The sequence below is a fragment of the Desulfolutivibrio sp. genome, from assembly GCF_036584575.1.
In the GTDB taxonomy this organism is placed as follows: domain Bacteria; phylum Desulfobacterota; class Desulfovibrionia; order Desulfovibrionales; family Desulfovibrionaceae; genus Desulfolutivibrio.
The window spans coordinates 1-50,087 of sequence record NZ_JAZHDB010000178.1; the positions used below are offsets into that span (position 1 = coordinate 1).

General features: G+C 62.3%; 39 protein-coding genes and 1 pseudogene. 12 read left to right on the plus strand and 28 right to left on the minus strand.

What is annotated here, in order from left to right:
• Positions 1-225 (plus strand): hypothetical protein (locus V3572_RS12955; protein WP_332111432.1); only part of this gene is annotated, 225 nt, incomplete at its 5' end.
• 12 nt (positions 226-237) lie between these two features.
• Here V3572_RS12955 and V3572_RS12960 read toward each other — a convergent pair.
• The 5 genes from V3572_RS12960 to V3572_RS12980 form a co-directional block, all read right to left on the minus strand.
• Positions 238-510 (minus strand): UPF0175 family protein, encoded by a 273-nt coding sequence (locus tag V3572_RS12960; protein ID WP_332111433.1) that lies wholly within the window; start codon positions 508-510, stop codon positions 238-240.
• 181 nt (positions 511-691) lie between these two features.
• The gene (locus V3572_RS12965; protein ID WP_332111434.1) at positions 692-991 is read right to left on the minus strand and encodes a HigA family addiction module antitoxin; all 300 of its coding nucleotides are present in this window, start codon (positions 989-991) and stop codon (positions 692-694) included.
• A gap of 28 nt (positions 992-1,019) precedes the next feature.
• On the minus strand, positions 1,020-1,277 hold the full coding sequence (locus V3572_RS12970) for a type II toxin-antitoxin system RelE/ParE family toxin (RefSeq protein ID WP_332111435.1): 258 nt from the start codon (positions 1,275-1,277) through the stop codon (positions 1,020-1,022).
• Positions 1,274-2,461 carry a tyrosine-type recombinase/integrase gene (locus tag V3572_RS12975; protein ID WP_332111436.1) on the minus strand — a complete coding sequence of 396 codons (1,188 nt, stop codon included), beginning with the start codon at positions 2,459-2,461 and terminating at the stop codon, positions 1,274-1,276. Before V3572_RS12975 ends, V3572_RS12970 begins: the two co-directional genes overlap by 4 nt.
• A 553-nt stretch (positions 2,462-3,014) precedes the next feature.
• Entirely contained in the window at positions 3,015-3,284 is a 270-nt protein-coding gene (locus tag V3572_RS12980) for a hypothetical protein (RefSeq protein WP_332111437.1), read from the minus strand.
• A gap of 263 nt (positions 3,285-3,547) precedes the next feature.
• Here V3572_RS12980 and V3572_RS12985 point away from each other — a divergent pair, with 263 nt between their 5' ends.
• The 7 genes and pseudogenes from V3572_RS12985 (at position 3,548) to V3572_RS13015 (ending at position 14,355) form a co-directional block, all read left to right on the plus strand.
• Entirely contained in the window at positions 3,548-4,831 is a 1,284-nt protein-coding gene (locus V3572_RS12985; protein WP_332111438.1) for an alpha/beta hydrolase family protein, read from the plus strand.
• Between the two features lie 211 nt (positions 4,832-5,042).
• Positions 5,043-6,170, plus strand: a complete 1,128-nt coding sequence (locus V3572_RS12990; RefSeq protein WP_332111439.1) for a hypothetical protein — start codon at positions 5,043-5,045, stop codon at positions 6,168-6,170.
• The gene (locus tag V3572_RS12995) at positions 6,170-7,816 is read left to right on the plus strand and encodes a carboxylesterase/lipase family protein (protein WP_332111440.1); all 1,647 of its coding nucleotides are present in this window, start codon (positions 6,170-6,172) and stop codon (positions 7,814-7,816) included. Before V3572_RS12990 ends, V3572_RS12995 begins: the two co-directional genes overlap by 1 nt.
• Positions 7,817-7,851: 35 nt before the next feature.
• Entirely contained in the window at positions 7,852-9,231 is a 1,380-nt protein-coding gene (locus V3572_RS13000; RefSeq protein WP_332111441.1) for an alpha/beta hydrolase family protein, read from the plus strand.
• A 115-nt stretch (positions 9,232-9,346) separates the two neighbouring features.
• Positions 9,347-11,074, plus strand: coding sequence for an alpha/beta hydrolase family protein (locus V3572_RS13005; protein ID WP_332111442.1), 1,728 nt, complete (start codon positions 9,347-9,349; stop codon positions 11,072-11,074).
• Between the two features lie 95 nt (positions 11,075-11,169).
• Positions 11,170-12,471, plus strand: coding sequence for an alpha/beta hydrolase family protein (locus V3572_RS13010; RefSeq protein ID WP_332111443.1), 1,302 nt, complete (start codon positions 11,170-11,172; stop codon positions 12,469-12,471).
• Between the two features lie 648 nt (positions 12,472-13,119).
• Positions 13,120-14,355: pseudogene (locus V3572_RS13015) on the plus strand (ISL3 family transposase).
• A gap of 458 nt (positions 14,356-14,813) precedes the next feature.
• Here the strand turns inward: V3572_RS13015 and V3572_RS13020 are convergent.
• From V3572_RS13020 to rmuC, 7 genes are all read right to left on the minus strand, one after another.
• Positions 14,814-15,377, minus strand: a complete 564-nt coding sequence (locus V3572_RS13020; protein ID WP_332111444.1) for a flavodoxin family protein — start codon at positions 15,375-15,377, stop codon at positions 14,814-14,816.
• Positions 15,378-15,432: 55 nt separating this feature from the next.
• The gene (locus tag V3572_RS13025) at positions 15,433-15,960 is read right to left on the minus strand and encodes a class I SAM-dependent methyltransferase (RefSeq protein ID WP_332111445.1); all 528 of its coding nucleotides are present in this window, start codon (positions 15,958-15,960) and stop codon (positions 15,433-15,435) included.
• 145 nt (positions 15,961-16,105) lie between these two features.
• A complete protein-coding gene (locus V3572_RS13030) occupies positions 16,106-17,395 on the minus strand; it encodes a hypothetical protein (RefSeq protein WP_332111446.1) in 1,290 nt (429 codons plus the stop codon).
• Complete coding sequence (locus V3572_RS13035) at positions 17,395-18,228, minus strand: outer membrane lipoprotein-sorting protein (RefSeq protein ID WP_332111447.1); 834 nt, start codon at positions 18,226-18,228, stop codon at positions 17,395-17,397. Before V3572_RS13035 ends, V3572_RS13030 begins: the two co-directional genes overlap by 1 nt.
• Before the next feature lie 69 nt (positions 18,229-18,297).
• The gene (locus V3572_RS13040; RefSeq protein ID WP_332111448.1) at positions 18,298-20,763 is read right to left on the minus strand and encodes an efflux RND transporter permease subunit; all 2,466 of its coding nucleotides are present in this window, start codon (positions 20,761-20,763) and stop codon (positions 18,298-18,300) included.
• A gap of 58 nt (positions 20,764-20,821) precedes the next feature.
• Positions 20,822-21,286, minus strand: coding sequence for a MarR family winged helix-turn-helix transcriptional regulator (locus V3572_RS13045; RefSeq protein ID WP_332111449.1), 465 nt, complete (start codon positions 21,284-21,286; stop codon positions 20,822-20,824).
• A 607-nt stretch (positions 21,287-21,893) separates the two neighbouring features.
• The gene (gene rmuC, locus V3572_RS13050) at positions 21,894-23,417 is read right to left on the minus strand and encodes a DNA recombination protein RmuC (RefSeq protein WP_332111450.1); all 1,524 of its coding nucleotides are present in this window, start codon (positions 23,415-23,417) and stop codon (positions 21,894-21,896) included.
• A 755-nt stretch (positions 23,418-24,172) separates the two neighbouring features.
• On the opposite strand from rmuC, the gene V3572_RS13055 reads away from it, so the two are divergent.
• Positions 24,173-25,669 carry a B12-binding domain-containing radical SAM protein gene (locus V3572_RS13055; RefSeq protein WP_332111451.1) on the plus strand — a complete coding sequence of 499 codons (1,497 nt, stop codon included), beginning with the start codon at positions 24,173-24,175 and terminating at the stop codon, positions 25,667-25,669.
• A gap of 79 nt (positions 25,670-25,748) precedes the next feature.
• Here V3572_RS13055 and V3572_RS13060 read toward each other — a convergent pair whose 3' ends face one another.
• The 8 genes from V3572_RS13060 to V3572_RS13095 form a co-directional block, all read right to left on the minus strand.
• The gene (locus tag V3572_RS13060; RefSeq protein ID WP_332111452.1) at positions 25,749-26,246 is read right to left on the minus strand and encodes an OmpH family outer membrane protein; all 498 of its coding nucleotides are present in this window, start codon (positions 26,244-26,246) and stop codon (positions 25,749-25,751) included.
• A gap of 513 nt (positions 26,247-26,759) precedes the next feature.
• Complete coding sequence (locus V3572_RS13065) at positions 26,760-28,061, minus strand: (Fe-S)-binding protein (RefSeq protein ID WP_332111453.1); 1,302 nt, start codon at positions 28,059-28,061, stop codon at positions 26,760-26,762.
• A gap of 106 nt (positions 28,062-28,167) precedes the next feature.
• Positions 28,168-29,007, minus strand: coding sequence for an FAD/NAD(P)-binding protein (locus V3572_RS13070; RefSeq protein WP_332111454.1), 840 nt, complete (start codon positions 29,005-29,007; stop codon positions 28,168-28,170).
• Positions 29,004-30,062: a 4Fe-4S dicluster domain-containing protein gene (locus V3572_RS13075; RefSeq protein WP_332111455.1), complete on the minus strand. Its 1,059-nt coding sequence runs from the start codon at positions 30,060-30,062 to the stop codon at positions 29,004-29,006. Before V3572_RS13075 ends, V3572_RS13070 begins: the two co-directional genes overlap by 4 nt.
• Positions 30,059-31,042 carry a 4Fe-4S dicluster domain-containing protein gene (locus V3572_RS13080; protein ID WP_332111456.1) on the minus strand — a complete coding sequence of 328 codons (984 nt, stop codon included), beginning with the start codon at positions 31,040-31,042 and terminating at the stop codon, positions 30,059-30,061. Before V3572_RS13080 ends, V3572_RS13075 begins: the two co-directional genes overlap by 4 nt.
• Positions 31,042-31,512 carry a hydrogenase iron-sulfur subunit gene (locus tag V3572_RS13085; protein ID WP_332111457.1) on the minus strand — a complete coding sequence of 157 codons (471 nt, stop codon included), beginning with the start codon at positions 31,510-31,512 and terminating at the stop codon, positions 31,042-31,044. Before V3572_RS13085 ends, V3572_RS13080 begins: the two co-directional genes overlap by 1 nt.
• A gap of 69 nt (positions 31,513-31,581) precedes the next feature.
• Positions 31,582-34,614: an FAD-dependent oxidoreductase gene (locus tag V3572_RS13090; protein ID WP_332111458.1), complete on the minus strand. Its 3,033-nt coding sequence runs from the start codon at positions 34,612-34,614 to the stop codon at positions 31,582-31,584.
• Positions 34,615-34,784: 170 nt separating this feature from the next.
• Positions 34,785-35,837: an NAD(P)-dependent alcohol dehydrogenase gene (locus tag V3572_RS13095; RefSeq protein WP_332111459.1), complete on the minus strand. Its 1,053-nt coding sequence runs from the start codon at positions 35,835-35,837 to the stop codon at positions 34,785-34,787.
• A 766-nt stretch (positions 35,838-36,603) separates the two neighbouring features.
• Here V3572_RS13095 and V3572_RS13100 point away from each other — a divergent pair.
• Genes V3572_RS13100 through V3572_RS13110 form a run of 3 tightly spaced genes read left to right on the plus strand, consistent with a single transcriptional unit; the run spans position 36,604 to position 40,406 of the window.
• Positions 36,604-37,746 carry an iron-containing alcohol dehydrogenase gene (locus V3572_RS13100; RefSeq protein ID WP_332111460.1) on the plus strand — a complete coding sequence of 381 codons (1,143 nt, stop codon included), beginning with the start codon at positions 36,604-36,606 and terminating at the stop codon, positions 37,744-37,746.
• Entirely contained in the window at positions 37,746-38,954 is a 1,209-nt protein-coding gene (locus V3572_RS13105; protein ID WP_332111461.1) for a two-component system sensor histidine kinase NtrB, read from the plus strand. Before V3572_RS13100 ends, V3572_RS13105 begins: the two co-directional genes overlap by 1 nt.
• A 9-nt stretch (positions 38,955-38,963) precedes the next feature.
• Positions 38,964-40,406 carry a sigma-54-dependent transcriptional regulator gene (locus V3572_RS13110; protein ID WP_332111462.1) on the plus strand — a complete coding sequence of 481 codons (1,443 nt, stop codon included), beginning with the start codon at positions 38,964-38,966 and terminating at the stop codon, positions 40,404-40,406.
• 35 nt (positions 40,407-40,441) lie between these two features.
• On the opposite strand, the gene V3572_RS13115 is transcribed toward V3572_RS13110, so the two are convergent.
• The 8 genes from V3572_RS13115 to V3572_RS13150 form a co-directional block, all read right to left on the minus strand.
• Positions 40,442-42,004, minus strand: coding sequence for a BCCT family transporter (locus V3572_RS13115; protein WP_332111463.1), 1,563 nt, complete (start codon positions 42,002-42,004; stop codon positions 40,442-40,444).
• Positions 42,005-42,155: 151 nt separating this feature from the next.
• Entirely contained in the window at positions 42,156-42,782 is a 627-nt protein-coding gene (locus V3572_RS13120; RefSeq protein WP_332111464.1) for a nucleotidyltransferase family protein, read from the minus strand.
• A gap of 124 nt (positions 42,783-42,906) precedes the next feature.
• Positions 42,907-43,887, minus strand: coding sequence for an FAD binding domain-containing protein (locus V3572_RS13125; RefSeq protein WP_332111465.1), 981 nt, complete (start codon positions 43,885-43,887; stop codon positions 42,907-42,909).
• Positions 43,884-46,256 (minus strand): xanthine dehydrogenase family protein molybdopterin-binding subunit, encoded by a 2,373-nt coding sequence (locus V3572_RS13130; protein ID WP_332111466.1) that lies wholly within the window; start codon positions 46,254-46,256, stop codon positions 43,884-43,886. The genes V3572_RS13125 and V3572_RS13130 overlap by 4 nt, the downstream gene beginning before the upstream one ends.
• A complete protein-coding gene (locus tag V3572_RS13135; RefSeq protein ID WP_332111467.1) occupies positions 46,249-46,752 on the minus strand; it encodes a (2Fe-2S)-binding protein in 504 nt (167 codons plus the stop codon). Before V3572_RS13135 ends, V3572_RS13130 begins: the two co-directional genes overlap by 8 nt.
• 50 nt (positions 46,753-46,802) lie before the next feature.
• Positions 46,803-47,723 carry a DMT family transporter gene (locus V3572_RS13140; RefSeq protein WP_332111468.1) on the minus strand — a complete coding sequence of 307 codons (921 nt, stop codon included), beginning with the start codon at positions 47,721-47,723 and terminating at the stop codon, positions 46,803-46,805.
• Positions 47,724-48,137: 414 nt separating this feature from the next.
• Entirely contained in the window at positions 48,138-49,502 is a 1,365-nt protein-coding gene (locus tag V3572_RS13145; RefSeq protein WP_332111469.1) for a sigma-54 interaction domain-containing protein, read from the minus strand.
• Between the two features lie 147 nt (positions 49,503-49,649).
• On the minus strand, positions 49,650-50,060 hold the full coding sequence (locus V3572_RS13150) for a TSUP family transporter (protein WP_332111470.1): 411 nt from the start codon (positions 50,058-50,060) through the stop codon (positions 49,650-49,652).
• Between the last annotated feature and the right edge of the window lie 27 nt (positions 50,061-50,087).

Here is a 50,087-nt window from a genome sequence, read left to right on the forward strand (position 1 = left end):
ACCGTGGCCATCGTCGGCATCATCGCCTTCACCACCCTGTCTTTCGCCGGCCCCCCCACTTCGGGAGTGTCTACGCCTCGCCCGCCACGCCAAGGCCTCGGGCGCGGGGAGATCAAGCCCCATGGCCCGTCCTGCGGCCAACGCATCCACAACAGCCGGGGGCACAAGGACGTTTTGGACAAGGGCCGAAGCACATCCAACTGGCCAATCTGGTGCAGGTATTGAAAGGGGAAGGTGCTAGAGATGGTTCGCGGCAAGACGTGCCTGCCCGTGCAACGCCTCTTCGGTCACGTCGAAGGTGTCCACGCCATATTCCGCCAGACGGGAGAGAAACACTGTCCTCGGAACCCCGGCCAGCCGGGCGGCGGCGCCGGAAGAAAGCCTCCCCATCTCATAGAGCTTGGCGGCCGCCAGCATGAGCAGTTCGCCGCCGATCTTGTCCTGGCTCTCTTGCGGCAACATGAACGCGCCCAGAGCATCATCCGGAATGTGCAGGGAAATCTGTCGCATGGGGAACCTCTTCACGTTACCGTTGGCCCTTGGCCTTGGGGACGACCATTCAACCCCGTTTCTTCACAATCTCCTCGAAAATACCATCCACTCTTTCACCCGCCACGTCAGCAGCCCTTTTCAGGGCTCAATCCTTTTTCCAGCGAGGGCGCCATCGCACCGCCCCCCGCGGCGTGGCGCATCACGCCGCCGTGGTGATCGGCGTCACCTCGGCCCATCCCGTGGGCGCATGCTCGGCGCACCACAGATCATGGGCGTTTTGGAGGTTGAGCCACAGGTCCGGGGTGGTGTTGAAGGCCTTGGCCAGCCGCAGGGCCATGTCGGGCGTGATCCCGGCCCGTTCGTTGAGCACCCCGGACAGATGCTTGCGGGAAACCTTCAGCCGGTCGGCCAGGGCCGTGATGGTCATGCCCAAGGGATCGAGATAGTCATGCCGCAGGATGCCCCCGGGATGCGTCGGCTTGCGAGTGCGCGTCTTCATGGCGTCCCTCAGTGATAGTCAATATAGTTCACGTCGTATGCGCGGCCGTCCTCGAAGCGGAAGACGACCCGCCAGTTCCAGGTACCTTGACGGCAAATTGGCCTTTCCTGTCACCCCGCAGCGGATGCAGGCCAAAGCCGGGAGCGTCCATATCTTTCACGTCCCTGGCGGCCTCCAGATGGTCAAGGATGCGCCCCAGCCTGGACGCATGTTTGGCCTGGATTCCCCAGGTGGCCCCGTCCAGGTGAAACGCCTCAAGCCCTTTGTGCGCGAAGGTTTCTATCATGCCTTGTAACCATCATGGTTACAAGTGTCCAGATTGACCACCTTGTCTTTCAACTTTGCGACCTTGCCGTTGCCGAGGCTTCCGAACAGCTCCCCGGCCACGCCCGCCGCCCGTTGCAAGGCGTCGTCCCGAAGGTGCGCATAGCGCTGGGTCATCTGCGGGCTTTTGTGGGTCATGAGTTTTTGCAGGGTGTACATATCCACCTGGCCGGACGAGGCCAGCATGGAGGCATAGACGTGGCGCAGGCCGTGCAGCGCCCGAAAATCCTTGGGAAGCCCGGCCCGGTCCCGGATGGCGTTCACGTTGCGCTGGATGTAGACGCGCCGTCCGCCCGTCCGGCCGGGGAAGACGAATTCAGCCGTCCGGGGAAGCGACTCCAGAAGCTGCCGCGCCGGATCGCTCATGGGGATTTTTTCATCCCGGCCGCTCTTGGCGTCAGGGATGTGGATGAAGCCGTTGCGGGAGTCCACGTCCGCCCAGCGAAGCTTGAGCATTTCCGATTTGCGAAGCCCCGAGAAAAGCGCCAGCTTCATCATCGGCCCGGCATACGGATGGGTGTCCGCCTCAATGGCCTCAAAGAGCGCAGCAAGCTCTTCCGGGGCCAGGTCTTCGGTCTTGAGGCTTTGGGCCTTGGGGAGCTCCAGGACGAACCCCGGGCCTGCGCACAGGTTTTTCTTGCCCCCGTAGTTGATGATCCGGCGCAAAAGCTCGATCACGTTTTTCACCGTGCCCGGCTTGCGGGTTTTGAGCAGCCTGACCCGGAGGCGGTCCACGTCCAGGGCGATGATCTGACACGGCTCCTTGTCGCCAAAGGCCGGGAGGATGAAATTCTTGAACCGGTTTTCGTCGCTGACGATCCCCTTCAGGTTCGGTTTGCTGGCCTTGTATTCCTGCCAAAGCCGCCTGATGGTCCATCTCCCGGCCTCCGCCTCCCTGGCGGCCCGGTCTTTTTCCCGACGCACGACGTTTGAGTCCTCGCGGCCCTCGATCCTTCGCGCCCGGATGCCGTTTGCCTTGGCCGGGGTCATGGCGTCCTGGTGCTGCCTCCCGGCCTTTTCCTCGATCAGCTTTCCCTCGCGCCGGTAGCGGATGAGATAAATCCGCTCGGGCTTTCCCGAGACGCTGGTCCCTTCGATGAAAATGACCCCTGGATATTCCGTCTTGAACCGTTTTTGAGCGGGCATGCCTCGGCCTCCTCGCCTGTGGGGTATGCATCCATACCCCACACTATACCCCACACCTCAGATCGAAATACAGGGTGCAGGAGAGGAAATCAAGCCCGAAGATCATGGCAGATTTAGAAAATTTATCTCATTATTTCAAGTAATTTTAGGAATACATGAGACTGTGGGGTACGACAGGGAAAAAGAAATAAATCATATGCTCTTTGTTCTCATAACCCGAAGATCGCAGGTTCAAATCCTGCCCCCGCAACCAGCAAGATCAAGGGCTTACGGACGAAAATCCGTAAGCCCTTTTTTCATGCCCCACACTATACCCACACGCTGACCGCTTCTGCCCAGCATACATCCCCCAACACCTTCGGCCACTTGAGTTGGCCCCCTTCCTGCGGAGGCATCCCCGCCAGTAGCCACTTGCTCCCCTCGCAAGCAAAAGGGAGGCGTGCCAGACGCCGCTGACGCCGCCCTCAGGCAGCGTCACACGGAGCCGAACTCCTTGTTGTAACTTGCAATCTATCTATATATGCAAATAGTTAAAATCGCCAAGAGGTCTATTTTAATTGTTCGCATTTTCAATACCGGAACCGGTTCCGCCTTTTGATCGAGCGCCCGGGGTTGCCCGCTTCAAACGCACGCTCCTGACCGGCGAACCCGAATCCGCCGAGACCGTGCGCGAACGGCTTTCGGCCTGGACCGACGCCACGTTCACGGCCCTGACCACGGCCAAGGCCTCGCCCCAGGCCCGGGCCACGGCCGACGCGCTCACGGCCGAGGTCGCCCGGAAAAGCGCCGACGCGTTGTGCAAATCCTGTAGCGTCGCCACCACGTCAGCCCTCCCTGCCCGTCTCCCAGCCTATTTCCAAGGGCTTTATCGGGAATTATCTGGGTTTCCCTGGTGTTTCCTGTGGCTCAAAACCCATGTCCAGCCTCTTGTTATGACACATCTTTTCTGTAAGACAACTAGTGAGGTCACAATCGCAAACCGGACGTTTCGCCAAGGGATACGGCGAACATACGACCGCAACGGCACAACAAAAAGCCAAACCTATCCTGCGGTCAGTTGGAGAATTCTTACCGAGGAGCGGCTTCATGACAAATGGTATGCGACACGCTGTGCTGGCACTGACTATTTCCATGGCGTTTGCCATAGGAAACATGCAGATACATGAAGCTGGCGCCTCCCCAAAAAAAGAATTCGACGCCCACGCCACTGCCGGAAAATACTATTTCAACGATGGCGACATGGATTTCCATCTCGGCAATTTGATCCTCGGCGCGGCGGTCAACGGCGGCGTGGAAGTCGGTGAGGTTTTCTATGCGGCCTCCCGCATTAAGGACGGCGACGCCACCAGTTGGCAGCAGCAATGGGGCGAACTTGCCGCGCGTGTCGCGGCTCGCGGCGAAAAATCCCTCGCCGCCGGCCACACGACAAGCGCCAGGGACCAGTTCTTGCGTGCCGCCTACTACTACCGCGCCTCGCTCGTTTCCATGCAGCCGGACAACCCACAGTTGCAACAGCGCGCCGCCACGATGCGCGAGCTGATGCGCAAGGCCGGCCGGTTGTTTGAGCCGCCGCTGGAGTATTTCGAGATTCCTTTCGAAGGGGCCGTGTTGCCTGGATTTTTCCGGGCCGCCCCCGGCAAGGGACCGCACAAGACCCTGCTTATGATCGGCGGCGGCGAAACCTTCGCCGAGGACTTGGTTTTCTACATCGCGCCCCAAGCCTTCGCCCGTGGCTACAATTTCGCCACCGTCGATCTGCCCGGCCAAGGCCTGCTCCCCTACCAGGGCAAGGTGTTTCGAACCGACACGAACGTGCCCTTGAAGGCCGTGGTGGATTACCTGATCAGCCGTCCCGAGGTCGACGCCAGGCATTTGGCTGCCTACGGCTTCAGCGGCGGCGGTCTGTTCGTGCCGCAGGCCGCCATGCACGACCCCCGCATCAAGGCCGTCGTCATGAACTCCGCGGTGGTGGACGCCCATGCCCTCTTCGCCACCATGCCCGCGGCCGTGGAAACCGAAAAAGATCGGGCAGGCTGGTCGAGCTTCCACGCCGGGGTGGTCAAGGCCATTTGCTGGCGCTACGGCGTGCCGGAAAACCAGCCGGAAAAACTCATCGACGCCAACAAGGGCAACACCTTCGATCCGGCCAAGATCACTGTGCCCGCGCTGATCATCGTAGGCGAAGGCGAGTACAGAAGCCAGGAAGTGCAGCGGCAGCAACAAGCCGCCATGGACCATTTTCCCAACCCGACCTCGAAAATGGTCGTGACGCCGTCGGATGAGGGCGCAAGCAACCACTGCCTCATGGAAAACCGTTCCCTGGTGGGGCTTATCCTCTTCGACTGGCTCGACGACGTTTTCAAGCAATAGCCCGTCCGTTAGGCCAAGCCAGTGTCACGTCCTTTAGAAAATACGATAGTATTGTTTCATAAAAATCAGTGGTTTCAGCTTGTTGCCCACGAAACGCCATATGCGCTTTTCGAGGGCGCGACACGAGGTCCGACGCGATGCCGCGACTGAAGGCCACGCGGACACGACACCGCAGCCGAACCGGCCGGAAAACGGCCAAAGGATGATGCCCATGCGGACAAGTCTTTCTCGAACCGCAACGACGACCGCGCTTCTGGCCGCCCTCGTCCTGCTCTCCGGCTGCTCCTCCATCGGCCCCGGACGGATGCTCCAGGACCGCACCGACTACATCTCCTCGTACACGGAATCCTGGAAACGCCAGATCCTGCTCAACATCGTGAAAGTCCGCTATGCGGAACCCATCTTCTTCATGGACGTGGGCGACATTGTGGCGGGATACTCCATGGAAACCGGCGGAAACGCCGGATTCTCCCGCACCATATACGACAACCCCGCCCCGGTCACCGAAGACATCAATCCGGTGTTCGGCAACTTCGGCAAGCTGGAGTTCGGCCTGAGCACCCGCTACACTGATCGCCCGACAATCACCTACAAGCCCATGACCGGCGCTCCCTTCCGCCTGGGAGTCATGTCCGCCCTGCCCGTGCGAAACATCATGGTGGGGCTGGATACCGGCATTTCTGCGAAATTCCTGTTCAACCTGGGCGTGCGGTCCATAAACGGACTGCGCAACTCCACCCTCACCGCCTCGGGCAGCGTTCCGGCCCAAGAGGAATTCAAGCGGACGGTGGAAGTCCTCTCGCTGCTGCAACTGGAGAACGCCGTGCGCGTCAGGGTCGAACACGCCCCAAACGCCAGGGAAAGCCGCCTGTACCTGACCTTGGGCGGCAAACGTCCCTCGCCCGAAGCGGCCGCCCTGATATCGGAATTGCGGGACATCCTGGACCTGGACCCGGCCGTCTATGAATATGAAATCATCATCGACCCGGAGGTCGAGAACCGACGCCAGATCGCCATACAGGCGTTCTCCCTCATGCAGATCCTGGCGTCCGTGGCCGCGCGGGTGGACATTCCCGCCGCGGACATCGACTCGCGCCGCGCCTTGCCTTCCATCAAAGATTCGCCGGGCTCGGACATCCTGGCCCCCGTGGCCGTGCACAGCGGCGGCGCGAAGCCCGCAGACGCCTACGCGGCCATCGCCTTCCACGGACACTGGTTCTGGGTCGATGACCGCGATATCCTGACCAAACGGGTGTTCTCTTTCCTCATGCTGGCCTTCACCCTGATGGAGGAGAAAAACGTCACCCTGCCGCCCCAACTCACAATTCCGGTGCAATGATGCGATACAAGCGCAAAGACGCGGCCTCAGCGCCGCCCGCGAGGCCCTGCGGCGCATCCCCCGCCGGACGGCCGGGACTCGTCGCGGCGATCCTTCTCATCGGCCTTTTGTCCGCCGCCTTGTCGGTCGGCGCGGCGCAGGACCCAGGCGCGACCGTCAACCTGGACAGCGGAACCGTCTCGGGCCGGATCGCCGGGGGCGTGCGGGTCTTTCTCGGCATCCCGTACGCGCAGCCCCCCACAGGCGATCTTCGCTGGAAAGCGCCTCGACCGCCGCTGCCCTGGGAAGGCGTTCGCGACGCGACCTCCTACTGCCCCGCCTGCGCCCAGACCGGACCGCTTGGAAACGGCTCCTCCGAGGATTGCCTTACCCTCAACGTCTGGACTCCCGTCAACGCGCGCGGCGGGAAACTGCCCGTGATGGTCTGGATACACGGCGGGGGGTTCACCTTCGGCGCCTCGTCCCAGCCGGAGTATGAAGGCAGCGTCCTGGCCAGGCAGGGCGTGGCGGCGGTCACGCTCAACTACCGGCTGGGGGCCCTCGGGTTCCTGGCCCACCCGGGGCTCGCCGCCGAATCGGAGGCGGGCGTGAGCGGGAACGACAGCCTGCTGGACCAGATCGAGGCCCTGCGCTGGGTCCGGCGCAACATCGCGGCCTTCGGCGGCGATCCCGGCAACGTGACCATCTTCGGACAATCCGCCGGGTCGCGTTCCGTGTCCCTGCTCACCCTGAGCCCCCTGGCCAGGGGACTCTTCAACCGGGCCATCGCCCAAAGCGGCGGGCCCATCATCGGTTCCGAGTACCTGAATCCGGCCTTCAACGGCGACATGAAGGCCGTGTCGGAAATGGGCCGCAGGCTGAGCGAGCGGCTCGGCTGCACGGGGAAGCCCGACGAGATCGCCTGCATGCGGTCCAAATCGGCCAAGGAGGTGCTGCAGGCGGCCGACACCCAGACGAGCATTTTCAAGGACGGCCTCTTCTTCGCGCCGGTCTTCGACGGCGTGGTGCTGCCGAGAGATCCCGCCGCCGCCCTGGCCAACCCCGGCCTTCCCCATGTTCCCATGATCGTCGGCAGCACGGGCAACGAAGGCGCCACCTACCTGCGAGGGGAGGGCGTCCTGACCACGGCCAGGTACGCGGACTTCCTGAAGGCCCGTTTCGGCGAGACGTGGCGAGACGCCCTGGCGATGTTCCCCGCCTCGGGAGACGGCGACGTCCGGGGCGCCATCGACCGGTTCATCACCGTGGCCGTGAACGCCCAACCCGCCCGCTACGAGGCCCGCGCCCTGGAGCGGACCGGGAGCAAGGCCTGGCTCTACCGCTTCACCCGCAGGCCGGACACCGCCCGGGCCCGCGAATTGGGCGCGTTTCACGGCGTGGATCTGGCCTACGTGTTCGGCAACATGAAGGAATCGGACGGGTATACGTCGGCGGACCGTGAACTCTCCCGACAGGTGATGGCCTACTGGGTTAACTTCGCCCGAACAGGCGACCCCAACGGGCCGGGCCTGCCCGAATGGCCCGTCTACCGGCGAGCCTCGGACGTGAGCCTTGACCTGGGAGACACCCTGCGCCTGGAGACGCGCCTGTACGGCGACCAGTGCGACTTCATCGACCGGGCGTCGCGGTTCAGGCCGGATAAGTAGTTTCCTCGTCCCATGCACGAAACCAAAGGGGGCCCATGACTCGTGCCCGCATCCACACCCTGGTCCCGGCCCAGGTGATCCTGGGCTTGGTATTCTTGGCCTGGACCATGGCTCCGCCGGCCCTGGCCTCCAGCGGCAGCGATTCCCCACCCGCCGCCGATGCCCCGCAGCAGGACGGTGCCGGTGAACGGACCGCTTCCCCTCGTGATGACGGCGAAAGGTATTTGGACAAGTTCCTGTTCCATGAACGGACGTTCCTCTTCCAGACCCTGTGGCGAGCGGGGCTGATCGCTACCGGCGGAGGAGACCTCGGGGAGATATTAACTGTAGCCAGTCAGATCAAGGATGGCGACACGGAAAGCTGGCACCTGGCCTGGAACGGCATGGCCGTAAAACTGCGTGCCAACGCCGATGCCTATTTTGCCTCCGGCCACACCCAAAGCGCCATGCAGGCCTATTTCAGGGCGACCAACGCCTTCCGAGCTGCGGGGGTCTACGAGTATGGCGACGAAAGGGGAGTTCTCGCCTGGCAAGCAGGCCGCGACACCTTCATGAAGGCAGCGGCGCTCTCCCAGGGGCGTATCCAGCCCGTGCGGATACCTTACGAGCAGACCACCCTCCCGGGGTATCTGGTCACCCCGGACAACAGCCGCAAAAAACGGCCTCTGTTTCTGCTCCAGACAGGTTTGGACGGCACAGCGGAGGACCTCTACTTCCTCCTCGGCGCAGAGGCCGTGAAACGCGGCTACAACTGTCTGATCTTTGAAGGCCCCGGTCAGGGGGAGATGATTATAAAGCAGGGCCTGCCCTTCAGGCCTGACTGGGAGAAAGTCGTTACCCCGGTCGTGGATTTCGCCATGACCCTTCCCGGAGTGGACGCCGGGCGCATGGCCATTTTCGGACCCTCCATGTCCGTCCCCCGGGCCCTGGCTTTTGAGAAACGCATCAAGTGGGGCATTGCCGACGGCGGTGTCTGGAGCGTCTACGAGGGAACCCTGAAGCAACTGCCCGAAGCCGTACGAAAAATCGTCGATTCCCCGGCCCAGGCCGCTACGGTGGATGCCCTCGTCGCCCAGGAAATGGGCCGGAGTCTCGGTTTTCGTCACGCCATCAACCAGAGATTGTGGATATTCAAGGCCGGGTCTCCAAGCGACCTTTTCCGCAAGCTGAAGCCATACACCGTCGCGGACACTGTCGGTAAGATCGAGGCGGAAATGCTGGTGGTCAACTCCAGCGCCGACAAGATCAATGACTCCTTCGCCCAGGCCAAACAATTCTACAACGCGCTCGTGTCCAAGAAAACTTACTTGGAGCTCGACGCGAGTCAAGGCGCTCAGTCCCATTGCCAGGTCGGCGCCCCCTTGGTTGCCAGTGAGAACATGTTCAACTGGCTGGATGAACGGGCCAAACCATAAAGCAATACGGTATTCACGCGTCCAGGCGCACGAAAGGACCGACGTCAGGCCGCCGGACGCTTCAAGCCAAGCCCCGTGCAGGAACGGGGCGACAGACCCAGGAGGTACTTTGATCATGTTGCTTCGCGTCTTGAGATACGCCTTACCGACGCTTCTGGTTCTCCTTCCCGCCATGTTCTCCTTCCCGGGCTTGGCCAAGGCATCCCCTCCGGGAGGCATCGATCCGGCCGACCCCATGGTCCGCATCACCTCCACCAAATCCAACCTGGACGCGCCGACCGTGCTGGCCGCCGTCAGCCGCGACGTGGCCAAGTCCACGGGCCTGGGCGAGGAGCTCGTCACCTACTACTGGCAGACCTTCGACGCCGTGCACTGCATGGGCAAGCCCTCCACGGACAAGCCCCTGTTCGTGGACCTCTACGTGCCCGGCTTCTTCACCGACGACCTGGTGGCCAAGATGATGACCGCCATCGCCGAGTCGCTGGCCCAAAACACCGGTCTGGACAAGAAGTGGATCTTCGTCCACACCCACTTCCCCTTGCAGGGCCAGGTCTACATAAACGGCGAGGTCTCCCGCTGGGACAACTACCGGGGCAAGCCCGACAAGCCCGTGAGGGACGTTGCCGACCGGGCCATGACCAAGTTCCTCTTCAACGACGGCGCCTTCGTCTTCCAATGCCTCTGGCGGGCAGGCCTCATCGCGGCGGGCGGGGCGGACCTGGGCGAGATGCTGACCATCACCAGCCAAGTGAAGGACTACGACAAGGAGAGTTGGTACCAGGCCTGGAACGCCATGGCCCGCAGGCTGCGCGACGCGGCCGAGCGGGACGCCGCCGCCGGACACAACGTGAGCGCCATGCAGCAGTATTTCCGCGCCACCGAGTACTACCGGGCCAGTTCGATCTACCTTTACGGCAGCGATCCTCGCGGCGCGGTGGCCTGGCAGGATGGCCGCGACACCTTCCTCAAGGCCGCCCAACTCTCCGAGGGGCGCATCAGGCCGGTGCGCATCCCCTATGAAAAGACCACCCTGCCCGGCTATCTGGTCACCCCTGACAACACCAAGCGCAAGCGCCCGCTGCTGCTCATCCAGACCGGCCTGGACGGCACCGCAGAGGATCTCTACTTCATCATCGCCGCCCACGCCGTGAAACGCGGCTACGCCTGCCTGATCTACGAGGGCCCCGGCCAGGGCGAAATGATCATCAAGCAGGGACTGCCCTTCCGGCTCGACTGGGAAAAGGTCGTCACTCCCGTGGTGGACTACGCCATGACCCTGCCCGAGGTGGACTCCAAACGCATGGCCATCATCGGCTACTCCATGGGCGGCTATCTGGTCCCGCGCGCCCTGGCCTTCGAGAAGCGCATCCATTGGGGCATCGCCGACGGCGGGGTGGTGAGCCCCTTCGACGGCGTCATGACCAAATTCCCGGCCGAGGTGATGCAGGGTGTGAACGTCCCGGCCCAGTCCGCCAGGGTGGACGAGATCGTCACCCAGGAGATGGGAAAGCACCCGGAGTTGAACCAGTTCATCAGTCAGATGCTCTGGACCTTCGACGCCAAGACACCGAGCGCGTTGTTCTCGAAGCTCAAAACATTCAACCAGGCGGACACCATGGGCAAGATCGAGACTGAGATGCTGGTGGTCAACTCCAGCGAGGACCAGGTCGCCGCTTCCAACGCCCAGTCCAAGCTGTTCTTTAACGGGCTGAAGGCCGAGAAGACCTATATGGAGTTCGACGCGTCCAGGGGCACGCAGTTCCACTGCCAGCTGGGCGCTCCGCTTGCCTCCAGCGAACGCATACTGGACTGGCTGGACGAGCGGGCCAAGCCCAAGCAGTAAGCCCGTGCGAGGAAGTGGGGCATGGCACGGCTTTCGAGGCAGCGGCCATTCCCCCGCACTCCCTCGATCGCGGGCGTGAGAACAAGGAGTGCGCCATGAGACGTTGGACCTTCATGCTCGTTGTGTATCTGGCGTTGACGGTGGCGGCTTCGCCGGGGAAGGCGGCCTCCGGCCGGGAGGGCGAAGCCGCCTCGGAACTGGACCCGCACGCGGCCCACACGGGCTTCAGGTTCAAGGATCCGGCCATGGACTTCGTGTTCGGCTCCCTGATGCTCGGTTCCGCCGTGAACCACGGCTGCGAGGTGGGCGAGGCGTTCGCCACGGCCGCGAAGATCAAGGACGGCGACGCGGACAGCTGGCGGGACGAATGGCTCAAGACCGCCGCACTCATTGAGTCCCGGGGAGAAAGGTCCCTGGCCGGGGGGCATGTGGTCAGCGCCCGCGACCAGTTCATGCGGGCCGCTTACGCCTACCGCGCCGCCATGGTGTCTATGCTCCCGGACGACCCCCGCCTCGCGCAGACCGCTGGCAAAAGCCGCGAGCTCATGAAGCGGGCGGGCAGGCGCCTCAAGCCCGAACTGGAGTCTATAGAGATCCCCTTCCAGGGCACGGTGCTGCCCGGCTACTTCCGCAAGGCCGCCGAGGGGGACCATCCGGCCCCAACGCTCGTCATGATCGGCGGAGCAGAGACCTTCGCCGAGGACCAGTTCTTCTACATCGCGCCCCAGGCATTCGAGCGAGGCTACAACTTCCTGACCGTGGACCTGCCCGGACAAGGGCTTTTGCCAACGCAAGGGCGCTTTTTCAGTCCGACCATCGGCGCCTCCATCTCGGTTGTGGCGGACTACGCCCTCGCCAGAAAGGACGTGGACCCGAAACGGTTGGCCGTCTACGGCATCAGCAGCGGCGGCGGCTTCGTCCCCATGGCGGCTGAGCGCGACGGCCGCTTCTCGGCCATCGTCATGAACAACTGCGTGGTGGACGCGGGCGCGGGAGTGGCCAAGATGGCCGTGGCCACGGCCACGCCGGAGGTGGTGAAAGGCTGGTCCTCTTTCAGCCGGGTGTGCAATCAGCTCATCGCCTGGCGATTCGGGGTTCCCACGAACAATCTGCCGGGCCTCGTCGCGGCCAACCGGGACCTGCGCTTTGACCCGGCCAAGGTGCATACGCCCGCGCTCATCGTGGTCGCGGCCGGGGAGTACAATACCCCGGAGATCGAACGCCAGAACAAGCTCTGCCTGGACTGCCTGGCCAGCGCGCGCAAGTCCATGGTGGTAACCCCGGCCGAAGAAGGGGCCGCCAACCACTGCGTCATGGAAAACCGAAGCCTTATGAGCCAGGAAGTGTTCGATTGGCTCGATACCGTGTTCGCGACTCCGGCCCAGCCCGGAAAATGACGCCTCCGGCGTACGGGAAGGAGTGCCCCTCTCCCCATCCAGCCAGCCGCAGCCAAACGCCGCGGATGAGGGTCCAGTGTTGGGACAGGCCCAAACTACCAGGAGAGGGCCGTATCGAGGTCGACTTTCTGGGAGGGTGCTCGTAGAATTTCGGGTCGTCCTTGGTGACCTTGCCCATGGGCCGGAGTAGCTCTTGGGTTCGATTTCGGCGCTGACAGCCGCCCATGTCATGCACAACATGCTGGAATTGCTTACTCGGGCCGGTGACGCAGTGTGGCGTGAGCTCTTGCGCAGCCCACGCACCCGAAATGTCCTAATGTCCATCCCCAGGTCGCAGCCGATAAACATATTCAGCGAAAACAGCATACTGTCGTCATGCTGACTTGCCCCCGCGACGCGTAGATTGCCCTTGCCGCCGTGCACCGTGACACCTGATTATTTTCTGCCGCCAACGCATCGAGGATGCCCAAACGTCAAATTCGAAGCGAAAAATGGGGGGGGGCTGTTGGAATTTTCCCAGGTAATCTGTTGAAAATTTTGATTCTTCGACGTAGGACGTGAAAGTGCCTTTCCTTGACTGCATGAGCGATTGCAAGTTAGCTAGAGGCCTCTTTTAGGAGGCAACCACCTGTAAACGCCAATGATTTACTGACTCTCGGGCTTGGGTTGACGGAGCCCTGGAAGGTGGTGGGCCGGAAGCTTGATGTCAACAGGCAACCGAGCGAACTCCGCCTCGCCGTTGAAGCCGACCGAGGCGTCCTCTATCCCTGTCCGACGTGCGGCAAGCTTTGCAAGGCCCATGATTTCATGGCGTTTCCCTGGAGACATCTCAACTTCTTTCAGCACCATTGCCTGATCACAGCCTGAGTTCCTCGAGTCAACTGCCTGGACCACGGCATCCGCCGGGTCCAGGTCCCCTGGGCTCGCGAAGGCAGCGGCTTCACCTTGCTGTTTGAACAGGCGGTGATGATCCTCGCCCGCGAGATGCCGGTTAATGTCGTGGCCCGTTATGTCGGCGTGACCGACAAACGCATATGGCGGGTGGTGACGCACTACGTGTTCAAAGCCATGGGGCAGCTCGACCTCAGCGGCCTTTGCGGTGTCGGCCTTGATGAGACGGCCACCAAGCGAGGGCATCATTACGTCACCGTCTTCGTGGATATGGACCGCGACACCCGGCCCGTGATTTTCGCAACGCCCGGCAAGGGCAAGGCGTGTTTCAAGGAGTTCGTCAAGTTTCTCAAGCAACGGGCGGGGAACCCCGACAACGTGATCGAGGTCGTCTGCGACATGCCACCCGCCTTTCTAGCTGCGGCCGAGGAGACGTTCAGCAATGCCGCAGTCACCGTGGACTGGTTCCATGTGGTTCAGATTTTCACCAAGGCGCTCGATGAGGTCAGGCGTCTGGAAGCCAAGGAAGTCAAACTCCCCAAGGGGGCTCGATGGGCCGTACTCAAGGGCATGGAGACATGGCGCAGCGAAGAACAGCTTGCGGCCTTGGAGGAGTTGAAAGAACGCGGCCTGGCGACGGCCACGGCATCTCGCGTGAAGGAATTGCTGCGCTGGGTGCGCAATGCCGACACCAAACAGGGGGCACGCTGGCGGGCGACCCGATTTTTCGAATTCGCCCGGGAACTTGCCGGGGATTCGGCTCTGCTCGAACCGGTTCGCAAGGCGCTGAAAACGTTTGATGAGCATTTGCCGAGAATCCTGAGGCGCTGGGAGTCCCTGCTTTCAAACGCACGCCTGGAAGGACTCAATGGCCTCTTCCAGGCCGCTCGTTCGCGGTCCAGGGGCTACCGGAACGTGGCCACCTTCATCACGATAATCTACCTGATAGGGGCGCCCATCGCCCAACTTCTGGGAGGAATATTTCCACAGTAAACGTCGAAGACCCGGATTTTGTTGGGGCGCGTGCGGTGATGTAAATGCGAGCAGCGCACCACCGGGTGGTCGGGGGGGCCAGATGGGGCTACTCCAGTATGAGTCCGTGGAATCCTTGCAATCGGACTTGAACGACTGGCTTGACGACTATAACAACAATCGCCCCCACCAATGGTATCGGAGCATGGGGAGTAGGCCCATCGACACCATTAACCAGTACCTTGAAAAAGTCCAGAAAGGAGCCTCGTATCACACCACACTAAGACGACATCCTCTGCAACAACCGTCGTTGCGGGGCTCGTTTTCGGATATGCCGACGTTGCAGACGATTTATGTGACATGGCAATACTCCGCTCTTGTTTTCGGCTTTCCGGCCATGGGCATGTCCCAGGCGGACTGTGGTTTCCACCCCGCCCCATTTGGGCCTGTGCCCGGGCCCTCTCAGACCCGGGCAAGGCTCATCGCGGACGCTTCATTCCGCGAAAAGCTTCCAACGAGGCCAACAACCCGGCGACCCGGTTTCTGATATCTGAAAGGTCTGACTCACTTGGGCGTTGGCGGATGTCTCCCAACCTACCGTATCGGCTCAACTCGTCCCGATTTTTGAATGCGCCGGGGACATGCCAGGCATCCAGGGAGAGGTAGCCCAGGTGCTCAAGAAAGGCCCGGAGCCAGGCCGTCATGGGTAGGGCCTCGCGTTCGCCGATATGCGGCCCGCCGAATGTGCCGAAACACACGCCGAACTTACCAGGGATGATCGGCGAGGAGGGCCTGATGCGACCGGCCGCGTTCTCGGATTTCATGAAGCGCATCACAACATCCATGAGTTGCTTCGTCGGGAGCCAGTCGATAACCGGGGAACCGATCATGATCAGATCATACTCAAGAAAGTTGACGGAGGACTCTTTGCAGACTTTGACGAGATCGGCATGTCCCCATGCCGAGGCCACGGTTTCATGAATAGCCTTTGCCACGGACATTGTATTTCCGCCTATGGAATCGTAGAATACCAACGCCTTCATCTTTCTCTCCTGTTGTTTCTTCACCTACCGATGCCCTTCTCTGGAAATTATCGGCTTACGATGATGGTTTTTGATACATGGCCAGGTACAGGTACCCCATGTCTTGCACACTGCAGGACCGAAAACCGCACGCCTCCAGAGCATCGGTGACCCGCGTGGCGGTCAGGCGCATGGACTGCGGCGGCCCGCAGGGGGAATACGGATTGCATTCGATGACGCCGAGCCGACCTCCCGGCCGCAGCACCCGGCGTATCTCCATGATGACGGCCTTCATGGCCCGGGTCACGGGCGGGATGTGCAGCACCGTACCCAGCAGGCCGACGGTGACCGAGGCATCCGGCACGGGCAGCGGCCGGGTGATGTCCGCCACCGCAGCGTGCACCTGGGACAGGCCGCGCGCACGGGCCAAGTCCGACAAGTCCTCGATGCAGCCGGGCGTGACGTCGAAGGCATGGACCATGCCCATGGGGCCGACGATGCGCGCGGCCTTCAGGGCGTACTCGCCCAGGCCGCAACCGGCATCCAGAAAGGTGTCTCCCGGTCCGAGCCCCAGGGCGCGAAAGACGATGTGCGGATCCTGCATTCCGTAGCTCGACGGATGGCGGCGTTTCCCGGCGGGGGGACCGCAATGGCGACAAGCCTGCATGACGAATCTCTCCCGGCATGCGGCAGCAGTGGAAGGCTGCCGGTTGGTGGTCCCGTCTCGCGGATAAACCCGGATTGCCGCACTAAAAACTATAGCGCAGGGACATGTAGATATTCGTGTTGGCCTTGTATTGTCCGAACATGGTATCGTCGCGCTCTCCAAGAAAAATATTGGCCCCAACCACCTGGTTGATGTTGTCAGTCCATTTGTAGAGAATTTTCGGACGCAGGTAGGCGTCGTGGTCGCTTGGCGACCAGTAGCCGGAAAGGGACAGTTCCAGATTCTGGTTCATGAGCAGTTTGGTGAGCTGCAATGTCAGCACATGCCGCACCTCGTCCCGGGGCTGATCACCCGTGAAGGTTCTCCGGTATTCCTGGTAATCCAGCAGATGTTCCACATAGTACTGGACGCTGGCGTTGAAATCCCGGCCGATCTCCCTGGCGAAGCCGACAAGATAGCGCATTTCGGAGTTGTTGATGTTCGGATCACGCCCGTCGGGATCCTCGATGGAATCGTAGTAGGCCGCCTCGATGTTTCCGATCCCCCCGGCCACCGGCCCCCGGGCGCTGGCGCCATAGACGTGCAGGCGCGGAAAGATGGATTCTCCGGAAGCGGCGATGCCGCCGGGATTCTTCCAAAAGCCGAAGTACCCGTAGAGGGCCAGTTCATAGGCGCCGACGGTCCGGTACAGACGGGCCGCATACTCGGCGTCCGCAAACCACTGGTCCGGTTTGTCGAAGTCCAATTCCGATTCGTTGCCGACCAGGCGCCCAAGTCTGCCGTTCCAGTACGAGACATACTGCCCCGTAATGAAGCGATCGCTGGCGAAAAGCGGCGTGAACACGAAGTCCGCGTTGAGGAAGTCCGAAAACAGGCTGACTTTGACGCTGTCCGAGGGCGCTTTGAGGTACTCGGCATCCCGGCCGATGAAAAAGGACTGCCAGTCCTTGGGGAACAGGTCGTTGAGGAAGACCAGATCGCCGGTGCCCCAGGTCAGCACCTGCCGTCCGATCTTGATGTCGAGGATTTCGGAGGGACGCAGGAACATCCAGGCCTCGCGGGTGTCATATCGGGCCTGCCCGAGGATGCCGTCGTACCAGACATCCCCCTTGTACTTGAACTGCGCCCAATCCGTCTGGGTGGACACCTCTCCCTGCAGGCGCGTCTCCAAGACGGAGGCCTCCTTCTCATAGGGATCGGGCTGGGTGCGGCAGCCGGTCCGGATCTCCAGGAAACCATGCACCTCCGGCGTGCTGAACTGGTCCCAGAAGGATGCAGCCAGGCAGTCGCCCTCGGCGGCCAGAACCAGGGCCGCCAGGGCCAGGCAGGAGACGGCTCCCCGCCAGGCCCTGGCCGAAACGGTCGCGCCCATTATTGCATAACCTCTTTGGGCGCCCGCCGCAGATAGCGTTCGGTGAAAAACTCGTCCTTAAGCCCGGTATTATATCGGACATTGGAAAACACCATTTCCGTCTGGCTGCCGCTTTCCAGGTCTCTGGCCACGGAGCGGACAACCGTCGGATAGACGACCTGCCTGCCGTTCTCCATGGCGCCGAAGGGCTCCACGGCCATGACTTCGATGACCCGGTACGGTCGGTTGTCCGCCTTGGAGTATTCGATCTTCATGGGAAGGAAGGTGGTCTTGTCGATATAGGCGATGTACGAGGCGAACTCCACGGCGTCCGGATTTTTCGGAGTATTTTTCACAACAAAATACCTGTCCGTTGCTTCAAGCAACTCATGGGCATCTTCCTCGGGGCTTCGGCCGGAGATGTCTTCATAGAGAAAGTCAGATCCGACGAAACTTGTGCGCTTGTCGCTGGCTGCAATACGTTTGACGAGATCAAGACTCGGCATATAGAGCCAACGGTCGTCATCTTTTCCCATGTCAACGTGCTTATGCACCATGAACACCATTTTCCGTACGTCCGAAGGTTCGATGAAATACACGAAGTACTTCTGCTCCTTGTCCTTTGTATCCGCGTTTTTACGCATCATGTTGAACTGGCGCTTGCGCACCCGGCCCTGCTTGTCGGTGATGGTCATGGTCGTCGTCCCTTGGGAGTCCTCCCCCTGGTACAGGGAGGCATGATTCGATCTGGCGATGATGGTTTCAACGGACGGGATGTCCTCGCCCGCACCGCATTGGCCTGAGACACCAAGAACACTCAGGGCCATCAGGACAAATCCGAATATCGTTTTCATTGCGCGTCTCCTTCCCGTTTTTGTGTTCCAAACGCCCTTCAAGCGATTCCACGCCCGCCTGGGCACGGCCTATTCCCTCCCGGCATCATCCGCCGTGCCGCGATTCGCGTCGCCGATCCTGACCGGGACGAGCCCCGGCTTGCCATGCGACGTCCCGGCGTCTCTCCGGGCTGAGAAACGCTTGGCCCGGAAAAGCCAGCCCCTCCCCACCGTCAGGAGGGCCGGCAGCAGGACCAGGGTGACGACGCCGGAGATGGTCAGAATGGAGAAAAGCAGGATGCCGGTCGTCTTGTAGGGAACCAAGGCGGCGACCAGCATGGGCAGGAAACCGAGGGCGATGATGATGACGTTGCGGCTGATGGCCCGGGCCGGTTCGCCGAACACCCGGGGGGCGGCTTTCTCCCAGGAACCCGTTTCCGAAGTGATCTGCCGACTGCGCTCCAGGAAATGGATGGCGAAATCCACGGCGATGCCCAGGGAGATGGCCCCAAGGACGGCGACGGGCATGTCATAATCCAGGCCGAGGAACCCAAGCGCCCCATAGATGAACATGATGGTGAAGGTGAGGGGGATCATGCATAAAAACCCCCACAAAACGGAGCGAAAGAGCACGATCATCATGGCGAAAACGATGACGAAGCTGCCGCCCAGGGAACCGAGCATCCCCCAGAACATTTTCCCTTGAAAAATGTAGTTGATGTAATGCAGACCTGCGAATTCATACGACAACGCGACAGGTGGCTTGTTGTTTTCCACATACGACCGAATGGCGTTTACAGCCGCCTCGGTGCGTGTGCTGTCGCCGCTTTGAAACTGCATGAAGATATTGACCGAGTCGAATTCCGGGGTCACGAAATGCCAGATGTCGTGCGGTTTGTGGCTTTGCTGGTACTGCATGACGCACTCGGCGACGGCCCCTTCCCCCGGCGGAATCCGATAGTTCTCGGGCCTGCCGTCAACGAGTTCCTGGTGCACCTTGCGTACGATGTCGGCCAGGGATGTGCTTTTGCCGACATATCCGTTCCCTTCCAACCAGGCCTGCATGGCCGCCATGTAGTTGAGAACGTCTGGACGCTTGAAGACCTCGCCCCCTGTTTTTGCCTCCAAAACGAGCGACGCCGTATACGTGCCGCCGAAATGCCGGTTGAGCGCCGTGTCCGCCTCGCGGATGGGATGGCCCTCGGCAAACCGCTTGGCATAGTTGTCGTTGATGGTGATGTGCGACATGCCCCAGACGGAAAGGGCGATGCAGGCCACGAACACCGCCAAAACCACCTTTGACCTCCGGCAGGCGATGTCCCCCAAACGATGCAGCCACCGCGTCAGCCAGGACTCCTCCCCTCCCCGGTGCGCCGCCATGCCGAAGTTGCGCAATATCCGCTCCGGCAGAAGCATGATGTAGGCGGGCACGAAAAGGATGGTGATGATCCAGGCGAACATGACGCCCACCCCGACAAACGCGCCGAAGACCCTGGCAGGGGGAATGTCTGTGGTGACGAAGGAAAAAAAGCCGGCGGCGGTGGTGAGCGACGTATAGAGCATGGGCATGAAAAGCGTGTTCATGACCTCTTTGATGCTTTCCTTGCGTCCTTTCTCCGCCGTGTAGACATCAAAGAACTCCGAGAGGACATGGATGGAATCGCAGATGGAGATGGACATGAGGAAGATGGGCAGCATGGAACTGAGGATATGCACCGGGAAGCCCAGTGCGATCATGGCTCCCAGGGTGGCGACCACGGTCACCGTGGCGATGAGCATGGGCAGGATGACCAGGCTCCATTTGCGGAACATCGCGTAGAGCATGCCGAAGATCAGGAGCATGGTCAGGGGTGATGCAATGACCATCTCGCTGAACATCTCGACGCCGATGGCCCCCTCGGCCACGGGCAGTCCGGCGATGTGCCAGCCCTCGGCGCCGCCGAACTCCCGTATTTTTTCCTGGAGCGCCGTATAGACGTCGTAGCTGAGGAGTTTGTCCGTCAGGGGCAGGTACAGGCACAGGGCCTTGCCGTCGGCCGAGACCATCTGCCCGACGAGCAGCGGGTTCGACAGGGCCTTGTCGCGCACGGCCAGGGCCTCGGCCTCGGTGGTCGGCGGCCGTGGCATGAGCCATTCGAAGGCGATGGTCCCCGGCCCGGCCTGGTGCATGTGGTCCACCACCGAGGGGGCAACCATGTCCACTTCGATGACGCCCGTCGTTTTCCCCGGTTGCTTTGGGTCTTCGTAGCGAAGGGTTTTGGCGAACCGGGTCAGTTCGAAGACCTGGGTCAGGGTCTGCGGAGTAAACACGCCGTTGGGGTCGTTCTCCTTGATGACGCCGACGACGATGGTGTCGCTCAAGTCGAACTGTTTTTTGGCGGCGTTGTGGAAGATCCGCACGGGTTCCGAGGGCTCCAGCATGTTTTCCGGATCCGTATCCATGGTCATGTTCGGAAAAAACGTCGCGAAAAAGACCATGGCCGCCAAAAGCCCGGCCGCGACCCACTTGGAGTGGTTGACCGCAAAGGCGATGAGCGAGGTCTTGAGTGTTTTCATGGTATTCTCCATCGCTATTTGATTAAGTAGCTTAACCATAAGATTAAAAAAAACCTCTCTAACGTGAGAGACGATTGTCCATCACTTCCCCGATGGCTTCAAGCATTACGGAAATCGTGGCGATCTGGGACAGGGAAAACCCCCGCAGACGCTCTATCAGAGCAGCCCTATCCTGGCCATGAAAACGCTCATGGGCCTCAAACGCCTTTTGCCCAAGCGGCGTCAGCGTCAACTGGAATTCCTTGTTGCTGTGCGGAGACTGCTTTTTATCGAGAAATCCCTTGTCGCACAGCCTGGACACCATCTGGGACGCCGCGCTTTTGGTGATGCCGAAAGCATTGGCCACATCGGTGACGCTCACCTGTTTCCGGTTGCCCACGGCCTCAATGGTATGGGCCTCCCGGGTCGTGACCTCGACACCGTCCTCGACAGAAATCGGCAGTTCCTCGGTTCGGGCGTATTTGGCGGCCACCCCCCGGAGTTGCCGTACTGTGGCTATGATGAGATCGTCCTTCGTTTCCATATTCCTTCGCGCTCCGCCCAGGTATCATGCCTTTTCCCGAGGCTCTTCTTCGTTGGGCGCAATAGTAAACTCACTAAACCATATTGTCAAGCCTCCTTCCGGCCGCCCCCTTCAAAGGCCGCCTGGTTGGGGGGCGGCAGTTCGCTTCGCCGAGACGAAAACTGTTGTCTCCTGCTCCCAAGGTAATAGGGGAAGGAATCGACCTTGGTCCGATCATTTTCATTCCGTGTGTCGTCAAAGGTCAACGGCAACACCGGGATGGCGGTCTCATTTTGCTTTTCCCTGGTCATGGTTGCCCCGCGACCGCTCCAGCCCGCACCAGTCCTACATCCGGCCCGAATTCGTCCTGCCCGGTTCAGGCCCCAGGCCATTTCTCACTTTGCCTGCCTCCCCACACCCACAATGCCACGGGATGATTTCCCCCGCAGGTTATCCCTCTCCTGCGACCTGAAATGCACTGAAAGGCCTCACTGATGATTTTTTCGATCCATTTCCGCAGGATAATCCATCTCACCCGTTGGAGCACTCCCCTTTCCTCTGTCGCGGATCATACGAGCACATTTTGCAGATTCGCAAAATCCGAAAAGCGCGATGGCGCCTCTCCAGCTCATGCCGGTTCCTCGGCGGCCATGTCCCCCATGATGTCCTCAATATCCGTGAGCATCTGCCGCGACTCCGACTCCGGCAGTTCCGTGACGCTGCGCAGCTTGCGCTCAATCGCCCGGGACCGGGTGGACACCGTGTCCAGTTGGTTGGTCGCCGAGGTCAGGGATTTCTTGACCTTGTCCAGCACGTCCCCGTACTTGCGAAATTCCAGCTTCACCGCGCCAAGCGTCTTCCAGACCTCTTCGGAGCGTTTGGAGATGGCCGCCACGGCAAGCCCCATCTGCACCGAGGACAGGATGGCGGTCAGCGTGGTCGGCCCGGCGATCACGACCCGGAAATCCCGCTGCAGGGCCTCCACCAGCCCAGGCCTTCGCAGCACCTCGGCGTACAGCCCCTCCACCGGGAGGAACAGCACGGCGAAAATCGTGGTGGTCGGCGGGCAGATGTATTTCTCCCGAATGTCCTTGGCGCAGGACTTGATACGAAGTGCAATCTGTTTGGACGCCGCGTCGGCGGCCTCGAGGTTGCCCGCCTCCACCGCCGCCAGGAGCCGTTCGTAATCCTCGACGGGATATTTGGCGTCGATGGGCAGCATGCATTCCATTTCCCCCTCCCGGCCAGCCATACGGACGGCGAATTCCACGGACTCACGACCGTTCGGGCTGAAATTCTTCACGAATTGGCCAGGGGCGAACATCTGTTCCAAAAGTCGCTCCAACTGCACCTCGCCCCAGGTTCCCCGGGTTTTGACGTTGGTCAGCACCTTTTTCAAATCGCCCACCCCGGCGGCCAGGGTCTGCATCTCCCCCAGCCCCTTGTGGACAAGCTCCAGTCGCTCGCTGACAAGCTGAAAGCTTTGGCCCAGACGCTTCTCCAGGGTTCCCTGGAGCTTCTCGTCCACGGTTGTGCGCATTTCTTCGAGCTTGGTCGCGTTGTCCGTCTGGATCTGCGACAGCTTCGTCTCCACGGAGGTGCGCAGCTCCCCCAGTTTGCGCTCATTGGACTGGGTCAGGTTCGCCAGCCGGTTTTCCAGGGACTCGCCGAACCGTGCAAGGACCATGGCCGTCTCCTCACGCGACACCCTGGACGCCTCCACCTCCGCCTGCAAAATCTCCTGAAGCCGTTTCTCCATGGCGTCGCGGATGCGCGACAGATTCTCTTCCGTAGACTGCGAGAACTTCTCGATGGTCCGGCCGAATCCCTCCAGATTGTCCTTTTGCTGCGCGGCCATGATGCTCACCCGGCCCGAGACCGTGTCCCCCAGGGCGTGGACCATGGACAGTAGTTCCCCGCGCAGCGCCTGGGCGGCCTGGGCATGTTCCGCCCGACCCCGCGCCGACTCCTCGTGCATCACGCCCTCAAGGCGCTCCTGCTCATGGATGAGTCCCTCCAGGGCGATCACGATGGCGGTCGGATTGAAGGGCTTGTAGCGCAGGTGCAAGGCGACAAGCAGGATCAGGCCCAGGGCCGCCAGGATGGCGGAAATCAGAGGCACGGGTTCGTTGAGGATGCCGGACATGTCCATGGCGTTAGGCTCCCTATATCTCACGGGTTTTTTAAAATCAGGTTTTCCCAATCCACCCTGGAGGGCGGACCGCCGCATGAGCTCGACCTCTTGCGCTACGCGCCCTCCGTGTCGGGAACACCCTGTCCCCTCCGGGCGCCAGCGAATCTCCCCGGTCATATTTCCCCATCCGTCATATATGACCGCGCACGGCGCCCGTCGAAGATGCTCTCGGCCGCAACATTTTCAGTATTCCCTGTCATTCATGGTGCCTGGAAAATGACAGGCGGGACATGGCAGGCGGCTCGTTTCTTGTAGCTCTGCCCGACGCGCTCCCGATTCCGCCGAAACAGAGCGGAAGAACGTATTTTCATTTGAAGCACCCTTGCCGCCGCCCGAAGAACTCTCCCGACAGGAAAGATGGCAGCCATCCTGGCCATGAGAATGCCCATATCCGACACGCCCCCGCGCCGCAGGCCTCGGCGCTCATGTCTCGCAATCAGACAGGGGGAGGACGGGACAGACGCTTCGCCCTCGCCGCAAGAAAACCCAACCCCGGGGAGCTCGACCATGATCGCCGCCCACAGTCCCAAAGACCATGTCCTTGCCGTGACGTCCTGCCACCCTCGTGGACGACCGCTGAGATCACCACGTCCAGGCGGACCTGGGCTGATGCCCCCGGGCATGGCCGAAGCGCCTTGTCAGGGCGGCAGGAAATCGGCATATTCTTTGCGCGCCCCTGGCCCACACCATTACCTGCGTGAGGTCCGCCAACCATGAACGCCCTGCTGGTCTATCCCGCCTATCCGGACACGTTTTGGAGTTTCAAGCACGTCCTGCCTTTTATCTCCAAAAAAGCGGCCTTCCCGCCCCTGGGACTGCTCACGGTGGCCGCCATGCTCCCATCGTCCTGGGAAAAACGGCTCGTGGACGTCAATGTCGCCCCCCTTGGCGAGGCCGATCTGGCCTGGGCCGACGTGGTCCTGGTCAGCGCCATGCTCGTCCAGGCCCCCAGCGCCCGGGACATCATCGCCCGGGCCAAGGCCGCGGGCAAACGGGTGATCGCGGGGGGGCCGGCCTTCTCCACCCAGCCCGGGAATTTCCCCGGGGTGGACCATTTCATCCTGGGCGAGGCCGAGGACATCCTGCCGACGTTTTTGGAAGATTTGCAGGGCGGCCGCGCCAGGCAGGTCTACGAGGCCGCCGGGCGGCCCGATCTCGGGTCCACGCCGCTGCCCTTGTGGGAACTGGTGAACTTCAAGGATTATGTGTCCATGTCCGTGCAGTATTCGCGCGGCTGCCCCTTTGACTGCGAATTCTGCGGCATTGTGGCCATGAACGGGCGGCGGCCCCGGGTCAAAAGTCCCGACCAGATGCTTGGCGAACTGCAAAGCCTTTACGACGCGGGCTGGCGGGACACGGTCTTTATCGTGGACGACAACTTCATCGGCAATCTGGTCCACGTCAAAGAGTTCCTGCCGCTCCTTTCGGCCTGGCAGAAAAAACGCGGCTATCCCTACAAGTTCATGACCGAGGCCAGCGTCAACCTGGCGCAGGACGCAACGCTCATGCGCATGATGAGCGCGGCCAATTTCCACAAGGTCTTCATCGGCATCGAGACCCCGTCCGTGGAAAGCCTCAAGGAATGCGGGAAAAATCAGAACGTGGCCACGGATTTCGCCAGCGCCGTGTGCACCATCCATCAGCACGGCATGCAGGTCATGGGCGGATTCATCGTGGGATTTGACCACGATACGCCGTCGATTTTTGAGCAGCAGATCCGGTTCATCCAGGACATCGGGGTGGTCACGGCCATGGTCGGCGTGCTCAACGCCCTGCCGCAAACCCGGTTGTGGCGGCGGCTTCAGGCCGAGGACCGCCTGGTCGGCGAGATGAGCGGGGAAAACACGGACGCCAGCCTGAATTTCATTCCCCGCATGGGCCGCGAGACGCTGCTTGAAGGCTATAAACAACTTCTTGGCGTGATCTATTCCCCGAAAAAATACTACCAGCGCATCAACACCTTCCTGGCCGCCTACACCCCCACGGCGCGGGGGAAAATCCTCTCCACCGAGGTTTTGGCCTTCGCGCGCAGCCTGTGGTCCGTCGGCGTGGTCTCAAGCGCCCGCTTCGCGTATTGGAAGCTCATGTTCAAAACGCTTGCGACCAAGCGCAAGGCCTTTCCCGTGGCCGTGGAACTGGCGATCCTCGGCCTGCACTTCGAGCGCGTGGCCCGCCGGGTGCTTCGCGTCGACACCGCGCCCGAGGCCTAGGCCCGCGCCGGTCATGAAGAAAACGTGGCGCGGGCATTGCCTGCCCCCCTGCGGGCCGTGAACACGGCTTTGGAGGCCGCTATTTGGCGGATTTATCCAATTCCTTGACCACGGCCTCCGTGATGTCCGCCTCAGGGGCCACATAGCCGACCACGGCCGGATTGGTGATGACCAGATCGAGTTTCTTGTCCTTGGCGATCTTGCCGAGCGCCGGTCCGGCCTTTTTGAGCAGGGCGTCGGTCAACTCCTTGTCGCGCATCTTCAAATCGAGGTCAGCGTCCTCGGCCTGGCGTTTGAGTTCCTTCTCCTTTTCGGCATAGTCCTTGACCAAGGCGGTGATGTCCTTTTTCTCGGCGCTGGCCTTGGCGATGGCCTCCTTGAGCGCATCCAGCTCGGCCTTTTTCGCCAGAACCTCTTTTTCCTTTTTCTGCCGTTCTTCCTGAATGAGCTGGGTGGCTTTTTTCCCTTCCTTGGACTCCAGAATCAGCTTCTGGACATTGACAAAACCCGTTTGGGCCCAGGCCGACGCCGAAACGCCGAGCAGCACGGCCAGCACCATGGCGGCAAAAACTTTCATGCAAAACTCCCTTTGAGCGGTTTTCGAAAACGTCGTAGCCAGACCAAGGCCGACATACGGGCCAAAAACTCGTCCCGCATCCCGATGGCCCGGCCTGGGTCTTTGTACCCTTGTCCCATAAAGCCCCCGCAATGGCGCACGGAGAGCTTCGTGAAATCCGATACCCCAAGCGTCGCCCCGGCGTCCACCAAAAGGCTGTCCCGGGCCGAACCGCCGGTCCTTGCCATGAGGCCGTGGCAGGCGTCGGCTTTCGTAGCGCATACGAAAAGAGGGCGGCCCGGATGGACCGCCCTGCGGCTGCTGACAACGTCAGCAGCCTCGAAAATCACGAACAGGTCGCGGCGCAGCCGGGCCGTAAGCGAGTGATTTTCGTGCCTTTCCGCTCGGCGGCTGTGCCGCCGTTGGCGGCGCAAAGCCCCGGCTGCGAAGAGCCGGGGCTTTGTCATCAATCTGTGGGCGGCCCGGATGGACCGCCCCCGACCTCGCAAACCCTGAAGCAGGCCGCGATACCCCTTACGGCAACGCCACCTCGGCCAGTTCCGGCCCGAGATACGTCCGTTCGTTTTCACCCAGCACGCCCAGGCTCAGACACAGGATGGTCCACAAATGCGTCGTATGCCAGCCGCCATGGTAATGCTCCGACAATTCCTCGATCTGGGCGTGGCAGTTGTGGCAGGGCGTGATCACGTAATCCGCCTTGGTGGCGATGATCTGTTCGGCCTTGAGCTTGCCGTAGGCCAGCCGGGCATCCTTGTAGCCCGACTGCAGAAAACCCCCGCCGCCGCCGCAGCAGTAGTTGTTGGAGCGGTTCGGGTGCATGTCCACGAAGTTTTCCTCGCCCACGCAGGCCTTGACCACGAACCGCAGATCCTCCGCAAACGGGTTGCCCATGGACTTCCGTACGGCCATGCACGGATCCTGCACCGTGAAACGCAGCTTGAGATCCTTGTTCCAGTCCGCGTTGGGGCGCAGCTTCCCCTCGCGAATCCACCGGGCGTACCAGTTCACGACATGGTCGAACTCGACCCCGGGATTAATGCCAAACTTCTTGAATCCGGCCCAGATGGAATAGAAGGAATGGCCGCATTCGATGTTGATCCACGAGGAGCAGCCCAGTTTCTTCATCCCCGCCGCCTGCTTGCTGAGCACCTCCCGCCAGTGGTCGTCCTCGGCCGCGAACATGCAATAGTTCTCCGCGCCCCAGCCTGCCGTGCCGTACGTCCAGTCCGCCCCGGCCAGGTGCAGGATCTTCCACAACGGGACCATCTCGTCGGGCTCCTGCTGCGGCTCCCGGGAGTTCTGGTTGACGAAGAAGTAGGCGCCTTTTTTGTCCACCGGGGCCTGCATGTCCTTGAACCGGGGCTGGGTCTCGTGGACCTCCTCCAGAACGTCCTCGACCACGAACCGGAAGTCCTCGCTGGAGATGCCCACGGCGCTGGCGCCCTCGGTACGCAAGGCCTGGTTGCAGGAACCGATGATCCCCTTGGGCTTCTTCTCGCGGGGCCAACTGGCCCGCAACTGGTAGACCAGGCTTGGGATGTCCACCTGCATGGGGCACACCGCGACGCACCGGAAGCACATGGTGCACATCCACACCCAGGGAGTGGATTTAAGCTCCTCATCCATGCCCATGACCGCCATGCGCAAAAACCGCCTCGGGTCCATGCCCGCCAGGCCCGTCGCCGGGCAGCCGCTGGCGCACAGGCCGCAGGTGAGGCATAGGCTCAGATTGCCGCCCTGGGGCAAAAGCCCGGCCACGGTATCCATGAAGGTCGCTTTGCGCCCACCCTCAAAACGAATCTCTGGTTCATTCATGATCCTCTCCCCCGGCGTGGCCCTTCCCGCTTAACGGGTATCCGACCACGCCTCGCATCTCAGAGTGTATGGGAGCTCCTGCCGACCATTCCCTTCCGGGGCGCCGTCAATACTCCTTCGGAAGGTGATCCAGCTCCGCCTTGGTGAACACCGGGCCGTCCTTGCAGACCATGTACGGGCCGACGTTGCAGCGGCCGCAGATGCCAATGCCGCATTTCATGCGGTTTTCCAGGGACAAAAGGATCTGGTCCGCCTGCCAGCCCAGCTTGTCGAGCACCGGTTGGGTGTACTTGATCATGATCGGCGGGCCGCAGACCAGGGCCACGGCGTTGTCCGGGCTGGGCGCGGCCTGCTCGGTCACCGTGGGCACGAAGCCCACGATGCCGTCCCACCCCTCGGCCGGGCGATCCACGGTGATGTGGCAGCGCACGTCATCGCGGGTTTGCCACGCCGTAAGTTCATCCTTGTAGAGCAGCATGCCCGGGGCGCGCGCCCCGTAGATAAAGGTGATGTCGCCGTACTTCTCACGGTTTTCGGGGTTGAGCAGCCAGACCATGGTGGCCCGCAGCGTGGTCACGGCGAAGCCGCCGGCGATGATCACGATGTTTTTGCCCTCGGAGGCGGCCAGGGGATAGCTCTTTCCCAGGGGACCGCGCACGCCCATGACGTCGCCCGGCTGCATGTCGTGGAGTTTTGTGGTCACCACGCCGGTCTTGTTCACCGTGAAGAGCAGCGTATCGCCCTCGGTGGGGCTGGAGGCGATGCCGATGGGGATCTCGCCGAACCCCGCGATGGACAGTTCGGCGAACTGGCCGGGCTCGTAGCGAAACGCAGCGGCGTCGTCGCTGTTTTCAAACGTGAGCCAGTAGGAACGCAGATTCTTGTCTTCGGTCTCCACGCGCACATCGGCGATGCGCACGGGATACGGCAGATAGGGATTGTTCATTTGCTTTTTGCCTCCGCATCCTCGCACATGCGCCGCACCACCTCGCGCACGTCTATGTTTGTCGGACAGAAGCGGACGCATCGGCCGCACCCCACGCAGCCCAGCTCACCGTCCCGCCGCATGGGGATGTACGTGAACTTGTGCATGAAACGCTGGCGCACCCGGTCGCGCTTCTCGCCACGCGGGTTGTGCCCCGAGGCGTGCTCGGTGAAAAGCTTCTGCATGCAGGTGTCCCAGTTGCGGACCCGGCGTCCCGCCTCGCCCCTGACCTCGTCCTGGATGTCGAAACAGTGGCAGGTGGGGCACACGAAGGTGCACGTGCCGCAGTTGAGGCAGGTCTCGTACAGGTTCGACCACAGCGGCAGGTTGTAGATGTCGAGCACCGTGCGCCCAGCCAGTTTCTTCGGCTCGAAGCCGGGATAGGTGTTCACGGCGGCCTCGGAGGCGGCCATGATCTTCCCGGCCAGGTCGATGTCCCCGGGCGCGGCCTCGGGCAGATCCTTGACCATGGCCTGTCCCTTGCCGCTTATGGGCTTGACCAGAAGCCGGTCGCCCAGATCCGTCAGCAGGATGTCCAGCCCTTCCTCGTGGAAGGGGCCGCACCCCGTGGAGGTGCAAAAGCACTCCGGGCACGGATTGACGCAGCCCTGGCCGATCAGGATGGTTTTTTCCCGCTTGTCGCGCCAGTAGGGGTCGTTGGTCATGTCGTCCTGAACGAAGATGCGGTCCAGGAGCCGGAAGGCCTTGGCGTCGCAGGGCCGGATGTTCAGGAGCACCCGCTGCGTCGCCAGAGGCGCGACCGGAACCATGACCCGGCCGCCCTCCCCCCCGGCGTTTTTGAAGCGCATGAGGCATTCGCTCTGGGGGAAAAAAAACTCCTTGGGCGACATGTCCGTGTTGTCCAGGCGCCAGTCCACGTCAGCGGCGCTGCGTGCCGGCGCCCAGACGATCTTCCCGGATTTTTGGGCCGGGGCATAGACCTCCCGGCCTTCCGCCAAGCTGCGAAAGAAGCCGTCGAAGGCGTCCTTGCCGAGTATTTTGTATGCCGTGATCATGCCTCACCGCCCTGCTTGATGAAGTCGTCGGAATCGTCCGGCCGGAAGGAGGCCATGGGCGGGGTGGCCTGCACATCCATGCCCGCCGAGTAGCCATAGAGCTCCCGGATGTCCTTCTCGATCTTGGAGGTCAGCCGCCGCATCGTGATGCCCTGGGGGCAGGCCGACTCGCAGGCGCCGCAGTCGGTGCAGCGCCCGGCGCAGTGAAAGGCCCGCATCAGGTGGAAAGAGGTGATGTCCGTCATGTCCTGGGTCTTGCCCAGCCACTGCGGCCTGGCGTCGTCCACGAAGCAGGTCTTGCAGTAGCACAGGGGACAGGCGTCGCGGCAGGCGTAGCAGCGGATGCAGTCCGTAAAGGTCTTGCGGAAGCGGGCCCAACGATCCGCCGCCGGGAGTTTTTCCCAGGGTGCGGCGACCTTGTCGATGTCGCCGCCGCCGGTCTCCGCCGTGGGCTCGGCCGCCAGTTCGTCGGCCAGAACGGGGTTGCGGTGCTGGCAGGTGAAACAGTTGTCGCGCAACAGCTCCTTGCGCTTCAGCCGTTTTTCAAAGCCCCGGCCGCGCACCACCAGTTCCTCGCCGTCCTCTTCCACGGTCTCCACCCGCCGCCCTTCGGAGCGGGCGATCTGGGCCTCGACCTTGCGGAAGTCGACCATGCCCAGGCAGGGCACGCCGATGACCACGACCTTGTCCCGATCCACCTGTTTTTCCACGATGAGCCCGACCACGTTGCGGCTGGCGCACCCCTGGGCGACCACGCCCACGCGTTCTCCCGCCCGGGCGGCCTGGATCAGGGGTTTCGCCGTGTTCCCCACGCAGAAGCTCGACCAAATCAGTTGGTCGGCCTGCTCGGGGGTGCGGGCAAAAAAGGGCTGTTCACGCATGGGCGAGGTGCCCCGGGCGTAGCCGATGACCACATCCACCTTGCCCTCTTGGAGCAAGCGTTTGGCAATTTCCCGTATTTTTTCGGTTCGCGCTTTCATCAGATCACCTTCCGCAATTCCATGACCATGGTCTTGGTGGCGGCATTCGCCGCATCGACAGGCCCAAGCGCCCGCACCGTCTCGATGACGTTTTTGGCCGTGCGCTGGAATTTTTCCGCCTCGGCCGAGGATATCCAGGAAAAGTGCAGCCTCCCCGGATCCAGGCCGGCGTATTCCAGAAGCTCCCTGAGCATGGTGAAGCGACGCCGGGCATACATGTTTCCTGCGATGTAGTGGCAGTCGCCGGGATGGCAGCCCGACACCCAGACGCCGTCGGCGCCCTGCCGGAAGGCATGCAGGACGAATTCAGGGTTCATCCGGCCCGTGCAGGGCAGGCGCACCACCCGGAAATCGGCCGGATATTGGAGCCGGTTCACGCCGGCCAGATCCGCGCCGCCGTAGGTGCACCAGTTGCAGAAAAACGCTGCAATTCGCGGCCTGAAGCCAGTATTTTCATTACATTCGTTCATGTTTCCTTCTCTCCTGGGAAGGCGGAAGTCCTCTGCCTGGGCAAAAGATCCTCTCGCGCCGGGCGCTCTCTAGAAGAGCGCCGTTATTTGGGCCATGACCTCCGTCTTGGCGAAGCCGCGCAGGTTGGGCGCGCCGGAGCGGCACGACCCAACGCAGGTGCCGCAGCCCTTGCAGAGAACCTCGTTGACCTTGGCCATCCCCTTTTCGTCCGGGCTGATGGCCCCGTACGGGCAGATCTCCCAGCACAGGCCGCAGCCGGTGCAACGGGCAGTGTCGATGTAGGCCACCGTGCCCGGCGTGGTGATCTCCTTTTTGGACAGGACCGTGACCGCCCTGGCTGCGGCAGCCTGGGCCTGGGCGATGGATTCCTCCACCGGCTTGGGATAGTGGGCCATGCCGGCCATGAACACGCCGTCGGTGGCGAAGTCCACGGGCCGAAGCTTCTGATGGGCCTCGAAGAGCCAGCCGTCGGAATCCAGCGGGATCTTGAACATCTTGGCCAGGGCCTCGTTGTCGTTGGGCTCGATGGCCGCCGCCAGGCTCACCACGTCGGCGGCGAAGACGAGGTCGGTATCCAGGATGTGGTCCCTGACCGTGACCTCGACCACGGGCCCCTTGGGCTTGACCCTGGGCTTGTTGTCCAGGCTGTAGCGGACAAAGATCACGCCGAGTTTCCGGGCCTTGGTATAGAGCTCCTCCCGGTCGCCGTAGGTGCGCATGTCCCGATAGAGGATGGCCACCTGGCAATGGGGATTTTTCTCTTTGAGGGCGATGGCGGACATGACCGCGTGGGTGCAGCACACCCGGGAGCAATACGGTCTGTCCGGCTCCCGGGAGCCCACGCACTGGATAAACACCACGCAGTGCGGCTCGATGCCCGAGGCCAACGCCCGTTCCAATTCCAGATGCGTCATGACCCCGGGGTGCCTGCCGTAGGCGTACTCGGTCGGCTTGCTTTCCCGGGCCCCGGTGGCGATGACCGCCGCGCCGTGCTCGATCACCTTCTCGCCTTCTGGCGTGATCAGGGTGGTTTTGAAGTTGCCGACAAAGCCCTCGGCGACCTTGACCTCGGCCGAGGCATGCACCGTGATCCGGGGATCGGCCGCGATTTTAAACCGAAGCTCGGCCAAAAACGCGGCGATGTCGCCGCCCTTGGCCGTGTGGCCTAAGGAACGGGCATTGCCGCCCAGTTCGGCCTGCCGCTCCACGATGTGCGTGGGGAAGCCCTGGCGCGCCAGCTCCAGGGCCGCAATCATGCCCGCCACGCCGCCGCCGATGACCAGGGCCACGGGGTTGATGGACAGTTTGGGCTCGGACAGGGGATGAAGCAGCATGGCCTTGGCTACGGCCATGCGCACCAGATCCTTGGACTTTTCAGTCGCCTTGTCGGGCTCGTGGCCATGCACCCAGGAGGCCTGGTTGCGGATGTTGGCCATCTCGAACAGGTATTTGTTAAGTCCCGCCGCCTCCATGGTCTCCTGGAACAGGGGCTCATGGGTGCGCGGGGTGCAGGCCGCCACCACGATGCGGTTGAGGCCCTTTTCCCGGATGACCTCGGCCATCTTGTCCTGCACGTCCTGGGAACAGGTGAACATGTTGTTGGCCGTAAAGACCACGCCAGGCAGTGTCGCGGCGTATTCGGTCACCGCCTTCACATCCACCACCCCGGCGATGTTCGACCCGCAGGAGCAGATGAACACGCCCACCCGGGGGGGTTCGCCGGTCACGTCCACGACCGCGACAGACTCGGGCGTTCGGGCCAGGGCGCCGCGCGCCGCAGCCAGGTCTCCGCCAGCGCAACAGGCTGCCGCGCTGGCGGCCACCACCGACTGGGGAATGTCCTTGGGGCCGTCGAAGGCGCCGCAGACGTAGATACCCTTGCGGCTGGCGGACACGGGGGTGAAGTCCGAGCATGTGGCGAAGCGGTGTTTGTCCAGCTCGATGCCAGCGCCCTCGGCCAGGGCCTGGGCGTCCTTGGGGGCCGTAAGCCCCACGGACAGGATCACCATGTCGAAGAGTTCCACGATCTCCTGCCCGGATTCGTCCACATAGCGCACGCTCACGCCCTTGCCTTCGGGGCCCGGCACGAAGGAGTGGGGCCTGGCGCGCAAAAAGCGCACGCCCTTGGCCTTGGCGTCCTCGTAACCGCGCTCGAAGTTCTTGCCGTGGGTGCGCATGTCCATGAAAAAGATCGACTGTTCCAACTTGCCCGACGAGTGCTCCGCAGACATGACCGCCTGCTTGATGGCGTACATGCAGCAGACGCTGGAGCAATAGCCGTTGTCGCAGTTGTTCTGGGAACGTGAGCCCACGCACTGAAGCCAGGCGATCTTTTTGGGCTCGGCATGGTCCGACGGCCGCGCCAGGTGGCCCAGGAAGGGACCGGAGGCGGAGAGGATGCGCTCGTATTCCAGGCTGGTGACCACGTCCGGGATGGCGGTGTAGGCGAGAGACGCCAGCCCGGAGGGATCAAAGGCCGAAAACCCCGGGGCCAGGATGATCGCGCCGACTTGGACGTCGATCATCTCTTCCTTGTCGTTGAAATTGATGGCCCCGGCCGGACAGTACTTCTCGCAGGCCCGGCATTTGCCCTTCTGGATGTAGATGCAGTTGTCGCCGTCAATGGCGTATTTCAGGGGAACGGTCTGGCCGTAGATGATGTAGGCCGCCTTGCGCATGTCGAGTCCGGCGTTGAACTCGTTTTTCACCTTCTTGGGACACTTCTCCGCGCACAGGCCGCAGGCGATGCACTTCGTGACGTCCACGTAGCGCGGCTTCCTGCGCAGATGCGCGGTAAAGTTCCCCACCTCGCCCGTGACATCAACCAATTCGGTCAGCGTCATGAGCTCGATGTTCATGTGGCGCCCGCATTCGACCAGTTTCGGCGAGAGAATGCACATGGCGCAGTCGTTGGTTGGAAAGGTCTTGTCCAACTGGGCCATGGTCCCGCCGATACCCGGGCTCTTCTCCACGAGGTAGACGAGGTAGCCGGAGTTGGCGAGATCGAGGGCCGACTGGATGCCGGCGATGCCTCCTCCGACGACCATCACCGCGCCAACGATGTCCGTGGCTCGATTTAACAGATTGTTTTCGCTGATCATCAGTCTCAATTCCTCCCCGCGGATTGGTCCGTGTCCGAAGAAAAAACATCCGCATCCGCACAGGCCGCCAAAGGGTGTCCCTTTTTGTGGGCGGCATGTATCGCAAGTTATCCGTCATGCTTGGCCGATCCCTGCGCCAAGGCGCAGGGATCGGCCGTATCCGGCGTGTGTTAGGAGAAAATGATCATCGGCTTGATCACGTTGTCTTCCTTGTTGGCCATGATGTGGAAGCCCTTTTCGATGTCGGCGAAGGGCATGCGATGCGTGGTCAACTTCGTGGGATCGATGCGTCCGTTCTGGATGAGCCGCAGCAGACGGCCCATGCGCTCGCTGCCGCCGGGGCAAAGCCCGGTGCGGATGGTCTTGTCGGCCATGCCGTAGCCCCATTCGACGCGGGGAATCTTCACGTATTCGCCCTTGCCGTGGTAGCCGCAGTTCGAGATGACGCCGCCGGGACGGGTGGCCTTGACGCAGTTCTCGAAGGTGGCCTGCATGCCCAGGGCCTCAATGGCGGTATCCACGCCCTTGCCGCCGGTCAGGCGCATGATCTCGGCCACGGCGTCAACCTTGCTGAAGTCCACGATCACGTCCGCGCCGTAGTACTTGGCCAACTCCTGCCGCTGGGGAACGCTCTCCACGGCGATGATGAGTCCCGCGCCAAGCAGCCGCGCCCCGGCGGTGGCCATGAGGCCCACCGGGCCCTGGCCGAAAACGGCCACGCTGCCGCCCAGGGGGGTGTTGCCGTGTTCCGCGCCCATGAATCCCGTGGCCATCATGTCCGTGGTGTACAGGGCCGCTTCGTCGGAGACGTCGTCGGGCACCTTGACCAGGTTGGCGATGGCGTCATTGACATGAAAGTACTCCGCAAAACTGCCGTCCTTGATGTTGGCGTATTTCCAGCCGCCGCAGGCCTCGCCGCACTGAGACGTAAAGCCGCGCAGGCAGTTCTCACATTTAAAGCACGGGGTGATGGCGTTGACCACACAACGGTCGCCTTCCTTGAACCCAGTCACCGCACTACCGATCTTGTACACGACGCCACCGGCTTCATGTCCCAAGGTGAGATTTTTCCTGTCGCCAATTGCTCCCCCGACAGTGTGTACATCGGAGGTGCAAATGAGTGCGCTTGTGGTCTTGAGGATGACATCATTTGGACCTGGCTCAGGAATGGGCTTGTCGATGATGCCAACCTTACCGATGCTGTGCATAACGAATGCTTTCATGGATTCCTCCAATGTATTAAAACAGTTAATTAACACCAACGTGAAATAACGGATAAATATTATATAATTATGATTATAAACCTTCACTCAATGAAAAAGGGTACCTCTGGTTGGTCGTTTCAGACACACTTCATCTCCCGCATCCCATTGCGCGGGCATAGTGCAAGTTAAAGGCCACCGGGCGCCGAGCACCCTGCCGCCCGGTGGCCGCGCCAGCCATTGACAAAAATTCTCCTTAAAAATCGGATTGATGGTCGAATTCCATTTTCCCTCATTCTCCCCGGGGCGGGACCGCTCCCCCCGCGATACGGCGCGACGCCGTGTCATAATGACTCCTTTGCGCGTCTCGCCTGGGTCATAATGATATGCTCCGCCGGAAACGGGCCTGGATCGGCCCTGAGGCCGATTCGGGGCGGCCGCGCCAAAAGGCGCGGTATCCCTGGAACGGCCCTGGCCCGCAGCCGCCAAGCCGGGCGCGGCGAGCCCGGGAAGGCCGGATGGCATCCAACGTGCAAAGATAGAGCTGCTCATGAGACGGGGAACGTGGCCGGAGAAGGCGGAAAGGGCGCGGACACGGCGGACGCGGGGCGGCCCGCAAGGCAGGCCAAGGCACATGGCGACGGGCCGTCTTGACTCACTCCACACCCGGGGGGTATCTCGAAATCCTGGAGTTCCCTCCTTCCGTCTGGCGGTGCGCCCGACACCTTCGCCTTTCCCCTTGGGACAACACGCGTTTCGCAGCAGCGAACCAAAGAAAAAGAGGCGTATGGACATTTTCAAATTTGCCGTTCCGGAACTCATTTTCGGCCGAGGCAGCCTGAAGTACGCGGGGATATTCGCCAAACGTCTCGGGGCCTCCAAAATCTTCGTCGTCTCCGATCCCGGGGTCGAGGCGGCCGGATGGACGCAACAACTCTTCGATCTGCTGGGTGAGGAGCACCTGGACTACGTTTATTTCAACGACGTGGTGGCCAACCCCCGCGACTATCAAGTGCAACGGGGGGCCGAGCTGTATAAAAGGGAGGATGCGGACGTGGTCCTGGCCCTGGGCGGAGGCAGCCCCATGGATGCGGCCAAGGGCATCGCCCTGGTGGTCTCAAATGGCGGGAAAATCCGGGACTACGAAGGGGCCAACCAGGTCAAACGCCCCCTGCCGCCCATGGTCTTCATCCCCACGACCATGGGCAGCGAGTCCAACATCTCGCAGTTCACGGTCATCTCCGACGTGGAGCGCCGCCTCAAGATGACCCTGATCAGCCGGACCCTGGTTCCGAACATCTCCATCACCGATCCGCTGCTCTTAACGACCATGACCCGCGACCTGGTCATCCCGCCCCTGTTCGATTCCCTGGCCCACGCCGTGGAATCCTACGTGTCGCCCATCGCCAGCCCGTTCACCGAGGTCATGAGCCTGCGCGGCCTGGACCTGCTCATCCGCCATATCCGCAACGCCATCGACACCCTGCACATCGACGACCTGGAGCAGTTGGCCGTGGCCGGTTCCTGGTCGGGCATGGCCTTCACCAACGCCAGCGTGGGCCTGGGGCACGCCCTGGCCCATGCCCTGGGCGGCATGTACGACATCGTGCACGGCATGGCCCACGCCCTGCTTCTGCCCCACGTCATGCGCTACAACCTCGGGGTGTGCCTGAAGAAGATGGCCAAGATCGGGACCATCATCACCGGTCGGACCCTGGCCGACGACGAAGAGACGGCGCTTTTCGGCATTGAGATGGTGGAGCAGCTGCGCGAGGAGTTCGGCCTGCCGTCACGACTGCGCGACATCCTCCCGGACAAGACCAAGCTGCCCCAGGTCAGCCGCAACGCCGTCAACGACATCTGTCTCCTGACGAATCCGCGTCCGGCCACATGGAAGGATATTCTCAACATCTACTACGAGGCATGGTGATGCCGCATCCCACGAGCCTTGACGAAATCATCGGCATCGAATCGATCAAGCTCGGTTTTTTCAAGGAAGTTCAGCAGACCATCAGCGAACTCCGGGCTTCCAACATCGAACTCGAGCAGAAACGCCAGGACATCCAGGCCATTTTAAACGGCATCCCCGACGTGATGGCCGTGCTCACCCTGGATTACGAAATCCTCTCGGTCAACAACGCCTTCCACGAACGCTACCCCGACGTGGCGCCCCGCGGCCGGACCTGTCATCAAATCTTCAAAGGCCAGGGCACGCCCTGCCCGCACTGCTCCCTGACCCAGGCCATGGAGGGCGCGGGCCGGGTCTGCCGCCACCTGGAGATCATGGTCTTTCATGGCGAAAAACGGCAGATCGAGTGTACGGCCTCGCTCATGCGCGACGCCCACGGCGCGCCCAACCGGGTCATCCTCCTGCAACGCGACGTGACCCTGGAAAAACAGTACCAGGCGCAATATCTCCAGGCCGAGCGCATGGCCACCATCGGCGTTCTGGCCGAGGGCGTGGCCCACGAGATCAACAACCCCTTAACCAGCATCAGCGGTTTCGCCGAGGCCATGGCCCACCGCATGGAAAGGCTGGCCATGTGTCCGGATCAGGACAGCATTGCGCCGGAATTCATGGAGCTCTTCGGGGAATATCTGGAGATCATCCTCAAAGAATGTAACCGGTGCTCGGAGATCGTGCGCAACCTGTTGACCTTCGGGCATCGCGACGTCCGCGCCTATTCCATCGTGGACCTCAACGACGTGGTCCACAACTGCCTGCAACTGCTGCATCCGCGCCTGTCCCGCCTGCCCCGGGGAGTGATCAAGCTGCACCTGTCGGAAAAACAGCCCTACGTCCTGGGCCACCCGGGCGAACTCATGCAGGTCATCCTCAACCTCGTGCTCAACGCCCTGTACGCCGTCATGGACTCCGGGGAGATCGCCATCCACACCGCCGTGGAGGGCCGCCTGGTCCTGCTCAAGGTCATCGACACCGGACACGGCATCCCAAAGGAGATCTTGGACAAACTCTTCGATCCATTTTTCACGACCAAACCGGCGGGTCAGGGCATAGGCATCGGGCTGTCCACATGCTACAACATCATAAAAAACCATGGCGGCGAGATTTCCGTCGACAGCACCTATACCGAAGGCGCCTGTTTTGAAACCGTCTTGCCGTATTGCGTGGAATGAGGTCGGCCTATGCACGCCCCCGACATCATCAACATCCTTGTGGTGGATGACGAATCCTCCATCTGCAAGCTCATCCAAAAGGAACTGTCCTCGCCGGGCCGCGTCGTCACGACCGCCACGTCCGCAAGCCAGGCCCTGAAGCTTTCGGCGCAGCACCCCTTCGACGTCATCGTGCTGGATGTCCGCCTGCCTGACGGCAACGGCGTGGACTTGCTGGAATACTTCAGGGAGACCCTGCCCCATGTGGAAGTGATCATGATCACCGGCTATTCCGAGGTCGCAAGCGCCGTGGAGGCCATGAAGATCGGGGCCTACGACTACATCACCAAGCCCTTTTCCCTGGACCGGCTGACCCTGGTCATCGAGCGCGCCTACCAACGCTCCATGCTGCACAAAGAACTGCACCTTTTGCGGCAAAACAAGACAAACGAGCCCTTCTCCCACCTCATCGGCCACTCCACGGCCATTTCGGAAATCCGCTACCTCATCGACAAGGTCGCCCCCACCCTCACCCCGGTGCTCATCACCGGGGAAAGCGGCGTGGGCAAAAACGTGGTGGTCAACGCCCTGCACCGCAGGAGCAACCGGGCCGACAAGCACTTAATCGTCAAGAACTGCGGGGCGTTCAACAAGGAACTGTTGCGCAGCGAGCTGTTCGGCTACTGCAAGGGGGCCTTCACCGGCGCGGTCGACTCCCAGGACGGCCTTTTGTCCCTGGCCAACAACGCCTCCCTGTTCTTCGACGAGGTGGGGGAGCTCTCCCTGGAGGTGCAGTCCATGCTCCTGCGCGTCCTGGAGTCCCAAAAGTATCGCCGGGTGGGCGACAAGGAGGAGCGCAGCGCCAACATCCGCTTTTTTTTCGCCACCAACCGCGACCTGCACAAGGAGGTCGAGGCGGGGCGCTTCCATGAGGCCTTGTTTCACCGCCTCAACGTCTTCCGCATCGAGATTCCGCCCCTGCGGGAACGCCGGGAGGACATTCCCGTGCTGATGGAGCTTTTTCTCGGGCAGCTCTACCCGGATCGCCCGCCCTACCGGGTGTCCAGCCAGGCCTTGCAGTGCCTGATGTCCTACCATTGGCCGGGCAATGTCCGCGAGCTGCGCAACGTCATCGAACGCGGCATCATCCTGGCCGAGAACGATCTGATCACCCTGAAGTGTCTGCCCAACGACATCGCCAAATGCCTGGACGACACGGCCAACGGCCTGCCCTTCCCCACCCTGGAGCAGCACGAGCGGGAGTTCATCGTGCGCGTGCTCGAATACGTGTCCAACAACCGGACCCAGGCGGCCAGCATGCTCGGCATCGGGCGCAAGACCCTGTACCGCAAGATCAAGGAATACGGCCTGGAGATGGTCTGCCAGAACGGTCGCCCCGAAGGCGGCGGCGTGGCCGCCGACATGCGTCGGCCACGCCATGCCGGGCACGGCGGCGAGTCGGCCGGGCCGTAACGGTCCCGGCCCGAAAGACCCGGGCGGCCCACGCCTTACGCCGTGTCGTCCGCCCAGCCGGTACGGTGGTGCTCCGCAAGAAACGAGGCCACGCCGAGCCACAGGACGCACAGCACCGGCAGCCCCACCACGATGGAGGCGGTCTGAAGCACGGACAGCGGGCCGTTGATGAACAAAATGCCCGTGGGCAAAAGCCCCAGGGAGATGGCCCAGAACAGCCTGTTCCAGCGGGCGGGCTCCTCGTCGGGGGAAAGCGTGCGGGTGGTGGTGGCGGCCAGGGCGAAGGACACCGCGTCGAAGGTGGTGGCCATGCATATGGCGGTGACGGCGGCGAACACCAGCTTGTACAGCGCGGGAAACGGGAGGAAATCCGCAATGGCCATGATGGCCGTGGCCCCGCTCCCGGCGGCGACCATGTTCACCACGTCGAGTTGTCCCGTGAGCTGCAAATGGAGACCGAAGTCGCCAAATATCATGTAAAAGCAGCCACAGCCCAGGGAGGCTATGAACACCGGCCCCAGGACGACCTGGCGCACCGTGCGTCCCCGGGAGATCTTGGCGATGAAAATGCTCATGAACGGGGCGTAGGCGACGAACCAGGCATAATAGAACACGGTCCAGGCCTGGGTGAACCCGTTTTCACCCGCCGGATCGATCCAGGTGGCCATGCTGATGAACCGGGAGGCCAGAAGCCCCAGACTGGATATGCCCATGTCCGTGAGAAACAGCGTCGGCCCGACAAGAAAGACAAAGGCCAAAAGACTCAACGCCAGATAGACGTTAAAGTCGGAGAGCCTGCACATGCCCTTTTTCAGGCCCAGGTAGGAGGTGACCGAGAAGATGAGCGTCACCCCGGCCAAGGTGAGGCATTGCAGCGAAAAAGACGCTTTCAGCCCGGCCACCGAAGCGATCGCCGCCGCCACGATGGGAACCCCCAGGCCCAGGGCCGTCGCCGACCCGCCCACCAGTCCGGCCATAAACAGGATGTCCACGACCATGCCGGGCCAGCCCTGGGCCCGAACGCCCAAAAGCTCGGCGCAGACCTGGGAGAGGTTCAGGACCGGCGCCTTTTTCACATAATAACTGTAGCCGATGGGCACGGCCAGGGTGGCGTAGATGGCCCAGCATATCGGCCCCCAGTGGAACATGCCGTAGGCGCATCCCATCCGGGCGTTCTCCAGCGAACCCACAGGGGCGCCCAGCAGGGAATATTTCATGTAGTACGCCCAGTCGATGGACCCGCCGAACATGATGCCCGCCCCCACCCCGGCGCAAAACAGCATGCCCAGCCAGGAAAATGTGGAATATTCGATCTTCTCGCCCAGGCGCTTGCCGCCAAGCGGCCCAAACGCGAACCACAGAAGAAGCGACAGGGATCCCAGCCCCGAAAGGAGGTAGAGCCAGCCCAGCTTGACCGTGACGAAAGCGAAAAGGCTGTTGATGACCCTCTCTCCGGCCTCGGGAAAGGCCAAAAGCGGGAAACCGCTGGCCAGGACAATGCCCAACGTCGCAAAAAAACACATCTTGCGGATCGGGCTTTTCGCGGCCGGAGAGGCCGAGCCTGAGGTGACAACCTGGGGATGTTCAGACTGCGACATGATGCCTCCTCGTCCGCATCCCCGGTACGGCTGCGGACGACCTGTTGCAACGGGGGGATATGCCCTCGCAGGCCGGGACTGCGGATTCGCCGCCGCATGGCCCGGCCCTGGCCGCCCGGGACCGGGCGCGCCGGTCTGGCCGACGACGGGTTCAGGCGCCGCTTTCCGCCGTGGGGCGGACCTCATGGCGCGCCAGCAACCGCCGGTATTCAAGTTCCGTGTCGATGCCCATAAACGGCCCAACCTCATGGATCTTCATCAGGCGCAACGTCAACCCGGGCATGGCCACCAAGGTGCGGACCACGGCGTCTCCGGCGACCTCCAGGGCCTTGGGAAACCAGGCCCGGGGAACGATGACCGGGGCCCCGCGCAGATCCTCCTGGACCGGCGCGATCATGTAGTCGGGCTGCTGGGAGAACGCCCACAACAGATGGTCGATGGTCCGTCCGGCGAGCAGGGGTTGATCGCCGTGCAGGACCATGCAGCCCGCCGCGTCGTCCATGACGGCCCGCAGTCCGGCCCGAAACGACGCCGCCTGGTCCGTCGGCTGCGGCGTAAGGACCGTCTCGCATCCGTCCAGGTCCACACGGCCCGCAAGACAGGAGCCCTTTTGCAGGACCACGGCCACCCGGGCAAGACCTGAGCCGCGCGAGGCGTTGATGACATGCTGGAGCAGGGGCAGGCCCCGGAAGGGCAGGCTGAGTTTGTCCCTGCCCATCCGGGCCGATCGCCCGGCCGCGAGGATGACGCCATGAACGGGGGCCATGCGCTGGTTCATAGGGATACGGTCCTTGGCGCCGCCATGTGGCCTGCTCATGCCCGTCATGGCGTCGCCGACTTTCTGCGTTCATGCGGCATGGCCCGCCCGGCGCTCCGGCTACGGGGCATGGCCGCCTTCCTTGTCAGACACAGGCCAACAGGGTGTCGGCCACAATGGTCCTGGCCATGGGCGCCTTGAAGGCGTTCATCAAAAGCGGTTTGGCCTGGGCCACGGCCAGCTCCCCGGCCTCACGGGCCGTCTCGCCGTTTATGGGACGCCCCAGCAGGGCGGCCTCCGAGGCGACGCAGCGGCGCGGGTTGTTGTGAACGCCGTTGAGGCAGATGCGCACGGCGGTCACCACGCCATCCAGACAGGTCACGGCTGCGGCGCAATTGACCAGGGCGAAGTCGATGGACTTGCGGACGGCGATTTTTTGAAAGGCGCTTTTCCCTCCTGGCCCCTGGTTCGGCACGAACAAACCGGTGACGATCTCGTCGCCCTCAAGCACCGTGGACTGCGCCCCAAGCTCCGCAGAAAAGAACCCGTCGATGGGGATGGCCCGTTTGCTGGTCTGGACCACGGCGTCCAGGGCCACCAGGGCCGGGGCCGTGTCGCTGGGGTTGACGGCCACGCATTTTTTCACCGCGCCGAAGATGGAATGGTAGCGGTGGTCGCCGGTCACGGCCAGACAGCGCGTGCCGCCCTTGCGCACGCAGTTGATGCGGCCGCCGAGCTTGTGCGGATACCGGTAGTACCAGCAGCGGTTCTCCTGGCAGATGTTCCCGGCGATGGTGCCGATGTTGCGCAAAAGGGGCGAACCGGTTCGTCTGGCCGCCTCGGCCAGTCCCGGCCATCCCTCCCGGACGACGGCGGACTCGGCCACCTCGGTCAGGGTGGCCAGGGCGCCGATGTGCAGCCCGTCGGCATCGGCGCGGATATCCCTGAGTCCCGGGATGGCCTTGAGGTTGATCACGGCCTTGGGGTAGCGCATCCACAGGTTGTCCTTCAGGCCGCCCACAAGGTCGCTGCCTCCGGCGATGACCCGGGCCGCGCCCTGATATTCCTCCAGCAGGAACACGGCCTCCTCGATGGTGGCCGGGTCGATGTGCGTGAACCGTTTCATGCGTTTTTTCTCCCTTTGGCCTGGATCTTGCCCAGTCCGGCGAGGATTCTGGCCGGGGTGAAGGGCGTCTCGATGAGCCGGACGCCGGTGGCGTTGTAGATGGCGTTGGAGAACGCGGCCAGGGTCGGGCAGGCGGCGCCCTCGCCGCAGGCGGTGGCCCCGAACGGGTGCGACCGGTCCCCGGGGATTTCGAGGACGAACGGCTCCACGACGCAGTCCATGCTGGTGGCGTGCTTGTAATCGATGAAGTTGGGATTGAGCAGCCAGCCGTGGCGCGGGTCCACGATGCATTCGTCGGCCAACACCGCGTGCTCCACCCCATGGCGGGCGGTCAGCAACTGGCCCTCCACGATCTTGGGATGCAGGGCCCGGCCCACGTTTTGGACCATGGTCACCCGGACGTTGCTCACCATGCCGGTCTCGGTGTCCACATCCAGGGAGATGAACTGGGCGCCCTTTTCCTTGGGGATGTAGAGTTCGTCCTTGCGGCCGTCCCGCAGGCAGTTGGGATGGGGCGAGTCGTTGACGTAGGCCCCGATGATCTCGTGCCGTCCGCCGTAATGCCCGATGGGGCCGAAGGCCTCCTTGAAGGTGAGGCCCTGGCCCGGGGCGGCGATGCAACGGATGCCGTCTTCCCCGATCTCCAATTCCTCCGGCGTGGCTCCCAGCTTGTCCGCCGCCAGGCGCAGGAGCTGGCGCTTGGCGTCCATGGCCGCCTCAAATGTGGCCCAGCCCTGAATCCAGGTGCCGCAGCTATTGGACACCAGGGTGGCGAAGGGGGTGGAGTCCGTGTCGTGGCACACCAGCCCGACCTTGGAGTACGGCAGGCCCAAAACCTCGGCCACGATCTGGCATTGCACGGTGTGCTGCCCCTGGCCGATGTCGGCGATGGCGCAGACCAAGGCGGCCGTGCCGTCGGGGAAGATCTTCACCATGGCCTCGCTGGAGTTGCCCGGGCCGGGACGTCCGGCCCCCATGGCGAAGATGGCCACGCCCATGCCGTGGCGGATGCGTCCGGTCTTGTGGCGGGGATGCAGCCAGGTCTTTTTCCAGTCCAGATGCCTGGCCCCCACATCGAGGCACTCCTCAATGCCCGAGGAGGAGATGTAGGCGGACTTGTAGGTCAGGGGGTCCCAGCCCGCGTCGATGTCGCCGGTGCGCATGCAGTTGAGCCTGCGCAGCTCCAGGGGATCGATGCCGAGCCTCTCCGCCGCGATGTCCATGGTGGTCTCCACCGCGAAGATGCCCTCGGGCGCGCCGTAGCCCTGCCAGCCCACCGAGGCGAACCGGTTGGTGTACACGTAGCGGATCTTCCCGCGCAGATGCTCGCAGTTGCGGGAGTACAGCACCGCGCCCGTGGCCAGCATGGCGTTTTTCGGGGGATATTTGTCGCCGCTGGCCCCGACCTCCTGCCAGTGGGAGAAGTCCATGGCGGTCAGGACGCCTGCCCTGGTGAACCCGATCTTCACGTCGGTGATGGTGCCGCGCGACCAGCCGCACAGCATCTCCTCCTCGCGGGAGTAGCCGCAATGCACGGGCAGGTGCAGGGCCAGGCTGGCCATGCCGGCGATGGCCAGATAATGGGACGGCATGTTGGGGTTGAGCACGTCGGCGTTTTTTCCGCCGAAGCTGGAGCCGGTGAAGGGCGACACGAGGTTGACCTTGTCCGAACCGACCTCAAGGGCCTGGGCCAGGCAGTACTTTTCGTCGTGCAGCCCCTGGGAATGGGTGTACATCTGGAGTTTGACGCCGTCGAAATGGGCGGTGCAGCCCCTGGGCTCCATGGCCGGCGATTTGCAGTAGGCGTAACGAAAGCCGGCCTGCTCCACCACGACCTCGGCCTCGGCGAATCCCTTTTCGATGTCGCCGAATCCGTTGTAGTCGGAAGGGGTCTTGGTCTTGAAAAGCCGCGTCCGGGGATCCCGGTCGCTCAAAAAGGCGTGGAACTCCCAGTCATGGCAATTGTCCTCGCCCTCGAAGGCCTGGGGCGCGCCCGGCGCGATGGCCTCCTTCAGGTCCAGGACAAAGGGCTTTTTGACGTATTCCACGCGGATCAGCTCCAGGGCCTCCTCGGCGACATCCTCGTCGTCGGCCACGACCGCCGCCACCAGATCGCCCACGTAATGCAGGGCCGGGCGGAAGATCCCGGGATAATTTTTGTGGGTCATGACCAGCCGGACGCCCGGCAGGGCCTCGGCCTGGGAAACGTCCAGGTCCGCGATTCCGGCGGCCGGATGGGGGCAGCGCAGGATCCGGGTCTGCAGCAGGTTTTTGAACGCAAAGTCCGCGTAGTACCTGGCCTGGCCCGTGACCCGGGGTCGGCCGTCCTTTTGGCGCACGGATTTTCCCACCGTCGTGGTGTCAGCCATGGCTGGCCTCCTTCGCCATCTTCCTGGCCGCGCTTTTGACGGCGGCGATGATGTGTTCGTAGTTGCTGCAGATGCACAGATTCCCGCCCAGGGCCTCCTTGATCTGCTCCTCGTCGGGGTCGGGGGTCTTTGCCAGTAGGCCAAGGGCGGACATGATCATGCCCGGGGAACAGAAGCCGCACTGGGCGCCGTATTCCTCAAGCCAGGCCTCCTGGATGGGATGCAGCACCCCGTTTTTGGACAATCCCTCGATGGTGACGATGCTTTTGCCCTCCTGTTCCACGGCCAGGATCATGCAGGAGGGGGTGGCCACGCCGTCGACCAGCACGGTGCAGGCGCCGCAGGCCCCCTCGCCGCAGGCCTCCTTGGCCCCGGTCAGACCGAATTCCCGGCGCAGAACCCTGGAGAGGGTCCAGTGGGGTTGCACCCGCAGGGCGCGGGTCTCCCCGTTCACCGTCAGCCGGATGTTTGGGGTCGCAGGTTCTTCGCTTTTCATGTCTCATTCCTTGATTTGTCGTTGCAGCCGACAGGCGGCGGGCTCAAACGTCAATTGGCCTCGGCGGCCGCAAGCCGTTTTTTCTCGGGACGGCTGGACCAGATGATGCCGCCGACGATCAGGATGCCGCTGACCAGCTGCACCACGCCGATGGCCTCGCCGAGGAAGAAATAGCCAAAGACGCCGCTTAAAAGGGGCATGCTGTAGTAGATCATGCCGGCGCGGGTGGGCCCGGCCTTTTCCAGGGACAGGTTCCACAGCCACCAGGCGATGAGCGAATTGCCCACGCCGGTGTAGATGATGCTGAAGATCACCACGCCGCTGAACTCGATATGGACGTCGGGCTTGGACCACTCCCAGCCCAGAAAGGGCAGGAGCATGATCAATCCGAAAAACACCATCAGGGTCAGGATGGTGCTCTGCGACAGTCCGTCCGGGATCTTGCGCAACACCATGCTGTACACGGCGAAGCCGATGGCGGCGGCCAGCATGAGGATGTCGCCCACCGCAAACTGCATGCCCAGAACTCGGCTCAATTGCCCTTCGGCCACCAGATAGATCGAGCCGATCAGGGCGATGGTGCAGCCGATCCAGGTGTTCACCGGCTGCTTTTCACCCAGCATGGCGGAGATGATGACGATGAATATGGGGGTGGTGACGGATATGAGCGACAGGTTCATGGCCGAGGTGCTGGCCGCCGCAAGATAGCACAAGGGGTTGAACAGGGTGACCGCAGTAAGTCCCGCCACCAGAATCGGGATCATGAACTTCTTGGCGACGGGCCATTCCTTTTTCAGCTTGGGCAACGCGAAACAGCACAGGATCAGCAACGCGACGAGCCATCGAAGCGCGCCAAGGGTCATGGGCGGAATCTTTCCAACGGCCAGCCGCGCCACAACGTAGTTTCCAGACCAGAGCATGGTGGTCATCAAGGCGTAGAAGCTGCCCATGAAAATCGGATCCTTGAACATACGCCCCCCTTGAAACAAAGATGTTTATCCGTAGATTTTCCATACAACGCGCCGCATGACGAATGTCTCTGCACCAAGCGTATTCTGGCGATGAAACACCATTTCCCGCTCGCCTTGTCGTCGACAAAGTTTTGTTGCATCCAGATTCCTGTCGCCCCCTCCTTTTGTACGTCGCATGCCACAGCATCTCCGCCGGACATGGGAATATCCTGCTATGAGCAACGGACGTGCCAACACGTCCAGGCGCACAAGAAATGGAACTTCTCTTTTTTTGGCGGTGTGTTACGGAAACATGGCGGAGGCGGCGCCGGATTTTGGAAAAGGAGTGCGAGTCGTTTTCGACTCATGCCCTTGGGATTCCGTCAGCCGTCTCCCCCTGGGGGCATGAATCGTTTTCGACTCAATGAGTTGATTTCACTTCGAGCGGGAGGCGTATTTCTTGATTAGACGGGAGGCGCGGGTCTGGCTGATGCCCAGGGCGGCGGCCACCTTGCGCGTGCTGCCGTGGATGGCGTGGGCGTCCAGCACCAGTTTGCGCTCCATGGCGGCCAGGGACTCGTCCAACGCCCCCCCGCCCATGACCGACGACACGGCCTGGGCCGAAGTGGCGTAGATCGAGGCGGGAAGATGGTCGACGGTGATCACCTCGGCGTCCACGGTGACCACCAAGCGTTCCACCAGATGGGCCAGCTCCCGGATGTTGCCGGGCCAGGAATACTGGCACAGCAGGGTCTGGGCGTCGCTGGACAGACGGCAGCTCCTGCCGTGCTGTTTGCCGAAGCGGTTCAGGAAGTGGGACAGAAGCGGCACGATGTCGCGCCGCCGTTCCCGCAGGGGGGGAATGAGGATGTCGAAGACATTGAGCCGGAAAAAAAGATCTTGGCGAAACGCCCCGCTGTGGACCATGTGCTCCAGGTTCTTGTTGGACGCGGCCAGGATGCGCACGTTCGCCGTGACTGTCTGGGAGCTGCCCACGGGGCGGTATTCGCGCTCCTGGACCGCATGCAGGATCTTGGGCTGCATGGAGAGGGGCAATTCGGATATTTCGTCCAAAAACAGCGTGCCGCCCTCGGCCTTGGCGAAAAGCCCCCCCCGTTTTTGCACCGCCCCGGAAAACGCCCCGCGCACATGCCCGAAAAGCTCGGATTCGAACAGATGCTGGGGGATGGCGGCGCAGTTGACCACCACGAAGGGCTTTTCAGCCCGCTTGCCCGTAGAGTGGATGTATTTCGCCAAAAGGCTCTTGCCGCAGCCGGATTCGCCCAGGAGCAGACAGGGGGAGCTGATGTCGGCCACCTTGCGGGCCGACTCGACGGCGATCTCCATGAGTCGGCTGTGATAGATGAGGTCGCTCGGCGGGGCGTCCTCAACCACGTCCTGCTCTGTCGTCAGCTCATCGCGACAGGGAATTTTCCCTTCATGGTAGTTGTCGCGAATGCTGAACAGGACGTATTCCACATTTCCATTCGCGTCCAAAACCGGCGTTGCGATGCTCAAAATGTCAAGGCCAAGGTACGTTTTCTGTTCCTGCTTCACCGGACACTTATACTTGTACACCGCTGGCAGCACGGAACGGTCCCAGGCGCGATGTTTTTTGACAACTTCCCAAAACGGCAACCCGATCATTTCGGCCTGCGTAAATCCGTAGTGCCGTTCACAGGCCTTGTTCACGTACAACATGCGGTAGTTGTTGTCGTAAATGATGATTTCATCATGGAGGTTGTCGATAAGCCGCACGAAGGTGGAAAAATCCATCCCGAAAATTTCTGTTTTCTCCATGAAACGCTCCATCCCGGCTCAGGTCCAACGACTGATGACGTCCCGTTTTCGCTGCGGGGAATGATCCGGCGTGTACCCTTTCTGCCGCCATGTTTCCAGCCCGCAGGCGGCCCCCTTTCGGCCGGAGTCCCGGGCCGGGGCGCCTTGTCAGCCCCCTGCGGCGGCCGTGTTCGCAGCCTGCCACAGAAGGCCGCACCCGGCCACCGTCAGAAGCGCGAACACCACCCGGCGGAAGGCGGGCTCGGAGATGCGGCCGCACAGGGTTGCGCCTGCGGCCAGCCCCAGGCCAAGCGCGGGCAGCGACAGGCCGAAGAGCCAAAGCACCCGGGGGGTCACAAGTCCCGCCGCCCACTGCGACCCTACGATGCCCACCCCGGCGGCCAGGAAATAGCCCGCCAGGGTGGCCCGCAGCACGTCGCGGCCGACAAGACGCCGCGAGGCCCAGGCCACGACGGGAGGCCCGTTCACGCCGATGGCCACCCCCAGAACCCCGGCCGCGAGCCCCGTGGCCACCCCGCCCGGCAGGGCCGTGTCCCGTCTCAGGCACTGACCGTTCATCAAACGGTATTACCACATTGCTGTAGG

What these genes read in the sequence shown, in the direction of transcription:
- V3572_RS13110 (WP_332111462.1), top strand. Translation starts at nt 38,964, where the DNA reads ATGCACGCCCCCGACATCATCAACATCCTTGTGGTGGATGACGAATCC.
- V3572_RS13130 (WP_332111466.1), bottom strand. Translation starts at nt 46,256, where the DNA reads ATGGCTGACACCACGACGGTGGGAAAATCCGTGCGCCAAAAGGACGGC.
- V3572_RS13135 (WP_332111467.1), bottom strand. Translation starts at nt 46,752, where the DNA reads ATGAAAAGCGAAGAACCTGCGACCCCAAACATCCGGCTGACGGTGAAC.
- V3572_RS13020 (WP_332111444.1), bottom strand. Translation starts at nt 15,377, where the DNA reads ATGAAGGCGTTGGTATTCTACGATTCCATAGGCGGAAATACAATGTCC.
- rmuC (WP_332111450.1), bottom strand. Translation starts at nt 23,417, where the DNA reads ATGGACATGTCCGGCATCCTCAACGAACCCGTGCCTCTGATTTCCGCC.
- V3572_RS13075 (WP_332111455.1), bottom strand. Translation starts at nt 30,062, where the DNA reads ATGATCACGGCATACAAAATACTCGGCAAGGACGCCTTCGACGGCTTC.
- V3572_RS13120 (WP_332111464.1), bottom strand. Translation starts at nt 42,782, where the DNA reads ATGAACCAGCGCATGGCCCCCGTTCATGGCGTCATCCTCGCGGCCGGG.
- V3572_RS13090 (WP_332111458.1), bottom strand. Translation starts at nt 34,614, where the DNA reads ATGATCAGCGAAAACAATCTGTTAAATCGAGCCACGGACATCGTTGGC.
- V3572_RS13025 (WP_332111445.1), bottom strand. Translation starts at nt 15,960, where the DNA reads ATGCAGGATCCGCACATCGTCTTTCGCGCCCTGGGGCTCGGACCGGGA.
- V3572_RS13005 (WP_332111442.1), top strand. Translation starts at nt 9,347, where the DNA reads ATGTTGCTTCGCGTCTTGAGATACGCCTTACCGACGCTTCTGGTTCTC.
- V3572_RS13070 (WP_332111454.1), bottom strand. Translation starts at nt 29,007, where the DNA reads ATGAACAATCCCTATCTGCCGTATCCCGTGCGCATCGCCGATGTGCGC.
- V3572_RS13035 (WP_332111447.1), bottom strand. Translation starts at nt 18,228, where the DNA reads ATGAAAACGATATTCGGATTTGTCCTGATGGCCCTGAGTGTTCTTGGT.
- V3572_RS13045 (WP_332111449.1), bottom strand. Translation starts at nt 21,286, where the DNA reads ATGGAAACGAAGGACGATCTCATCATAGCCACAGTACGGCAACTCCGG.
- V3572_RS13145 (WP_332111469.1), bottom strand. Translation starts at nt 49,502, where the DNA reads ATGGAGAAAACAGAAATTTTCGGGATGGATTTTTCCACCTTCGTGCGG.
- V3572_RS13030 (WP_332111446.1), bottom strand. Translation starts at nt 17,395, where the DNA reads ATGGGCGCGACCGTTTCGGCCAGGGCCTGGCGGGGAGCCGTCTCCTGC.
- V3572_RS13150 (WP_332111470.1), bottom strand. Translation starts at nt 50,060, where the DNA reads ATGAACGGTCAGTGCCTGAGACGGGACACGGCCCTGCCGGGCGGGGTG.
- V3572_RS13115 (WP_332111463.1), bottom strand. Translation starts at nt 42,004, where the DNA reads ATGTCGCAGTCTGAACATCCCCAGGTTGTCACCTCAGGCTCGGCCTCT.
- V3572_RS13060 (WP_332111452.1), bottom strand. Translation starts at nt 26,246, where the DNA reads ATGAAAGTTTTTGCCGCCATGGTGCTGGCCGTGCTGCTCGGCGTTTCG.
- V3572_RS12990 (WP_332111439.1), top strand. Translation starts at nt 5,043, where the DNA reads ATGCGGACAAGTCTTTCTCGAACCGCAACGACGACCGCGCTTCTGGCC.
- V3572_RS13085 (WP_332111457.1), bottom strand. Translation starts at nt 31,512, where the DNA reads ATGAACGAATGTAATGAAAATACTGGCTTCAGGCCGCGAATTGCAGCG.
- V3572_RS12970 (WP_332111435.1), bottom strand. Translation starts at nt 1,277, where the DNA reads ATGATAGAAACCTTCGCGCACAAAGGGCTTGAGGCGTTTCACCTGGAC.
- V3572_RS13000 (WP_332111441.1), top strand. Translation starts at nt 7,852, where the DNA reads ATGACTCGTGCCCGCATCCACACCCTGGTCCCGGCCCAGGTGATCCTG.
- V3572_RS13100 (WP_332111460.1), top strand. Translation starts at nt 36,604, where the DNA reads ATGGACATTTTCAAATTTGCCGTTCCGGAACTCATTTTCGGCCGAGGC.
- V3572_RS13105 (WP_332111461.1), top strand. Translation starts at nt 37,746, where the DNA reads ATGCCGCATCCCACGAGCCTTGACGAAATCATCGGCATCGAATCGATC.
- V3572_RS12960 (WP_332111433.1), bottom strand. Translation starts at nt 510, where the DNA reads ATGCGACAGATTTCCCTGCACATTCCGGATGATGCTCTGGGCGCGTTC.
- V3572_RS12975 (WP_332111436.1), bottom strand. Translation starts at nt 2,461, where the DNA reads ATGCCCGCTCAAAAACGGTTCAAGACGGAATATCCAGGGGTCATTTTC.
- V3572_RS12985 (WP_332111438.1), top strand. Translation starts at nt 3,548, where the DNA reads ATGACAAATGGTATGCGACACGCTGTGCTGGCACTGACTATTTCCATG.
- V3572_RS12995 (WP_332111440.1), top strand. Translation starts at nt 6,170, where the DNA reads ATGCGATACAAGCGCAAAGACGCGGCCTCAGCGCCGCCCGCGAGGCCC.
- V3572_RS13125 (WP_332111465.1), bottom strand. Translation starts at nt 43,887, where the DNA reads ATGAAACGGTTCACGCACATCGACCCGGCCACCATCGAGGAGGCCGTG.
- V3572_RS13080 (WP_332111456.1), bottom strand. Translation starts at nt 31,042, where the DNA reads ATGAAAGCGCGAACCGAAAAAATACGGGAAATTGCCAAACGCTTGCTC.
- V3572_RS13055 (WP_332111451.1), top strand. Translation starts at nt 24,173, where the DNA reads ATGAACGCCCTGCTGGTCTATCCCGCCTATCCGGACACGTTTTGGAGT.
- V3572_RS13140 (WP_332111468.1), bottom strand. Translation starts at nt 47,723, where the DNA reads ATGTTCAAGGATCCGATTTTCATGGGCAGCTTCTACGCCTTGATGACC.
- V3572_RS13040 (WP_332111448.1), bottom strand. Translation starts at nt 20,763, where the DNA reads ATGAAAACACTCAAGACCTCGCTCATCGCCTTTGCGGTCAACCACTCC.
- V3572_RS13095 (WP_332111459.1), bottom strand. Translation starts at nt 35,837, where the DNA reads ATGAAAGCATTCGTTATGCACAGCATCGGTAAGGTTGGCATCATCGAC.
- V3572_RS12965 (WP_332111434.1), bottom strand. Translation starts at nt 991, where the DNA reads ATGAAGACGCGCACTCGCAAGCCGACGCATCCCGGGGGCATCCTGCGG.
- V3572_RS13010 (WP_332111443.1), top strand. Translation starts at nt 11,170, where the DNA reads ATGAGACGTTGGACCTTCATGCTCGTTGTGTATCTGGCGTTGACGGTG.
- V3572_RS13065 (WP_332111453.1), bottom strand. Translation starts at nt 28,061, where the DNA reads ATGAATGAACCAGAGATTCGTTTTGAGGGTGGGCGCAAAGCGACCTTC.